The 57,671-nt window shown below is 56.7% G+C and carries 50 protein-coding genes (1 of these 50 running past the window's edge); 25 read left to right on the top strand and 25 right to left on the bottom strand.

What is annotated here, in order from left to right; translation table 11 throughout:
* The 3 genes from ACQY5R_RS12725 to ACQY5R_RS12715 form a co-directional block, all read right to left on the bottom strand.
* A protein-coding gene (locus tag ACQY5R_RS12725) for a glycogen synthase (RefSeq protein ID WP_428609018.1) crosses the window boundary here: on the bottom strand, positions 1-908 show its 5' portion. Its footprint begins 589 nt before the window's first position; 908 of the gene's 1,497 nt are visible here — the first part of the coding sequence; the start codon lies at positions 906-908; its stop codon lies beyond the left edge, outside the window.
* Between the two features lie 116 nt (positions 909-1,024).
* Positions 1,025-1,981 (bottom strand): acetoin utilization protein AcuC, encoded by a 957-nt coding sequence (locus tag ACQY5R_RS12720; RefSeq protein WP_428609016.1) that lies wholly within the window; start codon positions 1,979-1,981, stop codon positions 1,025-1,027.
* Between the two features lie 107 nt (positions 1,982-2,088).
* Positions 2,089-3,885: a hypothetical protein gene (locus ACQY5R_RS12715; protein ID WP_428609014.1), complete on the bottom strand. Its 1,797-nt coding sequence runs from the start codon at positions 3,883-3,885 to the stop codon at positions 2,089-2,091.
* A gap of 460 nt (positions 3,886-4,345) precedes the next feature.
* On the opposite strand from ACQY5R_RS12715, the gene ACQY5R_RS12710 reads away from it, so the two are divergent.
* The 3 genes from ACQY5R_RS12710 (at position 4,346) to asnS (ending at position 7,698) form a co-directional block, all read left to right on the top strand.
* Positions 4,346-5,299 carry a chemotaxis protein gene (locus tag ACQY5R_RS12710; RefSeq protein ID WP_428609011.1) on the top strand — a complete coding sequence of 318 codons (954 nt, stop codon included), beginning with the start codon at positions 4,346-4,348 and terminating at the stop codon, positions 5,297-5,299.
* A 73-nt stretch (positions 5,300-5,372) separates the two neighbouring features.
* Positions 5,373-6,098 (top strand): hypothetical protein, encoded by a 726-nt coding sequence (locus ACQY5R_RS12705; protein ID WP_428609009.1) that lies wholly within the window; start codon positions 5,373-5,375, stop codon positions 6,096-6,098.
* Positions 6,099-6,300: 202 nt separating this feature from the next.
* Complete coding sequence (asnS, locus tag ACQY5R_RS12700) at positions 6,301-7,698, top strand: asparagine--tRNA ligase (RefSeq protein WP_428609006.1); 1,398 nt, start codon at positions 6,301-6,303, stop codon at positions 7,696-7,698.
* Positions 7,699-7,757: 59 nt separating this feature from the next.
* On the opposite strand, the gene ACQY5R_RS12695 is transcribed toward asnS, so the two are convergent.
* The 4 genes from ACQY5R_RS12695 to sigZ all read right to left on the bottom strand — a co-directional run bounded on the left by ACQY5R_RS12695 (position 7,758) and on the right by sigZ (position 10,317).
* Complete coding sequence (locus ACQY5R_RS12695; protein ID WP_428609004.1) at positions 7,758-8,123, bottom strand: hypothetical protein; 366 nt, start codon at positions 8,121-8,123, stop codon at positions 7,758-7,760.
* Positions 8,124-8,333: 210 nt separating this feature from the next.
* A complete protein-coding gene (locus ACQY5R_RS12690; protein ID WP_428609001.1) occupies positions 8,334-8,582 on the bottom strand; it encodes a thioredoxin family protein in 249 nt (82 codons plus the stop codon).
* 51 nt (positions 8,583-8,633) lie between these two features.
* Positions 8,634-9,695, bottom strand: a complete 1,062-nt coding sequence (locus tag ACQY5R_RS12685; protein WP_428608999.1) for a permease — start codon at positions 9,693-9,695, stop codon at positions 8,634-8,636.
* 85 nt (positions 9,696-9,780) lie between these two features.
* On the bottom strand, positions 9,781-10,317 hold the full coding sequence (gene sigZ / locus ACQY5R_RS12680) for an RNA polymerase sigma factor SigZ (RefSeq protein WP_428608997.1): 537 nt from the start codon (positions 10,315-10,317) through the stop codon (positions 9,781-9,783).
* A gap of 141 nt (positions 10,318-10,458) precedes the next feature.
* Between sigZ and ACQY5R_RS12675 the strand changes: the two genes are divergently transcribed.
* Positions 10,459-10,692: a hypothetical protein gene (locus ACQY5R_RS12675; protein ID WP_428608995.1), complete on the top strand. Its 234-nt coding sequence runs from the start codon at positions 10,459-10,461 to the stop codon at positions 10,690-10,692.
* Between the two features lie 131 nt (positions 10,693-10,823).
* Here the strand turns inward: ACQY5R_RS12675 and ACQY5R_RS12670 are convergent, their stop codons facing one another.
* Complete coding sequence (locus ACQY5R_RS12670; RefSeq protein WP_428608993.1) at positions 10,824-12,473, bottom strand: FecR domain-containing protein; 1,650 nt, start codon at positions 12,471-12,473, stop codon at positions 10,824-10,826.
* Between the two features lie 374 nt (positions 12,474-12,847).
* On the opposite strand from ACQY5R_RS12670, the gene ACQY5R_RS12665 reads away from it, so the two are divergent.
* Both ACQY5R_RS12665 and ACQY5R_RS12660 read left to right on the top strand, forming a co-directional pair.
* A complete protein-coding gene (locus tag ACQY5R_RS12665) occupies positions 12,848-13,582 on the top strand; it encodes an MBL fold metallo-hydrolase (RefSeq protein WP_428609101.1) in 735 nt (244 codons plus the stop codon).
* Positions 13,579-15,192, top strand: a complete 1,614-nt coding sequence (locus tag ACQY5R_RS12660; RefSeq protein ID WP_428608991.1) for a putative bifunctional diguanylate cyclase/phosphodiesterase — start codon at positions 13,579-13,581, stop codon at positions 15,190-15,192. The genes ACQY5R_RS12665 and ACQY5R_RS12660 overlap by 4 nt, the downstream gene beginning before the upstream one ends.
* Before the next feature lie 21 nt (positions 15,193-15,213).
* On the opposite strand, the gene ACQY5R_RS12655 is transcribed toward ACQY5R_RS12660, so the two are convergent.
* Positions 15,214-15,975 carry an NRDE family protein gene (locus ACQY5R_RS12655; protein ID WP_428608989.1) on the bottom strand — a complete coding sequence of 254 codons (762 nt, stop codon included), beginning with the start codon at positions 15,973-15,975 and terminating at the stop codon, positions 15,214-15,216.
* A 39-nt stretch (positions 15,976-16,014) separates the two neighbouring features.
* On the opposite strand from ACQY5R_RS12655, the gene ACQY5R_RS12650 reads away from it, so the two are divergent.
* The 4 genes from ACQY5R_RS12650 (at position 16,015) to ACQY5R_RS12635 (ending at position 21,962) form a co-directional block, all read left to right on the top strand.
* Positions 16,015-16,623: a DNA-J related domain-containing protein gene (locus ACQY5R_RS12650; protein WP_428608987.1), complete on the top strand. Its 609-nt coding sequence runs from the start codon at positions 16,015-16,017 to the stop codon at positions 16,621-16,623.
* Between the two features lie 1,384 nt (positions 16,624-18,007).
* The gene (locus ACQY5R_RS12645; RefSeq protein ID WP_428608985.1) at positions 18,008-20,200 is read left to right on the top strand and encodes a Piwi domain-containing protein; all 2,193 of its coding nucleotides are present in this window, start codon (positions 18,008-18,010) and stop codon (positions 20,198-20,200) included.
* On the top strand, positions 20,188-21,360 hold the full coding sequence (locus ACQY5R_RS12640; RefSeq protein WP_428608983.1) for a hypothetical protein: 1,173 nt from the start codon (positions 20,188-20,190) through the stop codon (positions 21,358-21,360). The genes ACQY5R_RS12645 and ACQY5R_RS12640 overlap by 13 nt, the downstream gene beginning before the upstream one ends.
* A gap of 149 nt (positions 21,361-21,509) precedes the next feature.
* Positions 21,510-21,962, top strand: a complete 453-nt coding sequence (locus ACQY5R_RS12635) for a hypothetical protein (protein ID WP_428608981.1) — start codon at positions 21,510-21,512, stop codon at positions 21,960-21,962.
* 275 nt (positions 21,963-22,237) lie between these two features.
* On the opposite strand, the gene ACQY5R_RS12630 is transcribed toward ACQY5R_RS12635, so the two are convergent.
* The 3 genes from ACQY5R_RS12630 to tdh all read right to left on the bottom strand — a co-directional run bounded on the left by ACQY5R_RS12630 (position 22,238) and on the right by tdh (position 25,453).
* Positions 22,238-22,990 carry an enoyl-CoA hydratase/isomerase family protein gene (locus ACQY5R_RS12630; protein WP_428608979.1) on the bottom strand — a complete coding sequence of 251 codons (753 nt, stop codon included), beginning with the start codon at positions 22,988-22,990 and terminating at the stop codon, positions 22,238-22,240.
* Between the two features lie 224 nt (positions 22,991-23,214).
* On the bottom strand, positions 23,215-24,405 hold the full coding sequence (locus ACQY5R_RS12625; RefSeq protein WP_428608976.1) for a glycine C-acetyltransferase: 1,191 nt from the start codon (positions 24,403-24,405) through the stop codon (positions 23,215-23,217).
* Between the two features lie 10 nt (positions 24,406-24,415).
* Entirely contained in the window at positions 24,416-25,453 is a 1,038-nt protein-coding gene (gene tdh, locus ACQY5R_RS12620; protein WP_428608974.1) for an L-threonine 3-dehydrogenase, read from the bottom strand.
* Positions 25,454-25,556: 103 nt separating this feature from the next.
* Here tdh and ACQY5R_RS12615 point away from each other — a divergent pair, with 103 nt between their 5' ends.
* The 7 genes from ACQY5R_RS12615 (at position 25,557) to ACQY5R_RS12585 (ending at position 31,207) form a co-directional block, all read left to right on the top strand.
* Positions 25,557-26,138, top strand: coding sequence for a helix-turn-helix domain-containing protein (locus tag ACQY5R_RS12615; RefSeq protein ID WP_428608972.1), 582 nt, complete (start codon positions 25,557-25,559; stop codon positions 26,136-26,138).
* Positions 26,139-26,288: 150 nt separating this feature from the next.
* Positions 26,289-27,254: a protein-methionine-sulfoxide reductase catalytic subunit MsrP gene (msrP, locus tag ACQY5R_RS12610; protein WP_428608970.1), complete on the top strand. Its 966-nt coding sequence runs from the start codon at positions 26,289-26,291 to the stop codon at positions 27,252-27,254.
* A gap of 16 nt (positions 27,255-27,270) precedes the next feature.
* A complete protein-coding gene (locus ACQY5R_RS12605) occupies positions 27,271-27,933 on the top strand; it encodes a sulfite oxidase heme-binding subunit YedZ (protein WP_428608967.1) in 663 nt (220 codons plus the stop codon).
* A complete protein-coding gene (gene msrB / locus ACQY5R_RS12600) occupies positions 27,930-28,472 on the top strand; it encodes a peptide-methionine (R)-S-oxide reductase MsrB (protein WP_428608965.1) in 543 nt (180 codons plus the stop codon). The genes ACQY5R_RS12605 and msrB overlap by 4 nt, the downstream gene beginning before the upstream one ends.
* Before the next feature lie 11 nt (positions 28,473-28,483).
* Entirely contained in the window at positions 28,484-29,236 is a 753-nt protein-coding gene (locus ACQY5R_RS12595) for a DUF1223 domain-containing protein (protein ID WP_428608962.1), read from the top strand.
* Positions 29,237-29,336: 100 nt separating this feature from the next.
* Positions 29,337-30,671, top strand: a complete 1,335-nt coding sequence (locus tag ACQY5R_RS12590) for an MBL fold metallo-hydrolase (protein WP_428608959.1) — start codon at positions 29,337-29,339, stop codon at positions 30,669-30,671.
* Positions 30,672-30,730: 59 nt separating this feature from the next.
* Positions 30,731-31,207, top strand: coding sequence for a MaoC/PaaZ C-terminal domain-containing protein (locus tag ACQY5R_RS12585; protein WP_428608956.1), 477 nt, complete (start codon positions 30,731-30,733; stop codon positions 31,205-31,207).
* 538 nt (positions 31,208-31,745) lie between these two features.
* Here ACQY5R_RS12585 and ACQY5R_RS12580 read toward each other — a convergent pair.
* The 13 genes from ACQY5R_RS12580 to icmF form a co-directional block, all read right to left on the bottom strand.
* A complete protein-coding gene (locus ACQY5R_RS12580; RefSeq protein ID WP_428608953.1) occupies positions 31,746-32,843 on the bottom strand; it encodes a CaiB/BaiF CoA transferase family protein in 1,098 nt (365 codons plus the stop codon).
* A 107-nt stretch (positions 32,844-32,950) separates the two neighbouring features.
* Complete coding sequence (locus tag ACQY5R_RS12575; protein WP_428608950.1) at positions 32,951-34,186, bottom strand: phenylacetate--CoA ligase family protein; 1,236 nt, start codon at positions 34,184-34,186, stop codon at positions 32,951-32,953.
* A 158-nt stretch (positions 34,187-34,344) separates the two neighbouring features.
* A complete protein-coding gene (locus tag ACQY5R_RS12570) occupies positions 34,345-35,160 on the bottom strand; it encodes an ABC transporter ATP-binding protein (RefSeq protein WP_428608947.1) in 816 nt (271 codons plus the stop codon).
* A gap of 98 nt (positions 35,161-35,258) precedes the next feature.
* A complete protein-coding gene (locus ACQY5R_RS12565) occupies positions 35,259-36,587 on the bottom strand; it encodes an ABC transporter substrate-binding protein (protein WP_428608945.1) in 1,329 nt (442 codons plus the stop codon).
* Positions 36,588-36,662: 75 nt separating this feature from the next.
* Positions 36,663-37,742, bottom strand: a complete 1,080-nt coding sequence (locus ACQY5R_RS12560; protein ID WP_428608943.1) for a branched-chain amino acid ABC transporter permease — start codon at positions 37,740-37,742, stop codon at positions 36,663-36,665.
* Between the two features lie 3 nt (positions 37,743-37,745).
* Positions 37,746-38,738 (bottom strand): branched-chain amino acid ABC transporter permease, encoded by a 993-nt coding sequence (locus tag ACQY5R_RS12555; RefSeq protein ID WP_428608941.1) that lies wholly within the window; start codon positions 38,736-38,738, stop codon positions 37,746-37,748.
* Between the two features lie 16 nt (positions 38,739-38,754).
* The gene (locus ACQY5R_RS12550; protein ID WP_428608938.1) at positions 38,755-39,540 is read right to left on the bottom strand and encodes an ABC transporter ATP-binding protein; all 786 of its coding nucleotides are present in this window, start codon (positions 39,538-39,540) and stop codon (positions 38,755-38,757) included.
* Between the two features lie 14 nt (positions 39,541-39,554).
* Entirely contained in the window at positions 39,555-41,540 is a 1,986-nt protein-coding gene (locus ACQY5R_RS12545) for an AMP-dependent synthetase/ligase (protein ID WP_428608936.1), read from the bottom strand.
* Positions 41,541-41,864: 324 nt separating this feature from the next.
* Complete coding sequence (locus ACQY5R_RS12540) at positions 41,865-42,698, bottom strand: universal stress protein (RefSeq protein ID WP_428608933.1); 834 nt, start codon at positions 42,696-42,698, stop codon at positions 41,865-41,867.
* 341 nt (positions 42,699-43,039) lie between these two features.
* Entirely contained in the window at positions 43,040-44,479 is a 1,440-nt protein-coding gene (locus tag ACQY5R_RS12535; protein WP_428608930.1) for a sensor domain-containing diguanylate cyclase, read from the bottom strand.
* Positions 44,480-44,625: 146 nt separating this feature from the next.
* The gene (locus ACQY5R_RS12530) at positions 44,626-45,411 is read right to left on the bottom strand and encodes an enoyl-CoA hydratase-related protein (RefSeq protein ID WP_428608928.1); all 786 of its coding nucleotides are present in this window, start codon (positions 45,409-45,411) and stop codon (positions 44,626-44,628) included.
* Positions 45,412-45,505: 94 nt separating this feature from the next.
* A complete protein-coding gene (locus tag ACQY5R_RS12525; RefSeq protein ID WP_428608926.1) occupies positions 45,506-46,354 on the bottom strand; it encodes a 3-hydroxybutyryl-CoA dehydrogenase in 849 nt (282 codons plus the stop codon).
* Between the two features lie 229 nt (positions 46,355-46,583).
* A complete protein-coding gene (gene icmF / locus ACQY5R_RS12520; protein WP_428608924.1) occupies positions 46,584-49,844 on the bottom strand; it encodes a fused isobutyryl-CoA mutase/GTPase IcmF in 3,261 nt (1,086 codons plus the stop codon).
* Positions 49,845-50,242: 398 nt separating this feature from the next.
* Between icmF and ACQY5R_RS12515 the strand changes: the two genes are divergently transcribed.
* From ACQY5R_RS12515 to ACQY5R_RS12480, 8 genes are all read left to right on the top strand, one after another.
* Positions 50,243-50,680, top strand: a complete 438-nt coding sequence (locus tag ACQY5R_RS12515) for a MerR family transcriptional regulator (RefSeq protein ID WP_428608921.1) — start codon at positions 50,243-50,245, stop codon at positions 50,678-50,680.
* A 430-nt stretch (positions 50,681-51,110) separates the two neighbouring features.
* Positions 51,111-52,274 (top strand): isovaleryl-CoA dehydrogenase, encoded by a 1,164-nt coding sequence (locus ACQY5R_RS12510; RefSeq protein WP_428608919.1) that lies wholly within the window; start codon positions 51,111-51,113, stop codon positions 52,272-52,274.
* A complete protein-coding gene (locus ACQY5R_RS12505; protein ID WP_428608917.1) occupies positions 52,275-52,511 on the top strand; it encodes a hypothetical protein in 237 nt (78 codons plus the stop codon).
* A 58-nt stretch (positions 52,512-52,569) separates the two neighbouring features.
* Positions 52,570-53,754 carry an acetyl-CoA C-acyltransferase gene (locus ACQY5R_RS12500; RefSeq protein ID WP_428608914.1) on the top strand — a complete coding sequence of 395 codons (1,185 nt, stop codon included), beginning with the start codon at positions 52,570-52,572 and terminating at the stop codon, positions 53,752-53,754.
* A gap of 249 nt (positions 53,755-54,003) precedes the next feature.
* Positions 54,004-55,140, top strand: coding sequence for an acyl-CoA dehydrogenase (locus tag ACQY5R_RS12495; protein WP_428608911.1), 1,137 nt, complete (start codon positions 54,004-54,006; stop codon positions 55,138-55,140).
* A 2-nt stretch (positions 55,141-55,142) separates the two neighbouring features.
* Positions 55,143-55,745 carry a 2-hydroxychromene-2-carboxylate isomerase gene (locus ACQY5R_RS12490; RefSeq protein WP_428608908.1) on the top strand — a complete coding sequence of 201 codons (603 nt, stop codon included), beginning with the start codon at positions 55,143-55,145 and terminating at the stop codon, positions 55,743-55,745.
* Positions 55,745-57,352 (top strand): carboxyl transferase domain-containing protein, encoded by a 1,608-nt coding sequence (locus ACQY5R_RS12485; protein ID WP_428608905.1) that lies wholly within the window; start codon positions 55,745-55,747, stop codon positions 57,350-57,352. The genes ACQY5R_RS12490 and ACQY5R_RS12485 overlap by 1 nt, the downstream gene beginning before the upstream one ends.
* A gap of 16 nt (positions 57,353-57,368) precedes the next feature.
* The coding region (locus ACQY5R_RS12480; protein ID WP_428608903.1) for an enoyl-CoA hydratase-related protein at positions 57,369-57,671 on the top strand (303 nt) is incomplete at its 3' end.

Here is a 57,671-nt window from a genome sequence, read left to right as displayed (position 1 = left end):
ATATCCCGATCATTCAGCGGCAGGCTCAACTCCGAGACCAGGCGTTGTCGGTTGAGCTTTTTCAGTTCAAATGAGGTGCTGTCATAGTGCTGTTCGATATGTCTATCGGTGGTGGGACTCCAGTACTGATAGTCCAAACCTGACGGGATGCCATACAGTTGATCACGCCGTTTTTTTATCAGGTGTGCCAGCGGGTGAGAGGTTTGATCTTCCAGTATCTCTTCCCGGAAACCGGCGCTGGTGAGCGCCAGCACGTCGGCCGTCAGCAGTGTTCCCTTTTCGTAGGATATCCGGCCCTGCCTCTCCAGGATGCCGGATTTCAGCAGCTCGACCGGTAGGGCAAGCGCGCTGATCTGATCGCCACGGAATTGGGGTTGTTCGCTTTCATGCAGCGTATAGACGGTTGCAGGACGGCTCCATTCATTTGCCAGGAGGGGAATAGCCAGCGCCGTTTCCCAGCCATTGCAGTGCAGTAGCTCCGGTTGCCAATTGATACCCGCCTGATTGATGGCCATCAAGGCCACAACACGGCTAAAGAGGCCGAATCGAAGCGCATTTTTCGGTTGCGGACGGCCATTTTCGTCGATGTATTGGCTTTCAGGCTGGTCGAATTGTCCGGGTATATCGACCAGATAGAGCGGTAGCCCTGGACTCAAATGGCCCTGTAATAGACGAGCCCCTCGGTGGGTGCCCGGTAATTTGATGGTGGATATCTGGGTAACGCTGTCGAGAGCGGAAAGCAGGGCGGAATAAGCCGGCAGAATCAACCTTACGTCATGACCCATGGTGCTCAGTGCGGTGGTCATGGCGGAGGTGAATGCGGCGAGATCGCTCAGCCCACCCAAGGATTGGATTGCGTGTGAAGCGAATAGAATTCGATATGGATTCGGTGTGAGGACTCTATTCATACTGTTCAATTTTGTCACCGGTCAGGCGCCTTTCCAGGCATGCCATCATAGCGATCGTTTATTATTGTAAAGAGTGAGCGGGTATAAAACAGAACCGCTCGGAGTATATACAACATTTATTGCGTGGGCGAATTTCCAGCTGACGCATCAAGTAAACCGCGTACCACCTGCAGCCATGCCTGGGCAATGTTAGCGTGGTTGTAGCCACCGCCACCCAGGGCCAGAACCCGCCCATTACCGTTTTTCTGTGCATAGTGACGGAGGTAATTGGCCGTTCGGTAGTGCACATCACCGCTGTATTGCAGATGGGTAATCGGATCGCCGGCAAGGCTGTCGGCACCGCACTGCAGGATGATGAATTCAGGCTGGTGCCGTTCCATGAATTCGGTAATTTGCGGCCAAATGTGAAAGAAAATTTCATCGGTGGCGCCCGGCGGCATCGGGATATTCAGCTTTGTGCCACGTGCCGGTCCGCTACCGGTCTCTGTTTTACTGCCCGTGCCCGGGTAGAGGTAGCGTCCATCTTCATGCAGATCTATAAACAGCAGTTCGGGGTCTTGTTCGAAGGCATAGAAGACCCCGTCGGCATGATGGGCATCGATATCGAAATAGAGCACCCGTTGAACGCCATGGCGTTGACGTAAAGCTTCAACAGCAATACCGCAGTCGTTGAAAACACAGAACCCGGCGGAAGAGGTGCGGCTGGCGTGATGCAGGCCGGCGATGGGAACAAAGGCCTGATCGGTATGCCCGAGCATGATTTCATTTACAGCATCCAAAACGGTGCCCACCACTACCAGTGCGATTTCGAACAGGCCGGGGAACACCGGCGTATCCGGGTCCAGCATGCCGATTCCCTGAGCCGAGAGTTGCTGTACCCGCTTTACATATTCAGGAGTATGAAAAAGCAGGGCATCTTCGGTATGCCCCTGCACGGGCGCTTTGATTGTGCACTGTTTAAACAGCTCCGACTGTTGTAAGGCTTGCCAGAATGCATAGAAACGGTCCGGCCCCAGCGGGTGTCCTTCGCCAAATCCGTAGCGTGCGAGCGCTTCACCCGCATAGACAAACATGGCTGGCGCCCCCGGGGCTGATGAATAGGCCCGAAATAGCCGCGATGTAACCGTATGGCGAGACTTTGACAGCAATTGGCCCGTTGTCTACCGACATGGCCGCAGCGTTAGGAAAAGAGTCGGCCGAGCCAGGAGCGCTTTTTCTGCTCCGGCGCGGTGTCATTTTTGTGATGTCGGGATAGAACCGGCCGTTTGATAACGCCTTTGAGGCACTGGTTGCAGATTTCGTTATACAAGGCGCGGGACTCTTTGAGCAGCGCCTCTTTATCGCGCACAAAATAATCACTGACCCCTGAGTTAAAGGCGTCGACGATATCCTGGAATCCGGCAAAGGTTTCTGCAATGACAAACTGGGCTGACTCGTTCTTGAGAAATACCAGTTCATCGATCATTTCCCGCAGAGACTTTTCCTTCTGCTTGTCCGCATCCATCAACCCATGCAGCTTGATTTTCAGAATATCGCTGAACTGCTTGAATTGGGAAACCTTCTCGTCATCCGGTACAAGGATGGAGCGGTCTACCACCACTTTCAGTTGGGCGATATTCTGTATCAGGTGATAGGTGGTGAGGTCGGAAATCAGGCTGCGCATTTTGTCCAGCTCGATTTCGCGCTCTTTGGTCATGACCGCATTGCTGTGGGACAGCAGCGTGGCGTTGGAAAAGAGAATGGAGTAGATCTTGATCCAACTGGCGAGCTGGGTTGGGCTCAGGGCGGTGGATATACTCAAGGCGGTGCGCTCGAGTTCGGCAAAGGGCTTGCTGGCGGCGTTCTGCATCTGTTTGGTGGAGAGTTCGAACACCTCTTTTAGGCAGACCAATTTCTCCAGAGCGACCTTGACCTTCGCCTCATTCTCCTCTGAGAGCTGATTGGCCGTAGGTGCCACCTGTTTTAGGAATTCATTGGTAAAGGCCAACTCGGCTTCAATCATCCGATGGCGGATACGCATCTGCTCTTCGGCGCAGAGGTACTCATCGACAAAGGTGGCCGCCAGTTTGCGTAGAATGGCCGGTTCGTCGCGATTGATCTGTTGCAGCAGATCGTTAAAAATCTTGCGCGCTTTCGGTGAAAGGCTCTCCGGCGTCTTGTATTGCATGACGTAGGTGACTTGGCCGGAGATTTTATTGTAGGCCTCTTCCTGCAGCAGCTGATGTTTCTTGATGTATTTCATCAGACTCAGGAATGCCAGGTGGAGCGAAATCTGGGTTGCCAGGCTGGGCTCGATGCCGGTCGACTTATACTCTTTGAACAGGTTGAATTCGGTCGTTTCCTCCTTGGACTCCTGATCCTTGTCCAGGTGGTAGTCCTCTGCCTGCATCAGCCGGATGATGTTCAACAGATAAGGTTTAACCGACAGATACTTGTAATTGGATCTCAGCAAGCCATAGAGCTGGTTAAATTGGCTGTTTAGGATGGAGGCGTTCTTTAACGGGAAATTACTGTAGGGTTGCAGCAGGTCAGAGACGGTCCGCCGGCCCTGCTCGATCCGAATCAAGGCGTTTTTGTACTCTTCGACCAGGTCATCGGTCAATTTTTTGCTATCGCCATGCTCCGGATTCTGGCGAATCGCCATCAAAAAATCGTCCGGCATCTTGGTCGTCAGATAAACGTTGGCCACCTCTTCGCCAAATTTCTTCTTGAGCTGTTCACCAATCTCAAAGTAATTGGCCTGAATGACTCTTTCGGGGCTGTCGGCCAGGATATCTTCCAACTCACTGATCAGGGCAGTCGCCAGCTCTTCCTGTTTGACAGAAGAGGAGGTGAGTTTGCCCTTCGCCAGTAGCCGGCGATAGGTCGCCATGTAATCAGGGGCATTTTTAATCTGATCGACGAGGCGAATCAGTCCTAGCACATCCTGGCTGTCATATTTCTCCAGCAGTGCTGTCTGCTGTGCCGATAGTTCCATACACTTCTCAACGGGCAAATAACCGATAGGGTTAGTTCATCTCTACCGGTGGCGAGACAACCGGTTACACGATAGTGACCCTGTATACATAGAATAGCCAGATAATGGCAACTTCAAACCGAATATTTAATGCAATGGGTCTCAGTTTTTTCATCTGACTAGACAGTTTAAGCTAACTGGGACGAACGCATAACATCGGTTAGCCGCCACCCCCACACTCAGCGATGGTAAAATGCGCGCCCTCATAAGAATTAAAAGTCTTTATCAGGGTGCCGCAGCTATCCGGTTCAAGGATTTTATTATCAGTAAAAACAAATGATTAGGCAAAGTATATATTGTGAATTGGATTCGACTAAAGCAATCAGCCCAACGGCCGCTATCCTAACCATCTGGAGCTAAAACCAGGGCCTTTCAGGCACGATAAACTCAGGTACTTCAACCCATTGATCGGCGGTATGTAATGGCAAACTTCATTGATTCAGTAGACAGTCGCACACAATTGGCAGGCACCAATCGATTAGAGGTGTTGCTGTTCAGTTTGGGACGCGACTCGATTACCGGAAGGGAGGAGACTTTCGGCGTCAATGTTTTCAAGGTGCGGGAAGTGATGCATATCCCGGAGATTACCCGTGCGCCTGATATGCCCGCCTCGGTGGAAGGGATGGTGAGTCTGCGCGGCAGTATGATACCGATTATCAACCTGCCCAAATTCTGCGGGGTCAATTCTGAGGAAAAGCCCAGTATCCTGATCGTGACCGAATACAACAAGAATGTGCAGGGTTTTTTGGTGCATTCGGTTGACAATATCGTGCGCCTGGCATGGGAAGATGTAAAAGTGCCGCCGGCAATGATGGCGCAACAACACGGCGGATTGGTGACGGCGGTAACGGAGCTGTCCGATAAGCGCATCGTCATGATCATGGATGTGGAGATGGTGTTGGCGAAAACCTCTGGTTTTGGCGAAGGTGAAGAGTTGTTTGAAGGCATCGAACGGCTCGACCGTGATGACATAACGGTACTTTTTGCCGACGATTCGGCCGTTGCCCGCGACCAAATCATTAGAACTCTCGATCATATCGGGGTTAAACACCTCAGTGCGTCCAATGGCGCAGAGGCCTGGGAAAAGATCAAAGATCTGGCCGACAGGGCTGAGGCAACAGGAAATAAAGCGAGCGACTATGTCCAGGTGATCCTCACCGATGTGGAGATGCCTGAAATGGACGGTTATGTCCTGACCAAGAATATTAAGCAGGACCCAAGGTTGGCGGATATTCCGGTCATCATGCACTCTTCGCTCTCTGCCGATGCCAACCAGGAGTTGGGCAAAGGCGTGGGGGCGGATGCCTATGTGCCGAAATTCCAGCCGGTTGAGCTGGCGGCCAAGTTGCAGGAGATTATGAAAGATCGTCTGTGACGATGCCGGGTGTTATTTCGACTGGTTAAAATATCCGTTCTGACATCATTGATATCTATTGGGCGTTATGGCGATGTTGGATTTCATTCCTGATCATCTGCGCCTGTTCGTGGTGATCGGCGGACTGCTGTTGTTGTTATTGTTGGCAGGCAGCCTGGCACAGAAGTATGAACAGTATACGGCCGCCAAGCGTCTCGCGGTTCAGCGTCTAATGGTCGGCATACAGCAGATCGAAGAGGCGATTGATAAGACCCGCGGGGGTGGTCTGCCGCCCGGTATAGGCAAACTCCTACGGAACGAACTGCTGGCCCGATATATCACAGTACGCCAGGTATTTCCCCGACAACCCCAGATCAGTCAACAGGTCATGCAGGCACAAGAGCGTGCGCGATCTGAATCGGAAGGTGCTGCATCGGTCAATGTGGCGGCCCTCTCATCGCTGGATGCCTTTAATCGCTACATCATCGGTCTAAACGAGATCTACGGATTATTGGCCGGGCCGGCTTTGGGACGCAGGCTCCCAGAGACGGATCGGACGGCCCATCAGTTGAAATTGATTGAATTCCAGATCACTGCCGCCAGCCGTTTTTATACCAAGATGGCGCTTGATCACGCGCAGAAAGGGGAGTGGCCAGCGGCGGCCAGAGCGGCCCGCGCCTTGGATTCGTTTCTGATGACCCGGCCCCGAAGCACGTCACTGGCCAGCCAGTTAAAGAGTGAATCCAGGGAACTGGTGGCGGCGATGAGTGATCAGCGTCTCCCCGGTGAGCAACCGGCCGGTCAGCAGCAGGATGCATGAGAGCCCCCCCCTCCTTTTTTCTAAACACCTACCGGTATTGCGTCTCCCCTGTATCAGTCATGCATGTATAATCCGGCAATCTGGCCCGCAACGGCCTGACCTGAAATCTGACCCGGCGATCTCATGATCAGCTCTTCGCCAGCCAGGCTGCGAATGGCAGATTTCCAGGCAATGTAAACCGCAGATTATTCGGATAATGGCCATGCCCAATTTTGCTATCAAAACCCTGCTCTCCTCTACCGCTGCCATCGGCAGCGAGGTGACCGTCCGCGGCTGGGTGCGTTCCCGACGTGACTCCAAGGCCGGCATCTCCTTTGTCAACGTTTATGACGGCTCCTGTTTCGATGCCATCCAGGCCGTGGTGCCCAGCAGCTTGCCCAACTACAGCCGTGATGTGCTGAAGGTGACCACCGGCTGCGCCGTGGAGATTACCGGGCAACTCAGCGAATCGGCCGGCAAGGGGCAAGCCTTGGAGATCCAGGCGTCGTCCCTGTCTGTGATCGGCTGGGTGGATGATCCGGATACTTATCCCATTGCCAAGAAACGCCACACTTTCGAATATCTGCGGCAGGTGGCTCATCTGCGCCCCCGGACGAATGCCTTTGGCGCCATTTCCCGTGTACGCACCACCCTGGCGAGTGCCATACATCGCTATTTTCATGAGCGGGGTTATCACTGGGTGAATACCCCGATTATCACCGCCAGCGACTGTGAGGGGGCGGGTGAACTGTTTCGGGTCAGTACCTTGGATTTAAACAATTTACCGCGCGCTGGCAGCGGCGGGGTCGATTTTGAAGCCGATTTCTTTGGTCGGGAAGCGTTCCTGACCGTTTCCGGTCAGCTCAATGCGGAGGCCTACGCACTCGCGCTCAGCAAGGTGTACACCTTCGGACCCACATTCCGGGCGGAAAACTCCAATACCAGCCGGCATCTGGCGGAGTTCTGGATGGTTGAGCCGGAAGTGGCTTTTGCCGATCTGCATGACAATGCGGCGCTGGCCGAAGATTTCCTCAAATACATCTTCAAGGCGGTACTGGATGAACGGCAGGATGACATGGCTTTCTTTGCCGAACGTATCGACAAGGAAGCCATTACTCGGCTGGAGACGGTGATCGGTAGTGATTTCGAATACATGGAGTATACCGATGCGATCGACATTCTGCGTAACAGCGGGCACGCCTTTGAGTTCCCGGTGGAGTGGGGGCTGGATCTTCAGTCGGAACATGAACAGTACCTGGCCGAGCGGCATGTGGGTCGCCCGGTTATCCTGATGAACTATCCGGCCTCGATCAAAGCCTTCTATATGCGTTTGAACGATGATGAGAAAACGGTGGCGGCGATGGATGTACTGGCACCGGGTATTGGCGAGATTATTGGCGGCAGCCAGCGTGAAGAGCGTCTCGATGTGTTGGACAGGCGAATCGCCGATCTGGGAATAGCGGGGGATATGGGCTGGTATCGGGATTTGCGCCGTTATGGAACGGTGCCCCACGCCGGCTTCGGTATGGGGTTTGAGCGGGTGGTGAACTATGTTACCGGCATGGAGAATATTCGGGATGCCATCCCGTTCCCCCGCACACCGAAACATGCCCCTTTCTAGGCGGCAGTCATATTTGTGTTGATCAACGCGGGGGATTACAGTACCGGCACCCGGGGCATTTAATGCTCGATTTCATCATTCTTCAAGCCTTCACGGGCTGCCATATTATTTGCCGATTGCTGGATGAAAATCAGCAGCACGGTGTGGAGTACGGCGAGGATGATCCCCAGGCAAGCGGCGATGGCCAGCAACGGGAAGGGTAGCAGGCTGGCGAACAGCAGAGAGGCGATAAAGCAACCCAGTATCAGCTGGCCGGAGCGGAAGATATAGCGCCGCATAAAGGGGCGAAGATGCAACAGGTTGTAGCGGTGGATGCGATCCCTTTCATGTCGGCTGGCGTGCTTTCCGGCAACCCGATGCGGCAACGCAAAGGGGGAGAAATACATGGCGATAAGCCGCATTAATGAATTATCGGGTTGATTCACCGTCGCACCTTCTGGATCCGTTTTGACAGAGGGATTTTCACCCCTCCTGCCTAAACTATAGTTGCGATTGGAGCGGGGTGGGGGTGCTTTATGCGGCGTTTAACCGGTTGTTGTTGCAGATCAACCGAGCGACAGGGTAATCGTGTTTGGTATCCTGGGCTGTTGTCCCGGACTTATCGTGTCGCCACAATCCCCATCCAGGATATCTCCTTAATGGGTCGAACTTCCCATCAGCCAGCCGCGGATAGCCGCTTTGGAAGGGATGCCGCCGGCGTGCACCACCTGATCATCCAGTATCACGCCCGGTGTGCTCATGATGCCGTATTTCATGATTTCGCTCAGTTCCTCCACCTTTTCCAACACAATCTCCACCCCCTCGGATCGGGCCTCTTCCTCAATCAGTTTGAGCGTGATTTTGCAATTGGCGCAGCCGGTGCCGAGTACTTTGAAGGTTTTCATGCTATGTCTCCCAAGTGAATGTCGTCAGGGTATTGAATCGTTGAGGATGAATCAGATCAGTAGATTGAACAGATAGCCAACCAGTAAAATGCCACCGGAAACGACCCCGATGAAGGTGATAATCAGCGGTAGTTTAAGTACTTTACGCAGGATCAGTATCTCCGGCAGCGAGAGGGCGATAACACTCATCATGAAGGCCAGGGTGGTGCCGAGTGCAGCCCCCTTGCCGATCAGCGCCTCGACTACGGGAATGATGCCCGCGGCGTTGGTATACAGGGGTACACCCAGCACCACTGCCGCCGGTACCGACCACCACGCTTCCTTGCCCATAAAGGAAGCCATGAAATCTTCCGGTATAAATCCGTGAATGGCGGCGCCGACCGCGATACCGATCAGGATGTAGGGCCAGACCTTACCGACAATCTCCGTGACATGATGCCAGCCGGCCTGGAAGCGTCCTTGCCAGCGGATGCCGGCGTTGCTGGCCGGTGTGCCGGTGCCGGTCGCGATGTCGCGCACCCAATCCTGCAGGTGTCGTTCCATACCCAGTTTTCCGATCAGCAGGCCGGCAACAATGGCTACCGAGAGGCCGAGTGCCAGATAGAGTACAGCTACCTGCCAGCCGAACAGACCCAGTAACAGTGCCAGGGCCACCTCGTTCACCATCGGCGCTGAAATCAGAAATGAAAAGGTGATACCGAGGGGCACGCCGGCAGAGAGAAAGCCGATGAACAACGGCACCGCCGAACAGGAGCAGAAGGGGGTGACGATACCGAGCAGAGCCGCCAGTGAATTCCCCAGCCCTAAGCGTCTGCCGGCAAGCAGGGTGCGGGTACGCTCCGGGGCGAAATAGGTCTGGATGATGCCCATGAAAAAGACAATCCCAACCAGCAGCAGGAGCACCTTGGGGGTGTCATACAAAAAGAAATGGATCGCCTCGCCCAGGCGAGTGGTGCGATCCTGGCCGATCTGCGCGAGTATGAAGTCGGCAAAGTCGGTGAGGTGTGTATAGGCCAGAAACCAGGCGGGCACGGCAAAGGTGATCCCGGCCAACCAGGGAAGGGTCCTGGAAGAGGGAAGGTCACGAAGGATTCTGGCGGGTGTGTCGTGCATCTATTCGTCTCCAAATCTGTTCCTGACAAAGAAGACGAATCAGCGTGCAAAAGGATGCACTTTTTTTATACGCGACGGCGTGGGATCAAGGCAGCGGTGGGCGCGGGGTAAAACAGCACACCTTGCCGGACTCGTCATAGCGCACCTGGCAGGCAATTTTCAGATGCTGTTTCAGGCGTCGACGTGCCCGCTGGATGCGTGACTTGGCGGCGGCAAGGGTAAGACCTGATCGGCGGGCGTATTCGGCTTGGGTGAGGCCGTCGATGTCACACAAAGTGATCGCTTCACTGTCCGCCGCCGGCAACTCCTTGAGGACGCGCGGCAGGCATTGGCTGAGATCATCCACGGCTGGCTTTTCATCCGGCGAGTAAGCCGGTATATCGGCGGCTATTTCCTGGTTAATCCGGTGTGTCCGGCGCCAGTCAATCAGTCGGTTTTTCGCCACATGGAACAGCCAGGCGCGGCTGTTCTCCAAGCGACAGAAGCGACTCCCTTCGGCCAGCGCTTTGAGGAAGGTGTCCTGTAGCAGGTCTTCGGCAAGTGCAACGTCACTGACCTGACTACGCAGGTAGTGCCGCAACGCTTGCTCATGTTGAACCCAAGCTTCCAGGATACAGTTCATCGGGTCAGTATAAACGCCCTCGTTGCGCCAGTGCCATTTACAACCAGGTTTTTTGCGTTTGATCCCAGCTTAATGTGCCTGTAATAAGTGCAGGGTTTAATAGGGCGCTAATTTTAGTGTTGCAGACGACAGGTTATTGAAATGAAGGGAAAATATCATCCGAATCCGGCACTGAATGAAGGCTTCCATTATCAGCGGGAACTGGAGAGGCACCTGGAGAGGCTGAAGCGGGCACCGGAGTCCGAGGCGTATCTGGGTGCGCTGCTGGATTCGGTGGAGCAGTTTCGTGAAGCGCTGAAAGCAGGTCGTGCCACGGTTCCACCCGAGGGGATCTTTAGTCGACACGCCTCAGCCGATATACGACGCTGTGCCTAGCCGAGCGCTGATAAAGCCATCCCTGTGCTACGGGAACCGCTGAATTTATCAGCGGTTCCCTGGGTTTAAACGAGCGTTGACGTTGTCTTGGTTTGAGTCCTTGGCCCCGGCAGATACCGGGGCCAATTCCGTTAGAGCAGTAGAATGCCCAGTACCCCGGTCATCAAGGTGTAGATCCAGCTGTCATCCGGGGTGGGATCGATCCGTTGTGTAGCGCCCCAAGGGCCCTCATAGCCATCCGGTTCGATATAGCGTACCCGCAGATAGCGTACCTGCCCCGATACCGGCTGCAACTCCCATGTTGGTGTCTGCAGTGACGCTTCCTGCAGTAACTCCCTGAACTGTGAATCGGCCGCTAATTGGACCTGGTAAGTTTGGCCAGCGATGCCGGGCCGCCAGGTTGTAGTGATAGCGGAGTCTGAAACGGCCAGGTGGGTTTCCGGTTTGTCGGGAATCAGCTTGATCTCCCAGTTACGGGTATCGCTGACCGGCCCCTGCTCCGGGGTGGCGTCGAGTGAATAGAGCCGCCAGTAGTAGTGGCCCGGTGCCTTCAGCTCAGAGGCATCGAAACCGGTGGCAGCCAAGTTGTTCTGGTCCACCAGCAGATGCCCGAATGCCGGATCATCGGCGATCTGCAGACGGTAGGCGACGGCGTCAGAGGAGTCGCTCCATTTCAGCTCCGGCGTGCTGCCTCTGAACAGTTGGCCGTTGTTTGGTGAAAGCGGGATAGGGGGTTGCGGCCGGGCATCCAGCAGAATTTCCTGGACCTGGGTGATCCCTTCCAGTCCAATGTCATCAATCCCGCGCACGCGGAAAAAATAGCGGCCATCCGGGAGATCGGGCAGCGGTACCCGGGTTGCGGTGACCTGCTGTTGCCAGAGCGGTGATATGAAGTCCGCTTTTTGTGATATTTCCGCCCGATAAGCGGCGGCCTGCTCCTGGGCTTGCCAGGTAACCGGCCAGTTCAGCTGCTCGATCTTTTCAGGTAACGGATCGATAACCGGAGGCGGCAACAGCTTGCGTGGAGGCAGGGGTGGTTTGCCTGTCTCGACCCGGGTGCCGAAACTGGGCAGCAGCAGTTGGGTCTTCTTTTCCCCGGTCACCGCCACTTTACCTTTCAACACTTCAAAGGTAGAGGCTTGTTGTTGCGGATTGCTGGAAAGCCGGTATTCGGTCCCGCGTACTGCACTGATGGCAGAGGGGGTGTGGATCTCAAAACGGCTACCGGGACCGCTGGCCGGCGTGACGCGGGTGTCGCTGCGCCCGTTCATCAAGTGCAGGCGTGAGTCCACCATGCCGGTTTCACCGTAGGCGCTGAGGTGGTCGAAACGTATCTGGCTTGCCTCATGCAGGGTGATCACCGTTTTATCGGCAAAGCGGACGGCGGCATTGCTATCGGCGGTGGTCTCCAGCCGATCGCCGAGGCTAATGCGGGTTCCGGGTGTGACCGGCTCTTGGCGCGTGCCATCAGGTTTGATCAGCACCGCCTGGCCGCGTATCGCAATCACTTCGGCATGGGCGGCATTGACCCGGATCCACTCCATGGGTACCCGCACCCGGCTGCCGGGCTGCATGCGCCGCGGGTTTTTGATCTGGTTGATCTGTTGAAGCTGTTTCCAGTAGCCGACTTTATACAGGTACTTTTGACAGAGATTCCAGAGATTATCGCCAGGTACCACGGTATAGACCCACTCCTGGGCTGAAACCGTACTCCCGGCAATGAGCAGGCAGATGCCGATGATCCCTATCCACCATCGTTGTTGTCTTGTTGAATGGTGCATGCTCTACCCCCTTGTTACCGCTACACTCATAGGTTGGGTGCTTACCCAAATATATGCGCAATTTTACGTTTGGCGGAAAAAAATTACCCATCAGCTTCGATCCCGATCAATTCCGGTCAATAGACGCCACGTCTCCCCAAGCCCGTAACCGCCTGCAATAGGTATCATCGATCATCATCGCGCTTTATGATTTTAAGTCTATACTTGATTGTGCTCGCAGAGAAGTGGACCGTTGTTGCCCACGGCTGCAGAAAGTGCGCTATCTGTGAAAAAGGAGGGTGAACGGGGCTGTCACCACACACACAAAGCCGGGACTGGCCGTATCAATCCACAGGACCGGCAACAGTCAGGGATACGGGGAGTGGTCGGTGAAGATGGATTACAGCAATGCAGTGCCGGTAACAAGGGAGATCTATTGGGTCGGCTTTTACGACGAAGCGGCCCGTCTGCACTGCAACCCTTACCTGCTGGTTGATGAACAGGATGTGGTATTTATCGACCCCGGCTCCATTCCCCACTTTCCGGTGATCATGCGCAAAGTGATGGAGGTAGTTAATCCTGAACAGATCACCTATGTGATCGCCCAACACCAGGACCCCGATGTCTGCGGTAATCTGGCGGTGGTTGAGGATGTGATTAACCGCCATGATTTGCAGATAGTGGCGCATAGCAACTGTATCCGGCTGCTGCGGCACCTGGGATTGCGTTCTGCGTTCTATGCTACAGACGCACATGACGATAGATTGATCCTGAAAAGCGGGCGGGAATTGCAGTTTCTGTTTACCCCCTTTCTCCACTCACCCGGTGCCATTACCACTTATGATGTAAAGAGCAAAAGCCTGTTTACCAGCGATATTTTTGCCGCCATGTCCGTGGATTGGGCGCTTTTCCCCAGCGGTGATTTCCTCACGCCGATGGATCTGTTCCATCAGACCTACATGCCCAGCAACCGCATCCTGCGTCACTGTATGGAGCGTTTTGAACGTATGGACCTGGAGCGCATCCTGCCCCAGCACGGTTCGGTACTGGAGGGTGATCACATCACCCAGGCGATCGCCCATCTCAAAGCACTGCCTTGCGGAATCGACCTGGTGGAGGAGGGCGTGTGACACTGAGTATCACCGATATCAGTTCGCGTCAGGTTGGGGAAGTCAGGGACATCAACCGGGAACTGCTGGAGAAGAGTCTGCGCATGAGCTGCCTGGCGTATCTACATCAGGTTAAATCCGATCTATTGGTGGAGACCATCCACGATTTCAGTAGCAGTAAACAGCAGTTGGCCCGGCTGATGGAAAGCTTGCGTGAACGGACGCGGGAAGCCGAGCAGCAGCGTCAGCTAATCGCCCGGCAGAAGCAGTTGCTGAGTGAACACAACGCGGCGCTGTTAGCGGATCGCAATCACCTGGAACTGAAAGTGCTGGAACGGACCGAGGCACTGGACAGACTGGCCCACTACGATGCCCTCACCAATCTGCCCAACCGTTTCCTGTTCAATGACCGCTTGAGACACGCCTTGGCCCGGGCCAGCCGGGACAATTACCGGGTATGCGTACTACTGATTGATCTGGATCGATTCAAGAATATTAACGATACCGCCGGGCATCCCGCCGGAGATGAACTGCTGCGACAAGTTGCGGCCCGGCTGCGGGAATATGCGCGGGAAGAGGATACGGTGGCTCGGCTGGGTGGCGATGAGTTCGCTCTGATCATGGAGAATTTTGAACAGGATGAGTTGCCGGCAACGGTAGCGGATAAGATTCAACGCAATCTGCTGTTACCGTTTCTGGTGGATGACGCGGAGATTTTTCTTACCGCCAGTATCGGTATCAGCCTGTTTCCGGATGACGCCAACGATGCGGTCGCCCTGTTAAAAAATGCCGACAGTGCCATGTACCGGGCGAAGGCGGAGGGTAAAAACAAATACCATTACTACACGCGTGAGTTGACCGTGGCGGCCAACTCCCGTTTCTCGCTTGAAAAAGAGCTGCGGCAAGCCCTGGAAAGGGGTGAGTTTGAACTCTATTTTCAGCCCCAGTTCAAGCTGTCCAGCGGTGAGTTGTCCGGTGCTGAAGCATTGATTCGCTGGAATCATCCGGTAAATGGGCTGGTGTCACCGGCAGAGTTTATCTGGTTGGCGGAAGAGACGGGGTTGATTAAACCCATCAGTGTCTGGGTATTGCGACGTGCTTGCCAGCAGGCCAAGGTTTGGTTCGATAACGGTACCCTGTGCGGACGGATTTCAGTCAATTTTTCTGCGCACCTGTTTATCCAAGAGAATGTGCTGCGAATGATCCGCCAGATATTGGATGAGACCGGCCTACCACCGGAATACCTGGAGATCGAGATTACCGAGAGCGCCCTGATGGGGCAGCGGGAATCGATCAGTCAGCTCGTTCAATCTTTCAGGGAGGCCGGTGTCACGCTGGCCATTGACGATTTTGGTACCGGCTACTGTTCACTCGCCTATCTGAAGCGTTTCCACGTGGAGAAGCTGAAGATTGATCGCTCGTTTGTGCGCGATGTGCCGGAAGACGGTAACGATGTGGCGATTGTGTTGGCGATTATCGCCATGGCGCACAGCCTCGGGTTGTCGGTGATCGCCGAAGGGGTGGAAACGGAGGCCCAGGCCGCGCTGTTGGCCGATATGGGGTGCGACGCGGTGCAGGGCTTCCTCTATGGTAAACCGGTCCCGGCGGCGCAGTTTCAACAATTTAGCTGATGGTGACGGCCTCTCGTCGCGCTAGGCTTCCATCTCGACCGGCGTAAATTCTACCCGATCTGGCGCCCCATCGGCATACATCCAGATGGGACGGTCCTGATCCGGCGATTGCGCCAGGGCGATCAGCGAGCAAGAGACCGTGGCAAAGCCCATCGGAAAATCCATATTCATGGCGGCATGGGGATTGGCCAGTGACGCATTCATCCGGCCGGCAAGCAGTTGAATCCATTCTTCCCACATCTGCTGCTCCGGTACCGGCGGTCGGGCGTTTTGAAACAGCGGGAGCCAGAAATCGATTCGCGGATGGCTGCGGTCGTCCAGCTCTCGGGAGGTGAGCATGTGCAATCCCGGTTCAATGCGGAATGCTTCCAGCTCCGGCATCTCTCCCTCGTCCCGGTTACGTAGCCAGAAACAGTTTTGTCGGTCACCGATAAACAGATTGAAGGCGCGGTAGTGGTGGGCCGGGATGGATTTTACGGTTTCCACCGCCGCTTTGGCTGACGATGCCTTGAGCGCTTCGAGCACTAGGTCGCCGCGACTTCGCTTACCGGTCGCCGGTCCCAGCGTCCCTTCCCGATTCATTACCGTGGCGACGACGCCTGCCCGGTTCATACCCATCCAGGTACCGCCGCCCAGATGGTCCAGGCCGGCGATGACGTCCGGTTGTGCCGGCCAGTGGTGGCTGGGCGGGGCGGAAGGGCGGTCGCGCATCTCGTCGCGGTTGCCGGCCAGGATCAGCGGCCAACGCTGTTCGGGTTGAAATAGGATCACCAAGGTGCACATCGGTTCATTATCCGCTTGGGTGGGGTTGGAGCTGAAAGTATGGATAATGGCGTCATGTATAACAACCCGCTGATCGCCCCCATCCTGTCGCTGCTTCACGAGTTCCCGAACGGCTTGAGCGAGCACGCACTGATCAAACGGCTGGAGTGGCCGTCAGAGCTGTGCGCCGGCACCACACAAGACGCTAACCTGGTGCTGTTTCGCCAACATTTTCTGGTGATGAATGCCCTCTATCGGTTGCAGGATCAGCTGGCCGGCGAGGGGCGGCGACTGCGGATCGATCCGCTGGTGATCCGACTGGAACCCGTAGAGGAGTGCGGTGCATGGGATGAAGGGGCGCTCGCCGCCGATCAGCCGTTGCGCCGCTACTATCTGGACTGGGACAACCTGCAGCAGACCCGCGCCGCCGATGTGGCGGCCCTGCTGCGGGGATTCTGGGAGCAGTACCATGCCATCGACCAACAGGTCGAGGCGCTACGCCTGTTCGGCCTGACAGAGGTGGAAGAACTCACCTGGGGGTCCATACAGCGCCGCTATCGACAACTGGCGGCCCGGCACCATCCCGACAAGGGCGGCGAGCCGGCGCGTTTCATCGAAATCCGCACCGCCTATGAATTGCTCAAGTGGCTTCACGGTCCCGCCAGTTAGGGCTCGTTAAATGAGGCTGCCTCGCCCAATAAACACCATCCCCTACAGCAACTAAGAGAAATTATTTCTCCTGTTGGGGGTTGTCTGGTAACCTGCTGAGAATATAAGGGATATCTGCTTGGCGGGAGGCTGAATACCCGTCCGAATCAGTTGTCTTGCCGAAGTGCTACAAATGAGGCAGGAAATATAATGTGCAGAACAATAAGTCCAGTATTGCAATTGATTGTGCGATTTTGATGGGTAATCAACTGTTAGGTTTCAGATCATGAATAATCTTCGTGAGAAAATACGGGAAGAATGGGCAAATAGATTTAGTGATCTAGATGCCGAATGGTCTCATTGATGGATAAATGGTGATGGTTATTGGCTGGCTGTAATAGAAGGAAGTAATTTCGCTTCAGCGGTGGAAATTGTCGAAGGCAATTGGGAGAAATACGGTCACCTCTATAGTCATAAAGCAAAAATAGTTGATGGAGATCTTATCCGGAAACATAGGCACAGCGATGAGATTTCTAATCAAGTCTATACCCGTAACAAGTATGAAAAATACCAACAAGAAACCTAACCAGACCAAGCACCATCGCCCTTCGGGCTGGACGGGTCGCTTCGCTCCCCGCCGGTGTCGGCAGCGTTCAGGCTGCAGCAAAACTCCAGTTATACTAACGTCACGGTAATTGGGTAAAAAGCGGACTAAAAAATGCGTCTCTACGTGAAATTAATAGCTGTCCCGACGATTATTTTCATTTTGTGCACGTAGGAACGCATCACAATATTATTAAATGGGATGCTGGAGTTTTGCTACAGCCTCGTTAGGGCTCTGAATAAATGGAAAAGGGAGATCCAAGACTAAAGGAAATATGGCGGCAAAAGAAAGTGCCCGTTGTATTTCGCAGAGAAAAATCAAAACCAATATTGGTTAAGCTACCCTATTCCAGCGACAACTTTACTTGGCTTAGGGGAGAAAGGCGCCACAAGCCAAAATGGAACGACAAATATAAGAGTTGGGAAATCCCAGTAGCGTGGTTTGACGATATCATTAAGCAAGTGCTTAAACGATACAGACAAGTTTATGTATTACAGCTATTCCGGGAGCAACAAAAATGTGCCCCCGCATGCTGGAATGCCCAAGGCTTCCACTGCGAATGCTCTTGCATGGGGGCCAATCATGGAACAGGACATCCAGGTGGAGGGTGGTATGAAGTTTCAGAAACATTTGCCTTTGAGTGGGGGGATAAGAAATATGCCTGCAGGTTTCTTACTTCTAGCAAAAAGCCCTAACAAAACGCAGCAACCGAACCGTCACCGCTACACGGCTCCCCTCGGTTGTGCTTGGCGCTAGACGCACAAGAATGGCATATCTATTGACCAAAGAAAGGATCGAATTTTGTCAGTCTTGCTGAACGCATTTCCACTCAGAATCCCCGATGCGGAGCTTGAGGCTCTCCAAATCTCGTATGACAAGGAGACGCTGGATGATCTTCGCGCGAAACACGGATCGACGCATTTCTTCCGTCGGCAGGATGACAACATTCTGATTTTTTCAGCGGACGGCGCGTTCCCCGTATCCGGTACGCCGCTCACAATCCCTATCAACCACAACTTCGGCATCTTCTGCTCGCTGGTCAAGGACGGGTTGACACGCCACCTTGCGGGGCTGGGGCGCCATCCTACCGGCTTCAACCCCATCGAGCTTGTGAGTGCCAAACCGGAAGATAATCTTCTCGTCCCGATTCTCGGCGAAACCTATCCGTTTAAGATCTGTGCCAAATATTCGATCGAAACCCGTTATGTGCAGGACCATCCGTGCCTTGTTATTGATTGCACGACACGCCGGGTTCTCAACGAGAACGGTCTGTTTTTCCTGAATGGCGGGTTCGATCTCATGGGCCGCTACGTTGTCAACGAACAGGAGGATGGGTATAGAAGACTCTTGGGATTTGTGAACGCGATCAATGGCGAAATGTTACACGTCACGCGACCTGATGATCAGGTAGTGCAGGTGGATGCAAAGGACGTTTACCTTGAAGCAAGCCGGACGAACTTCGACGATTACATTCTGCATACACACGGTGCGCAGAAAGACGCTATCGTCGAGCGTATACGGCAGTCAGTCTCCATATTCAATGGTGGTGAGAACAAGAAAGCTCGCATCGACACGCTAAAGAAGTATATCCAGTCGAAGACTATTCCGCTGATCGACGGAACGCGCATAGAGATAGTAGATGCTCCCGATATCCAGAAGGATTGTGGGCAGATGCAGAAACCCCTATTCGTCTTCAATGACAACGGCGAAGCAGATTGGGCCGAGAAGGGACTGACGCAGAGCGGGCCCTATACGAAGCGCACATTCGATAGAAACGATCCGTCCATCTGTGTGATATGCGCCCAGCACGACAAGGGCCGAGTCGAACAGTTCGTCCGCAAGCTCCTGAAAGGGATTTCAAACAGCAAGTATTTCAGCAACGGCCTTGAAGGCAAGTTCGCGCTGGGAACCAGCCACGTGGAGGTGTTCGCCGCGGCCACCGATAGCGTGGAGGCATACAAGAGTGCCATCGAGGCTGCGATCCGGAAGAAAGCGGATGACGGCGGACGATGGGACCTGGCTCTCGTACAAGTCCGGCAGTCCTTTAAGAAGCTCAAGGTCACAGAGAATCCGTACTATCTGGGTAAGAGCCTGTTCTTCCTGCATCAGGTTCCCGTGCAGGATTTTACTATAGAGCTGCTGGCGCAGTCGGATTATTCGCTCGGCTACTCGCTTAACAATATGGCGCTGGCCTGCTACGCGAAGATGGGTGGCGTTCCGTGGCTGCTCAAATCCTCTCCGACGCTCTCGCATGAACTCGTGATCGGCATTGGCAGTGCCAACATCGGACAAGGGCGCGGAGCAGATAATCAGCGGATCATGGGCATCACGACCGTCTTCTCCGGAGACGGAAGCTATATCGTCTCGAATACCTCAAAGGCAGTCGTACCGCAAGCCTACTGCGAGGCTCTTACTTCGGTTCTCGGTGAAACCATCGAGAAAATCCAAAAGCGAATGAACTGGCAGAAAGGCGACACGATCCGCCTGATCTTTCACGCGCAGGTCAAGAAGTTTAACAAGGAAGAGATTGAAGCTGTCCGTGTTGTGATTCAAAAATACCGGGAATATCAGATCGAGTATGCGTTCCTGAAAATCTCAGAAAATCACGGGCTGCATATGTTCGACTCCGCGACAGCAGGCGTGCAGAAAGGAAAACTGGCCCCGCTGCGCGGAAAGACATTCAAGCTCTCCAAGCATGAAATGCTCATCTATCTGATCGGCCAGCGCGAATTGCGGCAGGATACAGACGGGCATCCGCGCGGCGTGATCCTCAATGTTCACAAGGTTTCGACCTTCAAGGACATCAAGTATCTGAGTGCGCAGCTCTACAGTTTCGCCTCGCATTCTTGGCGCAGCTACTTTCCCAATCCCATGCCAGTGACGATCAGCTATTCCGACCTGATTGCACGGAACCTCGGCTGGCTGAATCAGCTTCCGGGCTGGAACGACTCGGTGATGATCGGAAAGATCGGGCAATCCCAATGGTTTCTGTAGAGAGGGAGAACGCGTACCAGTTGCGTGAGTATCTGCACCACAAGGTGATCATGAGCGCGCACGCTGATCCCTTCAAATGCACTTTCATGTATTTTCTGGGATTGTCGAAGGACGGTGTTCCGGCCTTCGACTTTGCGACGCTTTCCTTATATCAGCGGTGTGCGATTGCGGGCCTCGGCGTTCTGGAGGAAACTGTCCCAAGCAAGGATATTTCGCGCCTGCTCGGACAGGCTGCCAAAATCGACTCGACGCCGCGCCCGTGGGTTTCCGATATGTTTGGCGTGATGGCCGTGAAATGGTTGGCCGGGCAGATGAACGATAGCCGTATCACCCGCGAGTTCGAGAACTGGATTTCTGGATTTCTTTCACAACAGATCGGTGGCGATCACCTCAATCTTTTCGAGAAGGATATCGCCGCCTATATCCGCAGCGGGGAGTCCGCCGACTATGACAGCGCGTGCGTGCCGCTCTTCCTTCACTACAAGACGATCCGGCGGATCGACGATCACCGGAGCCGCATGGCCCTGATCGGCAGCTTCATGGGCGAGTTTCGGGCGCAGGCACAGAGGGACGCTTCGGCGGCGCTCTTGTGTCTGATGATCTATGTCTTCGATCAAGTAAATCAGGATGTGGCCGTTGTGCCGCCTAAAGGCTGGAGCCTCGATGACCTTCTGGAGTTTCTGGAGCATATCCCGGTCGGCCTCAAGCGGTGGACATGGGAGGATTCGGGCCGCACGCGAGGCGCGGAACCCGTCAAGTGGCCGGTGGAGAACGAATACCACGTTCAGAATCTTCTCTATGTCCTGCTTGGGCCTATCTTCAAAGACATCGCGGATGAAGTGAACCTACAGCCCGTCGGGCAGAAGAACCCGCGCATTGACCTCTACCTGCCGTCATTGCATACAGTCATCGAGGTCAAGTACCGAAAGGATACGAAGAAATCCTTTCCGGCGCTTATTGGCGAGATTGCAGAAGACGCATCGCTTTATCGCGCCGACACGAAATACAAGGATGCGCGGATCGTCAGTTTTCTGTGGGATTACACGCGTGCGACGCAGGAGCATGCCAAGTTCAAAGAGGGCGTAATGAAGATTGATGGCATCGACGGGTGCATCGTGGTTAGTGCGCCCTCAACAATGGATGACCGGCCTCAGGGTTAGATTAAGGAATACAAGCGACTGTGGTGTCAATGATCCCGAATAGCGATCAATAAACCCATTCGGTTTGGTCTCTCACCATAGTTAATGATGGGTGTCCCAGATTACGATGATCAGATGTTCGGTAGAAAAGGAACACGCGGAGGATTGGGGTGGGTAAGAAGCGTAAACAATTCGAGTGCCGGAAGAATGGCTGCTTTGAGCCACCACACCAAGGCGGGCTCTGCAAAGACCATCACGAAGAGCGTGCCTTTCAGGATAACCGCAGAGAAGCAGCTATAGAAGCACTCCATCACTGCACTATCAACGGTATCTATCTCACGAGCCCGGACCTTCGAAACGAATTGGAAAAGGTTAGGAAGTGGTGGCACAGGGCATGTGATGCTGTGAACTATCGAAGAGAAGACGAAATACTCCGGGATGAAGCGGAGTTCGCGCTGGAGTGGTGCATTTCCCTAGCTCAGGAGGTCGTGGATGCCGAAGAGTCACGTAGGGAAGGGGATGAAAATCCTCAGCCATTCTCTTTTCAGCAAACGGGGCTGTGGGAACGATTCGAGAACCTCGAAAAAGGGCTGATGAGCAATGGTGTCGAACGCAGAGATTAGCCGAATCGGGTAGCCGGGGGTCTTTAACTGTATGGACGCCCGGCCTGTGTCAAGGCAAATCCTGCCCGTGCTGGTATCCAGCAATTACCAACCTTTGTATGTCACCGAAGTCGTTATCGAATGATGAAAACGGTCGTGCTGATATATATCCGGTCTACTCGATAGTACGACTAAAATTTTTTGCATAGTGCAAGAAAAAGCCCCGCTCTTGGCAGGGCTCATATTGGTAAAGAAGACTTAGGTTCCGCCGCTTTATCCGCCTGCCGATACGCGGATTATTTTTTCAAGGTCTTGGCTACAAAGTCGCGGATCGCCGCATGCGTGGATTCAGCCTGCCACACTCGGTTAACCTCGTCACCAAACTGTTCATAGGCAACAGCCATGGCCTGTCTGGCCGGTTGGCGAGCGTGGGTCTTGGTGACGGCAAAGGCTTCCCGGCCGATTGAACCGAGATCTTCCGCTACCGCCATCGCTTTCTCCAGGAGCTGGTCGGCATCGACTATCTTATTGATCAATCCCTGCTCAAGGGCCATCTCGGGCGTGTAAGTCGCGCCACCGGTCATGATCGTTTCGAAAGTGTTGGCCGGTAGCTTGCTGCGCATTATCTCCATGGCGGAGATCGGGAAGGGTACGCCGACTCTCAGTTCGGGTACGCCAATCCGGCCTTTGCCCGCGGCCATCAGCGTGCGATCGGCGGTACAGGCGAGCAGGCATCCGCCGGCGATGGCGTGGCCGTTGAGCGCCGCAATGACCGGTTTGCGGCAGAAGAAGGCCGACTCGATCATGTCGTCCAGTGCCGGAAGGAATTGACGTACATACTCGACGCCGCCCTCCAGCAGACGGGGCAAATCAACACCGGCTGAGAAGATCTTGCCTTGCCCGGTCATGACCACGGCGCTGCAGTCGTCAGCATCCAACTCTTTGAAGGCGTCGCCGACGGCCCGTACAAACTCCAAGTCCATGGCATTGGCCGGTCCATGCTTCAAGTTCAGGATGGCGATAGCGTCGTGTCGATTGATCTCAAGCATGTCTGTCTCTCTATTCTGTTCGGCCGATACAAAGGTATTTTGGCGACAATAAAATCCTAACAACAGACCCCAGTGAGGTCTGTCATTTGGGTGACATTTAGGTGGATTTAGTTGATGACCTATGCGTGATCGGCCTCTGGGTCGAGGGCCTTTCCGCCGCATGGATGCGGAAGGTGCAGTCCATGAGATCTGTTGGTGAATTTTTATGAAGAAGCGGTAATCGGCTATAGGCCCATCTCCGCCTTAACCCGGCTGAATGCTTCGATCGCAAACGCCAGGTCATCTCGCGTGTGCGCCGCCGAGATCTGGGTGCGGATACGCGCCCTGCCTTGCGGGACGACCGGGAACGAGAAGGCCACCACATAGATCCCCTGGTCCAACATGCGTCGGGCAAACTCGACCGCTTTGGGCGCATCATAGAGCATGATCGGCACAATCGGGTGACTGCCCGGTAGCAGGTCAAATCCGGCACGCGTCAGACCGTCACGGAACAGGCGGGTGTTCTGTTCCAGTTGCGCGCGCAGCTCGCTGGATTGCTCCAGCAGATCCAGCGCGGCAATGGCCCCGGCCACTACCGGTGGTGCCACGGTGTTGGAAAACAGGTAGGGGCGGGAGCGCTGGCGCAACAGTTCCACGATCTCTTTGCGGCCGCTGGTGTAACCGCCGCTGGCACCGCCCAGCGCCTTGCCCAGGGTGCCGGTGGTGATATCCACCCGCTCCATGCATCCGCAATGTTCGTGGGTGCCGCGTCCATTTTCGCCGACAAAGCCGACCGCGTGGCTGTCGTCAAAGTGGACCAGGGCCTGGTAGCGTTCCGCCAGATCACAGATTTTATCCAGTTGGGCGTAGTAACCGTCCATGGAAAAGACGCCGTCGGTGGTGATCAACTTGAAGCGGGCACCGGCGGTGTCCGCCTGTTTGAGCTGCTGTTCCAGGTCGGCCATATCATTGTTTTTATAACGGTAACGTTTGGCGCGGCAGAGCCGGACGCCGTCTATGATCGAGGCGTGGTTCAATTCATCCGAGATCACCGCGTCTTCTTCGCCCAGCAGGGTTTCGAACAGGCCGCCGTTGGCGTCGAAGCAGGAGGGGTAGAGGATAGTGTCTTGCATGCCGAGAAAACGGCTCAGTCGCTGCTCCAGGGTTTTGTGGATGGTTTGGGTGCCGCAGATAAAGCGCACCGAAGCGAGACCGTAACCCCACTGTTCCAAACCCCGCTCGGCCGCTTCGCGGATCGCGGGATGTTGCGCCAGTCCCAGGTAATTGTTGGCGCAGAGATTGAGGATCTCGGCACCCTGGTTAACCGACACGTGCGCCCCCTGGGGCGAGGAGATAACCCGTTCGTCCTTATACAGGCCGGCTTCGCGGATGCTGTCGAGTTGCTGTTGCAGATGTTGTTGAAATTGCCCGTACATGGTCTGTTTCCTAATCTTCCCAGTTCAATATCACTTTACCCGACTGGCCCGACAACATGGCGTCGAAGCCGGCCTGAAACTCGCTGTAGTGGAAGTGGTGGGTGATGATCGGGGCGATATTCAGTCCCGCCTCGATAAATACCGACATCTTGTACCAGGTTTCGTACATCTCCCGGCCATAGACACCCTTGATGGTGAGCATGTTGAAGATCACCGTGTTCCAGTCGATTTGGGTCTCTTCGCCGACAATGCCGAGCAGGGCTATTTTGCCGCCGTGGCACATGTGGCTGATCATCTGGTTGAACGCTTCGGCGTTGCCGGACATCTCCAGTCCCACGTCGAAACCTTCACTCATGTTCAGTTCCTGTTTCACCGTTTCCAGGCTCTCGTGACGGACATCCACGGTGCGGTCTGCCCCCAGTCGTTTCGCCAGCTCGAGCCGCCAGGGATTGACGTCGGTAATCACCACGTGCCGGGCGCCGGCGTGTTTGCACACCGCGGCGGCCATGGCGCCGATAGGGCCGGCACCGGTGATCAGCACGTCTTCACCCAGCAGGTCGAACTGCAGGGCGGTATGTACGGCATTGCCGAAGGGGTCAAAAATGGCCGCTACATCCAGGTCGATACCGGGACGATGCTCCCAGACATTGGACATGGGCAGCGACAGGTATTCGGCAAATGCGCCGGTACGGTTGACGCCGACACCGCTGGTGTGGGCACAGAGATGACGCCGTCCGGCCATGCAGTTACGGCAGCGTCCGCAGACCACGTGTCCTTCGCCGGAGACGATCTCCCCCGGACTGAAGTCGATAACATTACTGCCCACCTCGACGATCTCACCGACAAATTCGTGTCCCACCACCATGGGTACCGGGATGGTCTTCTGTGCCCAACTGTCCCAGTTGTAGATGTGGATATCGGTGCCGCAGATGGCGGTGCGTTTTATCTTGATCAAGACATCGTTGATGCCGACGCTGGGCAGGGGAACCTCCTGCAGCCAGATACCGGGTTTCGCTTCCGCTTTGACCAGTGCCTTCATGGTGTTCATGTGATTCCTGGATATATTCCGCTATAATGGAAAAGTGTTTGGTATAGTAGAACTTGTATTTCCTATATACAAGAAAAAAATCCACTAATTGAGAGATTGAGCTATGACTCCCACTTCCAGAGAGACTGACAACACGGCCCTGACACTGGCCGAACGGGTCAAGCAACTGCGCAAGAAACAGGGGTTGACCCTGGAAGCGTTGGCCGTCGCCTCGGGAGTTAGTCGCTCCATGTTGAGCCAGATCGAACGGGGACAAGCCAATCCCACCCTGACCGTGGCCTGCCGGATTGCCCAGGCCTTCTCCATCTCGGTGGGCGAACTGGTGCATGAACCCTGGACCCAATCCGGAATTGAGGTGATCCGCGCCGATGACGCTTCGCACCTGTACCGGGCCGACGATCAGTGCCGCATCCGCACCCTGTCGCCGTTAAACATGGAGAAGAGCATCGAATTCTATGAAATCAGTATAGCCCCGGGGGCCGCGCTGCACAGCGCACCCCATTTTGAGGGCACCAAAGAGCTGTTTACCCTGCATAAAGGGGCGGTTGAGATCCGATCGGACGCGGATCACTGCAGCCTGAAAAAGGGCGATTCGGCCCATTACCGGGCCGATGTGGCGCATAGCATCTGCAATATCGGTAGCGGTCGGGCGGAGGGTTACCTGGTGGTGACCTACAGCAGCTGATAGCCCGCCAACGCACGATGACAGCGTCCGCCAAGCAGCGATGTTATGAAATTGTGATCATTGGGTGATGTCCGCGCCATACGTTTTCGGCATAGTTTCTCCCATACTGAATAAAGCGGTTCGCCGAACTCCTTGAATGGGAAAGTCGTTATGCTGATTAAAAAGCCCGAGGCTATCAAACCTTCCGAAATCACCGATCAATCCATCTATCTGGATCGACGCCGCTTTATCCGCGACAGTGGGCTGTTGGGGATCGGGGTAGCCTCGGCGTTGGCGGGGCTGCCCTGGGCAAAGAACTCCTGGGCCGAGACGCGGTCACCCAAACCGCTGACCAATCTACGCCCGGGTCCCTTCAGCAGCGATGAGAAGCCGACCGACTACGAGGATGCCACCAGCTACAACAACTTTTACGAATTCGGCACCCGTAAGAGCGATCCGAAAGTGCAGGCCCAGGCCTTCGTGCCCCGCCCCTGGTCGGTGGTGGTGGACGGGGCCTGTGAAAAACCCGGTACCTACGATCTGGAAGATTTCCTGCGACCCCATGCACTGGAAGAACGCATCTACCGGTTGCGCTGTGTTGAGGCCTGGTCGATGGTGATTCCCTGGGTGGGCTTCTCCCTGGGTGATGCCCTGAAACGTTTCCAGCCCACCTCTAAGGCCAAGTATGTGGCCTTTTACACCTTGCACGATCCCGCCCGGATGCCGGGCCAGAAGCGCCGGGTACTGGAGTGGCCCTACCGCGAGGGGTTGCGTATGGATGAGGCGATGCACCCGCTGGCCATGTTGGCGGTGGGTATGTACGGCGCCGAGCTACCGAACCAGAACGGGGCGCCGTTGCGTCTGGTGGTGCCATGGAAGTATGGCTTCAAGAGTATCAAGTCGATCGTGCGCATTAGTTTCACCGAGGAGCAACCGGTCTCCACCTGGAACCAGGTGCAGCCCTCCGAATACGGTTTTTACTCCAATGTGAATCCCCAGGTGGACCACTTGCGCTGGAGCCAGAAGAAGGAGCGGCGCATCGGCAACTGGTTGAAGCAGGAGACCCAGATGTTCAACGGTTATGCCGACCAAGTGGCGTCGCTCTATAGCGGCATGGATCTGAAGAAGTACTTTTAACCGGAGGCGGTAGTTGATGACCCGCGCACAGATCATTAGCCGATTGCTGAAGCCGGCGCTGTTTATCCTGTTGCTGGTGCCGTTGGCGCTGCTGGTGCAACGGGGCTTTAGCGATACGCTGGGGGCCAACCCGGTCGAGACGATTACCCACCAGACCGGCCTCTGGGCGCTGCGTCTGCTGCTGTTGACCCTGGCTATCACGCCGCTTTGCCGCATAACGGGCATCAATGAGTTCGTGCGCTTGCGGCGTATGATCGGACTCTACAGCTTTATGTATGCGCTGCTGCACTTCTCCACCTACGCGGTGTTGGACCATAGTCTCGATCTGACCGCCATTCTGGCCGACGTCGTGAAGCGGCCCTATGTGACGGTCGGCTTCAGCGCCTTCCTCATGCTGATTCCCCTGGCGGCTACTTCACATAACCGGATCATTCGCCTGCTGGGCGGCAAACGCTGGAAGCGGTTGCACCGGTTGGTCTATTTCTGTGCGCTGGGCGGTGTGCTGCACTACCTCTGGCTGGTGAAGGCGGACACCCTGTCGCCGTTGCTCTATCTGGCCGGATTCCTGGTGCTGATGTCTTTCCGTCTGCCGCCCCAGGTTCGCGCTCGGTTGCGTGGCGGGTGGCGCCGCTTGTCGCTGGCTCAATTCGGTGGGCGGCTGTTGAAGGAGGAATCATGATCAAGCTCTCTGCACGACTGGCTGCCCTGTGTCTGGCCCTGGGCATGGGCGATCTGTCCGTGGCCGGCTCGCCGGCCTCTGCTGAAGGACGATGGACGCGCCCACCCGAACAGGAGATCAAAGCGCGCTTGACGCCGGAGCAGTACCGGATCACCCAGGAGGAGGGGACGGAGCGGGCCTTCAACAACGCCTATTGGGACAACCATGCGGCGGGTATCTACGTGGATATCGTCTCCGGTGAACCGCTATTCAGCTCCCGTGACAAGTTTAAGTCCGGAACCGGTTGGCCCAGTTTCACCCGGGCGCTGGAGCCGAAGCATGTGCTGCAAAAGAATGACTGGAGTTGGGGGATGCGACGGACCGAGGTGCGCTCTTACTATGCCGATTCGCATTTGGGCCACCTGTTCCATGACGGGCCACCGCCTACCGGCTTGCGTTTCTGCATCAATTCAGGGGCGTTGCGTTTTATCCCGGTCGAGAAACTGGAGCAGGCCGGCTACGGCGAGTATCTCAGTCAATTCCAAGCCCCCGCGCATTGAGGAGAGAGCATATGGCTACTGGTAAGAGATTGATTAAAAGCGGCTTAGGGGTGCTGTTGGCGACGCTGGTCAGTGGGAATTTGCTGGCGGACACCGTACGCATCGAGAGTGGCGACCGGCGGGTTAACCTGGTTGAACTCTATACCTCGGAAGGGTGCAGCAGTTGTCCGCCTGCCGAGGCGTGGCTGAATGGGTTCATCAAGGATGAGGGGCTCTGGCAGCAGGTGATTCCACTCGCTTTTCATGTGGATTACTGGGATTACATCGGCTGGCAGGATCGCTACGCCCAGCCCCGTTTCTCCGATCGCCAGTACCGTTACCAGCGTGAAGGTGGCATCCGCACGGTCTATACCCCCGGCGTACTGGTCAATGGCGAAGAGTGGCGGCGCTGGTTTCGTCAACGTCCCGCCCTGGCAAATGAAACGGTTGGGGCATTGAGCCTGGAGGTTGCCGATAACCGAGTGAAGGCGCGGTTTGAACCGGTGAAAAAGCCGGCTGGCGGACTGCGTTTGCATCTGGCGGTGGTCGCTTTTGGTCTGGAGAGTGACGTGGCGGCAGGTGAAAATCGGGGCCGTGATTTGCGCCATGACTTTGTGGTGGTGGGGTTGAATGCCAGCGACTCAACGGATCTGCAGTGGCAATCGCCCTTGCCGGAGATCAAACAGACCGACGCAAAACGTCTGGCCCTGGTCGCCTGGGTCAGTGAACCGGAGCGCCAAGCGCCGCTGCAGGCGGCGGGTGGTTGGCTGCCGACAAGCGAATAGAGCGGTGCAGGTCCTATAAACCACTGAGATACTGTGTTATTGCGTCCACTTCCCTGACCCTATGGTATCATTTGCAACAAACCTGATAGGGGAAGTTGTTATGCGTGATGCCGTTACCGCTGTACTGGTACATGGGGAAGAGGTGTTTGTGATCAAACGCCAGGATTATCTGCGTGCATTTCCTGGCTATTACGCTTTTCCCGGCGGCAAAGTGGACGAAGAGGATGCCGGTTACCGCTATAGCCATCCACATATTGCCGGATTTAAGCCGGAAAGGATTCGCGCACTGATCAGGGAGCTGGATGAAGAGCTGGGTTTCGATCTGGAGCAAGCCATCGTGCAGGATCAAGTGGAGCAGGTAGCACTGATGGGGATCGCCGTCACGCCCCCTTTCGAACGCGTCCGTTTTCATGCCCACTACTACAAGATTGTGCTGAAATCCAAGCCGGTATTTCGTCCCCACAGCGACGAGATCGCCTGGTCCGACTGGCTGCATCGGGATGCCTTTCTGGAACGCTACGAATCGGGCCAGGGGATGATGGTGGTACCGATCATGCGCACTGCCCGCGCCTTTGCCGAGGACATGGCTACCCGCACCATCGAACCGTTCAATCTCGATTATGACGAGCAGCGCGAACTCGCCTACCTGGAGATGATCCGCGGCCTCGGTTATATACCCACACCGTCCAATACGCTGCCGCCGGCCGAATACACCTATGCGCTGATCGTCGGTGATGGTGGCGCACCGCGTTATCTGGTGGATCCGGCCCCGGAATCCGATGCCGTGTTGCAGTTGATGTTCAATACCCTGGAACGCTATCCGGTGGACGGTATCCTGATTACCCACCACCATCGGGATCATCACGAACGCGCGCCGGAGATCGCGCAACAGCTCGGTTTACCGCTCCTCTGTTCCCGTAAGACCGAACAGCATCTGTTACGCTGCAACGGCGCTGACTATCTGCAGGGTGTCGAGGTGATTCACGTGCAAGAGGGTACACACCTCACCCAGTGGCTGGGCCGGGATGTGCACTGTTATGAATTGCCCGGGCACGATGACGGCATGATCGGTCTGGCACCGGTGGATATGTCCTGGTTCTTTGTGGCCGATCTGGTGCAGCCCATGGCCACGGTGGTGATTCCCGAGCCGGAAGGCAATATGCAGGATTACTTCAATACCCTGCAGCGCATTATCGATCTGCAACCCAGAGCGATTGTCTCTTCCCACGGCATCCCGATAGGCGGTACCCACCTGCTGGAAAAAACCCTGCAGCATCGGCAGGAGCGGGAGGCACAGATCCGCACGCTGATCGACGAGGGTGATGATCTGGATCAGATCGTGCAAAAACTCTACCGGGGCATTCCCAGTAAGCTGATACCATTGGCTGAGCAGAATGTCAGACAACATCTGCGAAAGCTGGGATACGCGATATAAATATCGATTAATGGCTGAGCATCCCGGCGTTTTTTCAATTCAGAACTGGGGAATTCTGCATGGCCACCATGGAAAATATACCGTACAGCGAACTGCAGTTGGGCACCTCTGCCCGTTTCAGCAAACGACTTACCGAAGAGGATCTGGTGCTGTTCGCCAAGATATCTGGCGACGTTAATCCGGTGCATCTGGATGAAGCCTTCGCCAGGGAGACGCCATTCAAGGGACGCATCGCCCACGGTATGTGGACCGGGTCGGTGATCTCCGCTGCAGTGGCCACCGTATTGCCGGGACCCGGCACCATCTATCTGCAACAGAACCTGCAGTTTCGCCGCCCGGTCCGTCCGGGTGATGAAATCACCGTGACGCTTAGCGTGACCGGTAAGCTGGACGATGCCAAGCGTCACGTTACCCTGGATTGTCAGGTGCACAATCAAGAGGGGGAGTTGGTGGCCAAGGGGGATGCTCGGGTGATCGCGCCGGAACAGAAAGTGCGTTTGGAGAAGCCGGAATTGCCGGCAATCCGGATCGGATAAATACCTGGGAGTCGATTGGCGGCAGTATCGTTGGAAAAGGGCAGGCACAGAGGCCTGCCCCTACCAACGGTTCCATTTCAGCTTGTTTCCGTAAACGGCTACGATATGTGCCGAATCTAAACCGTTTGGTACGACTTTTCCCGTTATGGACTATCAGATTGGCAAGAAGAGAGGTAGGGCACTTTCCCGTTCGGCCTGTCGAGCATCGCAGGGCTGAGCGGGAATAAGCGTGAAATTGTCTGAGCCGCACAGCGGCGAGTTTTTTCACGCGCCGCTCAGACCGAGAAGCGCAGAGGACCCGAAGGGCAGGCTGACCGGGGAAAGGCTTTTGGGTACTTTTGGCCGCAAAAGTACCTCGCCTAAAGGACTTTAGGCCGGGCGAAACGTGTAACCATGTATTGCGATTGGCTACGGTAATGTTCTGAAATAAATACAGCCAGGTAGGGTGGGCACGCTGTTTGTGCCCACGCGGACGGTGTAGTACGGCCAATAAAGGTAGGCAGGTTGTCTGTGCCCATAGCGATCCGTCAGCTTACGATCACTCCGGGAGCCAATCCACGCTCTCCCCATCCCCAATCTCAATCATACGATGGGGTAACCGGCAGGGCGCGCCGTTGATCCAGGCCGGGTAGGCCGGTTCCCATTTGTTGAGCAGGCCGCGGGCTTCCACCTGTGGATGGTGTTTCGCCTGGTCCAGGGTGGGTATGGTTTCAAAGCAGCAGTCCACGTCACCCAGTAGATGCTGCCAGTGTTCCAGCGGCTGGGAGAGAAACAGTTCCCGCAACTCCTGGATCAGCGCGGTCTGGGGCATATTCTCCAGATGCCGGGGTATCCAGGCTTGGCGGTCGACCGCTTCGCAGAAGGCGCGCCAGAACTTGGCCTCCAGCGGTGCCAGGGCGAGGAACTGGTTATCGGCCGTTTCATAGATGTTGTAGCAGGCGGCGCCGCCATTCAGCAGTAGCTGCTCGCGCTGCAGTCCGGCGTTCTCTTTCGCCTCGCTCAGTCCCAGATACTGCCAAGCCATGGCGGAATCGAACAGGCTGATATCGATGAATGCACCGTTGCCGCTCTTTACTCGACCCAGCAGGGCCGATTGGATGGCCGTCACCGCCTGCATCGCGCCGGCATGGTCCGCCAGCGGCGGGAAGATGATCATCGGTTGGGAGAGGGTGCCGGTGGCGCTCAGCGCACCGCTGGCCGCGCAGTAGGTCAAGTCGTGTCCGGCGTGATCGCGATAGGGGCCGTTCTGGCCGAATCCGGACAGGGCGCAATGGATTAGTTGAGGGTTGAGCAGTTCCAGCCGCGTGCGGTCGAAGCCGAGCCGGTCCATCACGCCGGGCCGAAAGGATTCCAGCAGTACATCGGCATTTTTCAACAGGCGGGACAGCTCCGCCTTGCCCTGATTTGACTTCAGATCCAACCTGACCACCCGCTTACCACGATTCAGGTGGCGATACAGAGCGGATGGCATAGCATTGTCCGAGAGCATGAAGTTGCGCATCGGATCACCGCGTGGCGGTTCAACCTTGATGACATCGGCACCCAGGTCAGAAAGCATGCGGGTGGCAAAGGGGCCGGGGATATATTGCGATAGATCCAGCACCCGATAGCCGGCAAGAAAGCTTTGGTTTTTCATCGCGCTATTTTGCCAGAAAAATGCGGTTTAGCCTGTACTTTTATTGAACAGGTGTGAATGGATGGGGTGTTATGCCATCCATTCCTATCCCGGTCATTAAGAGACAGTCAGTCGTATTTGCGAATGTCATCGATCACCTTGCCGTCATTCGGCAGTGCATCGGGCGGCAGACGCAGAGTTTCGCCGCGCACCTTGCAGATATCCCGGATGCTGTCGGCAATCGCCTTGTCGAGTTCGGGTGATGTATTTTCCGCTTCGTATTGCAAGGTGATCTGGTCGCTTTCGTTGATCCAGTCGACCACCAGCCGTGCCTTGCGGATCTCCTGGTGCCGTTTGATGACCCGGTCCACCTGCTCCGGATGGATGAACATGCCCCGCACTTTGGCGGTCTGGTCGGCCCGTCCCATCCAGCCTTTGATGCGGCGGTTGGTGCGTCCGCACGGGCTGATCCCGGACAGGATGGCGGAGAGATCACCGGTGGCAAAGCGGATCAACGGATAGTCGGGATTGAGGCTGGTGACCACCACTTCACCCACTTCGCCATCGGCCACCGGCTCACCGGTACCGGGGCGAACGATTTCCACATAGACCCCTTCATCGATCACCAATCCCTCCATGGCATCGGTCTCATAGGCAATAACACCCAGGTCGGCGGTGGCATAACACTGCAGCACCTGGATGCCTCGCTTTTTAAAGCCTTCCCGGAGTGGAGGGGGCAGCGCCTCCCCGGACACCAGCGCCTTTTTCAGGCTGCTGACATCGGCCTCCATCTGGTCGGCTTTTTCCAGGATGATCTTCAGAAACGAGGGCGTGCCGACGTAACCGTTCGGCTTCAGATCGGCGATGGTCTGCACCTGCAGTTCCGTCTGGCCGACCCCGGCGGGGATCACCGCACAACCCAACGCATGGGCACCGCTGTCCAGCATGGCCCCGGCCGGAACAAAATGGTAAGAGAAGCAGTTGTGCACCAGTTCGCCCAGTCTGAAACCGGCGGCGTACAGGGCGCGTGCGAAGCGCCAGTTGTCATGCCGTTTAGTGCCCGGTTCATAGATTGGACCGGGAGAGGCAAAGACCTGAGTCAACTCGGGGGGCTGCACGGCAGCCAGACCGCCAAAGGGCCGGGACTTTTGCTGCAGCTCAATCAGTGCGGATTTACGTGTGAGCGGCAGTTGTGCGATCGCTTCGGCAGACGTAATCGCTTTCGGGTTCACGTCAGCGAGGATCTTGCCATACGCCGGGGCCTTGGCCTTGGCGTGAGCAACCTGGGCGGCAACGGCCTTAATCAGTGCCTGTTGGCGTGTCCGGGGGTCCTGGGTTTCCAGTTCATCGTAATAATTTGTCATGGTACTGCGAGCCCGCATCTGGTGTGATTGGCCAATCCAGGGCAATCGGTCTTTGCATTCGCCGCTGGGTGATTTTGGCTGGGTGGCCGCTGCTTGCCGCCACTGTGATCAGCCGTTATGAAATCGGTGGCGACCAAAGATCGCCACGCAACTGCCCGCTATGACAGCCAGCGCTTGCGGCGGCGGTAGTTCTTCACGTCACGGAAGCTCTTGCGCCCCTCGGTGGAGATACCCAGGTAGAACTCCTTGACGTCTTCGTTCTCACCCAGCTCCTTGGCGTTGCCTTCCATCACCACGCGTCCGTTCTCCATGATGTAGCCATAGTCGGAGTAGCGCAGGGCGACGTTGGTATTCTGTTCGGCCAGCAGGAAACTGACCCCTTCATTTTGATTCAGTTTTTTGACGATCTCGAAGATCTCTTCCACCAGTTGGGGAGCCAGACCCATGGAGGGTTCGTCCAGCAGAATCATCTCCGGCTGTGCCAGCATGGCACGACCGATGGCGCACATCTGTTGCTCGCCACCAGAGGTGTATCCAGCCTGACTGTTGCGGCGTTCGCGCAGTCGCGGGAAATAGTCGTAAATCAATTCGAGACTCTGGGCGATCGCCTTGCGGCCGTCGCGTCGGGTATAGGCGCCGGTCAGCAGATTCTCTTCGATGGTGAGATGTTCAAAGCAGTGACGTCCTTCCATCACTTGCACGACACCGCGTTTCACCAGGTCTGATGGATTCAGGCTCTCTACCGCTTCACCCTTGTAGAGGATGTTACCCTTGGTCACGTCTCCGCGTTCTGCGCCAAGCAGGTTGGAGATCGCTTTGAGGGTAGTCGATTTACCTGCACCGTTGGCACCGAGCAAGGCGACAATGCCACCTTTCGGTACTTCCAGGGAGACACCCTTCAGCACCAGAATGACGTGATCGTAGATCACCTCGATATTGTTGACCTCTAAAAAGGCTTGCGCGTTGTCAGTCATGCTGTGCCTGTTCTTTCTCTGTGTGTTGGGAGATGTCCCCGCAGCCGGTATGACTGCGGGGACCTCGTTCGGCGGATCAAATCCGCCGATTACCGCGATCAGTTACAAGCGCGGGGGGTGATGCTTTTCTCTTTGGCATAGGCGGCCGCTGAGCCCTCGTACATGGTACGCAGCATCTCGCTGTTCGGCTCGATCCAGTCGGTGATTGCCTTCCACTGTTTGCCATCCCACTGGGTGACTTTGGCACGGCCCTTACCCAGGTGATCGGCACAGCTCAGCTTGATCGGGTCGAACAGGCCCTCGGCGCCGATCGCCTTCAGGCGAGCCGCGTCGATATCCAGACGATCCAACGCCCACTGCACCTGTTCACCGGTCATCGGTTTGTTACCGAAGTGGTTCATGGCGCCACGCAGGGCCTCGGTCAGGATGACCGCACTCTGCACGCCTCGGTTGTAGGCCACCTCACCGATACCGGCTTCCGACTTGGCGGAACCCTTACCGTTGGCATAGAGCACTTTCTTGATCATCTTGTGCACGTCAAAATTATCGCCTACGCCGTTGAACTGCAGCGATTTATAGCCCACAGCCGCGTTGCCGGCCGGTACCATGTCGGCATCGTTGCCGGACCACCAGACACCGATAAATTTGTCACGCGGGAAGTTGACGGCGGCCGCTTCCTTGATAGCGGTAGCGTTCATGACGCCCCAGCCCCACATCAGCACATAGTCGGGACGCAGTTGACGGCCAATCTTCAGCCAGGTGGCTTTTTGTTCCAGACCGGGGTGCGGTACCGGGAACAGGGAGAGCTTGAAACCATGCTGATCGGCCAGCGCTTCCAAGGTTTTGATCGGCTCTTTACCGTAAGCGGAGTCATGGTAGACCAGTGCGATCTTTTTACCCTTCAGGTTGCCGTAACCGCCCTCTTCACTGGCGATGTAGTGGATGGCGATATCCGCGCCACCCCAGTAGGTTGCAGGGGGTACGAAAACGTAGGGGAAGATGGTGCCGTCGGCTGCATCAGCGCGACCGTAACCGGAGGTGATCAACGGAATCTTGTCGGCCACCACGCGGTCGAGCAGAGCATAGGTGATACCGGTGGAGAGCGGCATAACCGCCGGCATACCGGTGCTGCCTTTACCCTTCATGCGCTCGTAACACTCCACACCTTTGTCGGTGTTGTAGGCGGTGTCACACTCTTCCAGGTCGAGTTTGACACCGTTGATGCCGCCGTCGCGCTCGTTGAGCAGATTGATGTAATCGGCGAAGCCGTCTGCCCAGGGGATACCGCCCGGCGCATACGGCCCGGTACGGTAAACCGTGGAGCCGACGAATTGGCTGTCTGCAGCCATAACGGCGGGAGCAGAGACCAGGCTTGCCATGCCGACGGCAGCGGCGATGATACCGGTTTTAACTTTATTGATATTCACTCGTTGTTTCCTCCATCTGAACAATCACAAGTTATCCTGAACGGATTGTTGAACTTGTACGTCTAAAGTCCCTCATCAGTAAGGGAACGGCCAAAGCCGTAGTTTTTCCTTCGTAATCTGCCAAAGCCGGGCGAGACCGTGCGGCTCGACAATCAGGAAGAAGATGATCAAGGCACCAAATACCATCGCCTCGATGTGAGAGATAATGTCCACCGGAATATTCAGGCCGAACCAGTGGGGAGCATTGGATAGGAAGATCGGCAACAGCACGATAAAGGCCGAGCCCATGAAGGCTCCCATGATGGAGCCGAGGCCACCGATAATGATCATAAACAGGATCTGGAAGGAGCGGTTGACATCGAATGCCAACGGTTCCACCGATCCGGTATGCACGAAGGCCCACAACGCCCCGGCGATACCGCATAAAAATGAGCTGTAGGCGAACGCCTTCAGTTTTGTCGGCAGCATTTTGATGCCAATGATTTCGGCGGCGATATCCATATCGCGCACCGCCATCCACTCACGCCCGATATTGGAACGTACCAGGTTCTTGGTGACCAGGGCGAGCAGGACGACGATCGTCAGGGCGAACAGGTATTTGGCGACCACCGTGGCGTGGGCACCGGTGACCATTACGTCACCGAAAACCGTCATGGGCGGCGCGTTGATGACACCGGATGAGCTGTAGTTGGTAAACCAGCCGAATTTATTGAACATCCAGATCAGGAAGAACTGGGAGGCCAGGGTGGCCACGGCCAGATAGAACCCCTTGATGCGCAGTGACGGGACACCGAACAGAATGCCGACGCCGGCGGTGATGGCACCGGAAAACAGCAGCACAAACAGGATGTGCATCCCCGGAAACAGGGTGGCCAGCTTGTAGGCGGCGAAGGCGCCGGTAGCCATGAAGCCGCCGGTACCCAGACTCAACTGACCGGCATAGCCGGTGAGCACGTTCAGGCCGATCGCGGCCAGTGCCAGGATCAGGAACGGCAACATGATGGTGCCGAGCCAGTAGTCGCTGGAAAAGGTCGGTATCACCAGGAAGGCGAGGACCAGGATGGCCCACATGAACCAGCGGTCCTGACGGATCGGCAAGATCGCTTGATCGGCATTGTAGGAGGCTTTGAATTCTCCAGCTTCACGGTAAAACATGCGTTACACCCTCTCGATGATCTTTTCGCCAAACAGCCCTTGTGGACGGAATACCAGGAAGGCCAGCGCCAACATGTAGGCAAACCAGTCTTCGATACCACCGCCCATCAGCGGTGCAATAAATACTTCAGCCAGCTTTTCACCGGCGCCGATCAGCAGACCGCCGATGATCGCGCCCGGTACCGAGGTGAATCCGCCGAGGATCAGTACCGGCAGGGCCTTTAGAGCGATTAACGCCAGGGAGAACTGAACCCCCAGCTTGCTACCCCACATGATGCCGGCCACCAACGCCACGATGCCGGCTACGGCCCAGACGATGACCCAGATATGCTTCAGCGGGATACCCACGCTCAGCGCCGCCTGGTGGTCGTCGGCCACGGCACGCAGGGCTCGCCCGATGCGGGTGTACTGGAAGAACAGGGCCAGGACAATTACCAGGACGCCGGCGATCACGGCGGCAATCAAGTCAAAGTCATTGATCAGGATCTGGCCGCCAAAGTAGAAGTCGGGGTTTTGGGAAAAGCCGATATCCAGGAGTTTGACTTCCGAACCCCACAAGGTTTGGCCAAAACCATCCAGAAAATAGGCGATGCCGATGGTGGCCATGAACAGGATGATGTGCTCCTGGTTGACCAGTGAGCGCAGTACCACCCGCTCGATGGCGATGGCCAACATCAGCATGACCACTAGGGTGGTAATGACAGCGAGCCACATGGGCAGGCCCATTTCGTTCAGGCCGACCAGGGTCAGGGCGGAGAACAATACCATGGCGCCCTGGGCAAAATTGAATACGCCGGAGGCCTTGAAGATCAGCACGAAGCCCAGGGCAACCAGCGAATACATGACACCGGCCAGCAAGCCGCCGATCGCCACTTCGAAGAAGAAGGGCCACTCAAAGAAGATATCTTCAGACAGCTTTCCCGCTGTCCAGGGAATGACCACCATCAGCAGGAGTGAAGCAAGGATGATATAGATGACATCGCGTTCGAGGCGCATTGATTTCTCTCCCGAATTAGTGTGAAACGCCAAGATAGGCGTCGATCACGTCCTGGTTACTGCGCACCACATCGGGTGTGCCATCGGCAAGCTGACGACCGTAGTCGAGTACCACCACGCGATCGGAAAGATCCATGACCACACCCATATCGTGTTCGATCAATACAATGGTGGTGCCGAACTCGTCGTTGATGTCGAGGACAAAGCGCGACATATCTTCCTTCTCTTCCACATTCATACCGGCCATCGGTTCATCCAGCAGCAGAATCTCCGGCTCGGCGGCGAGTGCCCGGCCCAGTTCCACCCGCTTCTGCATGCCGTAGGGGAGGCGGCCTACCGGCGTCTTGCGGATCGCCTGGATCTCCAGGAAGTCGATGATCTCTTCCACCTTGCGGCGGTGTTTGATCTCCTCCTTCTGCGCCTTGCCCCAGTAGATGGCCTGGGACAGCATGCCGGACTTCATCTTCAGGTTGCGTCCGGTCATGATGTTGTCCAGGGTACTCATGCCCTTGAACAGGGCGATGTTCTGGAAGGTGCGGGCGATGCCGAAACCGGCCGCTTCATGTACCTTCATGTTTTTGCGCACCTCACCGCGAAAGGTGATCTCCCCCTCTTGCGGATGATAGACACCGTTGATGACATTGAGCATGGAGCTCTTACCGGCACCGTTGGGTCCGATAATGGAGCGGATTTCGCTTTTGCGGATATCGAAGCTGATGTTGTTCAGCACCCGCATCGCCCCGAAGGAGAGCGAGATATTCTTCAGGTCGAGGATCACTTCCCCGATAGCGCGTTCTTTCATTTCCGGGTGTCTCCTCAGCTCGCCTTCTTCAGGGGCTCGGTTAAATGGGTCTCCGCGTTGCAGATCCGGATGTCTGCTTCTATCAAGCCCCGGCGCCCATCCTCGTATTTCACCTCGGTGGAGGTGTGGACCTCTTTGGCGTCGCTGTAGAGCGCATCGACCAGGTCGTGATACTTCTCCGAGATGAAGCGTCGACGCACCTTGCGGGTACGGGTCAACTCGTCGTCATCCGGGTCCAGCTCCTTGTGTAGAATCAGGAAACGGTGCACCTGCGATTCACTCAGCATGGGATCGTCGAGCAGTTCCCTGTTGACCTGGTTGACGCATTCCAGGATCAGATCGTAGACCTCCGACCGGCCCGCCAGATCGGTGTAGCCGGAATAGGGCAGGCCGCGACGCTCGGCCCAGTTGCCGACTGATTCCAGGTCGATATTGATGAAGGCGCAGACCTGGTCGCGATCGTGACCAAAGGCTACCGCCTCCTTGATATGGGGGAAGAACTTGAGTTTGTTCTCGACGTAGTTGGGGGCAAAAATGGCGCCGCTGGAAAGCTTGCCGACATCTTTGGCGCGGTCGATGATCTTCAGGTGACCATCCTCGTCCAAGAATCCGGCGTCGCCGGTGAGGAAGTAACCCTCCGCGTTCATGGTCTCCGCCGTGTCTTCCGCCCGGTTGTAGTACTCGGCAAACAACATGGGACCCTTGACCAGTACCTCACCATTGTCGGCGATCTTGATCTCCACATTGGGTGCCGGCATGCCGACGGTATCGAGTTTGACGTCACCGTTCGGCTGCAGGCAGACGTACGCGCAGGTTTCGGTGGATCCGTAAAGTTGTTTGAGATTGATGCCCAGTGAGCGGTAGAAGCGGAACAGGTCGGGGCCGATGGCGGCGCCCGCCGTGTAGGCTACCCGCAGTTTGCTCATGCCGAGCACGTTGCGCAGCGGACCGTAAACCAGGAAATCGCCCAATCGGTAAAGCAGTCGATCACGGGTGGAAACAGCCTGGCTGCCGGACAGTATCTCGGCGCCACAGCGGCGGGCCACATCCATAAAGTAGTCGAACAGGTGGCGCTTGATGGCGCTGGCATCCTGCATGCGGACCATCACCTGGGTCAGCAGGTTTTCAAATACGCGGGGCGGTGCGAAATAGTAGGTCGGGCCGATCTCCCGCATGTCGGTCATGACCGTCTCCGCCGACTCCGGGCAGTTGACGGTAAAGCCGGTGACCAATGCCTGGGCGTAGGAGAACAGGTGGTCGCCCACCCAGGCCATCGGCAGGTAGGCGAGCATGCTGTCGTCGGCGTTGAGGCCGTCGAAATTGGCTCCACCCGCGGCGGCTTCGATGAAGGCGTGGTGGGTCTGGCAGACACCTTTGGGCTTGCCGGTGGTGCCCGAGGTGTAAAGGATTACTGAGACATCGTCGGTACGCCCTTTGGCGATCTGCTGGTCCAGGTAGTCTGGATTCTGGGCTTCGAATTCGCGTCCGCGCGCCTGCAGCTCTTCAATATAGGTGCAGAAATTTTTGTCGTAGTCGCGCATGCCCTTGGGGTCTTCGTAGATCACCCCCTCCAACGCCGCATACTGCTCCTTCACCTCAAGCATCTTGTCGGTCTGCTCCTGATCTTCCACCAGGGCGAAGCGCACTTCGGCATCCTGCAGCACGTAGACCATCTCATCGGCAACCGAGTCCTGATACAGTGGGACCGGAACGCCGCCCAGACACTGGGCGGCGGCAAATCCCCAATACAGGCGGGGGCGGTTGTCGCCAATGATGGCCAGTTTGTCGCCGGGCTTGAAGCCCATGGCGGCCAGACCACAGGCTAGCGCGCGGACTTCGTCGGCCACTTCGGACCAGGTCCACGACTGCCAAATACCGAGATCCTTTTCACGCATTGCCACTTTGTTGCCGCGTACCTGGGCGTGGTTCAGCAGCAACTTAGGGAAGGTATCCAGCGTCTTGCGCTCCTGCCCGTTCGCTTGGTTTGGGGGTAATGACATGCCCTCAACTCCTCTCACTGTCAATAATCCAGCGACTGTTGCGCCGGTAAATGTGTAAACGGTTACGCCGAAAACCGGGCGTTAAATGCGTATTGGATCTTGCTTACTAGTGGTTATTATAGGTTCAACAGTTTACGTAAACGTAAATAAGTAATAATTTCCGTTTACGTAAACGTAAATTACGTGCAACACTAATTAAAAATGCCTGAATGGTCAATACGGTTTTTATCTTTTTATTATTGCTAGGCGCCGTTTGTGCTGTTTACCGGGGTGGGGTAGACCACCCCGGGGGCTGCTTGGCAGGGATTCCCCTGATTCAACAGTTTAGTGCGACATCAGCACCGGCGTGGTCATATGTTCGAATATCTTTTGCGTCACGCCGCCCAGGATCAACTCCCGGAAGCGGTGATGGCCATAGGCGCCCATCACCAGCAAGTCAGCCCGTTCGTCGGAGAGGCAGTTGAGTATCAAATTGCCTTCATCTACCCCCCGGGTTGAGAACTGGTCGCTCTCCACGTTGATGCCGTGGCGGGCCAGATGGGCGGCGGCCTGATCGACGGTGACGCTCGAGAGCCGCTTATCCTTTTTCTTTGGGTTGATGGCGACGACCTTGACTTTTTTTGCCTCTGATATCAATGGGATAGAGTCATTTAGCGCGCGTACGGATTCGCGCCCAGGCGTCCAGGCAACCACCACTTTTTTTCCAACGGTTTTGAACTCGCCGGCGTAGGGGATGATCAGTACCGGGCGGCCGGTCTCCAGTACCAGGTGCTCCGGCATATCTTCCGGCACGCTGCCATTGGTACGTTTGGCATCATGTTGGCCAACGATGATCATATCGGCCTGTTGGGTCTGCTGGATCACTTGATTCATCAACTGATCCATGTTGCTGGGCAGTTTGGCGGTAATCCAGTTCAGCGTGACGCCAGCTTTCTCGGCCAGTTTGGCGTATTTGCCCTGGAACTGTTCGCTCAGGGCCTGGTGATCCTGGTGGCGCTTGGCCATGTTCGGCTCAAATCCTTTCAGCGCGGGGTCGGCGCGGGCGAAGAGGGCGGTCAGCCCCGCCTCATTCTGCTTGGCGATTTGGATGGCGATCTTGACCCGCTTGTCGCAGTGTGGCGTATCGTCGATGTGAACAAGTATGTCTTTCAGTGACATGGAGTAGTCTCCCCCTCATGCGTATGGCTTGGCTAAGCGCCGGTTATCGCGATTGCTTGTAAATATGTTCGCGACAACAAAATGATTCTGAAAATAGAATTACGTTTACGTAAACGTAACTCAGAAGCAACACTAATTAAAAAATCACGGGTGGTCAACATGTGAATTTCCCCGGCTCGGCCTGGCGACCGTTTTTTCTCCGCGTGTACGGTCGTTCAGGTATCGAAAGTGTAGACCGGGAAAGGTGAGGCGGTTCAGGAAGTGGGTGAACGGGCCGTTTAAGCTATTCCGAGAAAACTGACCGGGCGACTGTTCACCCGGTCGGGGTTAGTGGGCCGTGGTTAACCTTCAACCCGGTTACGGCCTTTGCGCTTGGCTTCATACAACTGGGCGTCGGCCCGGCTGAGCAGGGTTTCGCAGGTATCCTCGGTGACAAACTCCGCTACGCCCACACTGATGGATTTGCACAGGGTATCCCCCTCCTGGTTGATCGTGGCGAGGATGCGTTGGCGTATCTTGTCCATCAGCTGCACCGCGGTTTTGGCGTCGCAGTTTTGGAACAGAATGGCAAATTCGTCACCGCCCCAGCGGGCGATGACATCGTTCTTACGGATATGTTCTCGTGCCAACAGGGCAATGGACTGGATCAATTGGTCGCCACTGAGGTGGCCCTCCCGGTCATTCACCTGTTTTAGATAGTCGATGTCAAACAGGGCCAGGGAGAGCTGTTGGGTGTGGCGGCCCACATTGCTCAGGACATGGGCGAATAGCACATCGAAATATTGACGGTTAAATAGTCCGGTAAGTTTGTCTGTCCGTGCCATATTTTCCAGGTGGTTCTGGAAGCGGTGCACGGTAAAGCCACTGATCAGCATCACCAGCAGGGTGATGGCCGCGCTGATCAGCAAATTGAAAAAGAGTGCTCGGCGCAACGGCTCCAGGGCGACATCTTCCGGTTGTTCCACCAGCAGGAACCAGTTCAGTTCGGGTATGAAGCGGTAGGAGAGGAGGATTGTGTCCCGGTCCCTGTGGTAGATAAGAAAGCCGTTATCGCCGGCCAGCAACTCCTTGGCGACGGAATCGACTCCGGGCATTTTGAGTATGTTGACCGTGTCGATCATCGATTCATCATGATGGCTCTTGATGAAGCCCTGGCGATCCACGAAATAGATATTGCGTTGGTAGTTTTCCGTATACCGATCGATCATTGCTGCCACGTTTACCACGTCGAGGCCAAGGCCGGTGACGCCGATAAAGTTACCATCGAAGTCATGTAACTTGTGATTGACGAAGATGGTGAGTTGATTGCGGTTGGCTTCATTGGCATCCACATCCACCCGATAGTTGCCTTCATGGCTCTTCATGGTGAAGAACCAGCTGTCTTTCGGCACGTTGGGCGAAACAGTCTTGAGGATGCCCTTGGTGTGGTAGTAGCGCAGGGTTTTTGCCGACACCAGGAAGGTGGAGGCGACTTGATATTTTTTCTGTATTTCGGTCAGGTAGCGGGTGATCTTATCCAGATCGTTTTCTCCCTCTATCACCCAATCTTTCAGGAAGGTGTCGTTGGCCATCAGCGACGAGATATAGATCGGCCTCAGCAGGCTGGCCTGGATTTCCGAATAGATGTTATTGCTGGTCAGCGGCAGCTCATTATTGATCAGCGCCGAACGGACAGATTGGCTGGAGACCAGGTAATTGGCCAAGTTTACCCCGACAAAACCGGCGATCAGGATGGCGCCGAGGATGAGGACCAGTTTCCAGCGTGATGCGAATCGAGGCATGGTTAGAAGGCAGTGGGTTCTTGTTGTCGAGACTAAATCCGTGCGATTAGACAGGAGATAACGGAAGGAGGCAAGGGCTGGCGTTTCTTGGGGACGTCTGTTTTCCTCATTCCCACGCTCCGCGTGGGAATGCCTACCCCTTCCGGTCAGCGTCCCTTGAATGCCGCCGGTCGTTTCTCCAGGAAGGCGCCCATGCCCTCCTTTTGATCGTCGGTGGAGAAACAGAGGCCGAACACTTCGCTCTCCAGCAGACAGGCGTTGTCCAGGTCGATATCCTGGCCACGCTGAACCGCCTGCTTGGCCAGGCGTACCGCCACCGGACCCTTCTGGCTGATCAGGCGGGCCATCTCCAGTGCCTTGTCCATCAGTTCGTCCGCCGCGTAAACATGGTTGGCCAAGCCCCAGGAGAGGGCTTCATCAGCCTTGATCTGGCGACCGGTGACCAGCAGCTCCATCGCTTTCGCGCGACCGATCAGCCGCGGCAGGCGCTGGCTGCCGCCGAACCCCGGGGTGACTCCCAGGTTGACCTCCGGCTGGCCGAACTGGGCTCGTTCCGAGGCGAGGATCCAGTCGCAGCTCATGGCCAGCTCGCAACCTCCGCCGAGGCAGTAGCCGTTGACCACGGCAATGACCGGGATATCCAGCGTCTCCAGACGGCGGAAGGCACGTATCCCCTTCTGGGAGAAGACTTGTCCCTCAATGGCGGTTTTATCCTTCATCTCTGAAATATCGGCGCCGGCCACAAAGGCTTTTTCTCCCGCACCGGTTATTAGCAACACCCGGGCATCCGGCGTATTGGCCAACTGTTCGCCCGCCGCGTATATCTCGTCCAAGGTGGCGCTGTTGAGTGCATTGAAGCTGCGCGGTCGGTTGACGGTTAGCTTATAGATGCCCGCTTCAACCTGTTCCAGAAGTATATTTTCAAATTCCATAGTGGCCTCGTTAGTTGGCTGTCTGTCGGGTGAGTGGTTTCCGTCACCGCCTTTGGATTGACCCGCCGCACCGGGTGAACAATCGGCCCGGTTATCAGTAATCGTAGAAACCCTTACCACTCTTGCGGCCCAGGTAGCCGGCATCGACCATGCGACGCAGCAGCGGGCAGGGGCGGTATTTAGTATCGCCCAATCCCTCGTGCAATACCTCCATGATGGAGAGGCAGGTATCCAGGCCGATCAGGTCGGCCAACGCCAGCGGGCCCATCGGGTGGTTCATGCCCAACTTCATCACCTCGTCGATCGCCTCGACGGTGGCTACGCCCTCGTAGTAGGTGTAGATCGCTTCGTTGATCATCGGTAGCAGGATGCGGTTGGAGACGAATCCCGGACTGTCGTTGACCTCCACCGGCACCTTGCCGATCTGTTTCGACAGCTCGTCGATCAGCGCATACACCTCGTCGCTGGTCTGCAGGGCGCGGATCACTTCTACCAGTTTCATCACCGGGACCGGATTCATGAAGTGCATGCCGATCACCTTTTCTGGCCGCCGGGTTTCGCGCGCGATGCGGGTTAGGGAGATGGAGGAGGTGTTGGTGGCCAGTACCGCCTCGGGTTTGCAAATGCGGTCCAGCTCCTGGAAGATCTTGCTCTTGATCTCCAGATTCTCACTGGCGGCTTCCACCACCAGGTCCACTTCGGCAAGCTCTTCCAGGCGGGTGACGCCACGAATATTGGCCAGGGTGGCTTGCTTGTCCGCTTCACTGATCTTCTCTTTTTTCAGCATCCGGTCGAGGCTGTTTTCGATGGTATCCAGACCGCGCTGCAGCGGCGCGTCGGCGATGTCATGCAGGATGACCTTGAATCCGGATGCGGCAAAGACCTGGGCAATGCCGTTCCCCATGGTACCGGCCCCAATAACACCAACTGAATTAACTTGCATATTAACCTCTGGATATAGTGAACTATATTGCATATTACAAAGTATTTTCGGAAAGAGTGCAAAACCCCAACTCTAACTGGTATATGACTCGCCAGACCCTTTTGTCCGGCTACGCCTCAATCATTACCTTAGATATCTTTAATAAAATTAATATAAACAATATGTTAAGAAATATTTATTAAAGTAAATAATTATGAAAAAAAGGGGGGGCGATGCCCCCCTTTCTGGCCTACATATTGCGGCGATACTGCCCACCCACCTCGTACAGGGCGTTGGATATCTGCCCCAATGAGCAGTAACGGACCGCAGCCATCAGTTGTACAAAGATATTGTCGTTGTTGATGGCGGCGCTACGTATGCGCTCCAGGGCTGTTTCCGCTTGTGAGGCGTGACGTTCATTGAATTCCCGCAGTCGCTGGATCTGGCTCAGTTTCTCTTCCTCGGTGGAGCGGGCCAGCTCGATGGTCACCTCCGGGTTGCCTTTCGGGTTGAGGAAGGTGTTGACGCCGATGATCGGCAACGAGCCGTCGTGCTTCATGTGCTCGTAGTGTAACGATTCGTCCTGGATCTTGCCGCGCTGGTAGCCGGTCTCCATAGCGCCCAGTACACCACCGCGTTCCGAGATGCGTTCGAACTCCTTGAGGACCGCTTCTTCCACCAGGTCGGTCAGCTCTTCGATGATGAAGGCGCCCTGATTGGGGTTTTCATTTTTGGTCAATCCCCACTCGTTGTTGATGATCAACTGGATCGCCAGGGCGCGCCGCACCGACTCTTCGGTTGGGGTGGTGATCGCTTCGTCGTAGGCGTTGGTGTGTAGGCTGTTGCAGTTGTCATAGATGGCAATCAACGCCTGCAGGGTGGTGCGGATGTCGTTGAAATCCATCTCCTGGGCATGCAGCGATCGGCCCGAGGTCTGGATGTGGTACTTGAGCTTTTGACTGCGCTCGTTGGCGCCGTATTTGAAGCGCATGGCAGTGGCCCAGATGCGTCGCGCCACCCGGCCCATGACGGTGTACTCCGGGTCCATGCCGTTGCTGAAGAAGAACGACAGATTGGGCGCGAACTCGTCGATGTCCATGCCCCGGGCCAGATAGGTTTCCACGTAGGTGAAGCCGTTGGCCAGGGTGAAGGCGAGCTGGGAGATCGGGTTAGCCCCGGCTTCGGCGATATGGTAGCCGGAGATGGAGACCGAGTAGAAGTTGCGCACCTGATTGTGCACGAAGTACTCCTGGATATCGCCCATCAACTTGAGGGCGAATTCGGTGGAGAAGATACAGGTGTTCTGACCCTGGTCCTCTTTCAGGATATCCGCCTGTACCGTGCCACGGACATTGGAGAGGGTCCAGGCACGGATCTTCTCGATCTCTTCATCGGTCGGCTGACGACCGTTATCCGCCTCGAATTTTTCCACCTGCTGATCGATCGCGGCGTTCAGGAACATGGCCAGAATCATCGGTGCCGGACCGTTGACCGTCATGGAAACCGAGGTGCTGGGGTTGCAGAGATCGAAGCCGCCGTACAGCACTTTCATGTCATCCAGCGTGGCGATAGAGACCCCGGAGTTGCCGATCTTGCCGTAGATATCGGGCCGTTCATCCGGGTCGCAGCCGTACAGGGTTACCGAATCGAATGCGGTTGAAAGTCGTTTTGCATCAGAGTGTTCCGACAACTTCTTAAAGCGACGGTTGGTGCGGAAAGCATCCCCTTCACCGGCAAACATGCGGGTCGGATCTTCCCCTTCGCGCTTGAAGGCGAAGACGCCGGCGGTGTAAGGGAAGGTGCCGGGTACATTCTCCAGCAGGAGCCACTTGAGCAGTTCGCCGTGATCCTCATATTTCGGCAGCACCACCTTGGGGATCTTGGTGCCGGAGAGGGTGGTGCGGGTGATCTGGGTGCGGATCTCCTTGTCGCGGATCTTGACCACGTATTCATCACCGGCATAACTCGCTTTGACCTGGGGCCAGATCTCCAGCAGCTTTTTCGCCCGCAGGTCCAGGGCGTCGTCGCGTTCGGCAATCAGCCGGTCCAGATCCTCCAGCTCGCTGCCAGCGTCGCCCAGCATGCGTTTCGCTTCGCTCAACTGCTGGCGCTCCCGTGCGATACGGGCCTGCTGATCGACGGTCTGTTTATAACCGCGCACATTCTCGGCGATCTCCGCCAGATAGCGCGCCCGCTGTGGCGGCACGATCACTTGCTTGCCGGTGGAACACTTTTCGCTACTGCGGGGCAGGGCGTCCTCGCCGACCTCCAGGCCCAGTTCAGCCAGTCTGTCACGCAAGCCGTGGTAGAGCGCGGTGACCCCCTCATCATTAAAGCGGGCGGCGATGGTGCCGTAGACCGGCATCGCTTCCACCGGCGTGCTAAAGGCTTCCTGGTTCCGCTGTACCTGTTTGCGCACGTCGCGGAAGGCGTCTTCCGCTCCCTTACGGTCGAACTTGTTGATCGCCACGAAATCGGCGTAATCCAGCATGTCGATCTTTTCCAACTGGCTCTGGGCGCCGAACTCCGGGGTCATGACATAGAGTGAAGCATCCACCAGCGGCACGATGCCGGCGTCGCCCTGACCGATGCCCGGTGTCTCCACAATGATGAAATCGAAATCGGCCAATTTGCACGCCTTGACGATATCGGACACATAGTCGGGTACTTCGCCGCTGGCATCACGGGTGGCGACGGAGCGGAAAAAGATATTCGGGTGCTCGATGGCATTCATGCGGATCCGATCGCCCAGCAGGGCGCCACCGGTTTTGCGGCGGGTCGGGTCGACGGCAATGATGGCGATTTTCAACTGGTCTTGCTGGCCCAGCCGGAAGCGGCGGATCAGTTCGTCAGTAAGGGAGGACTTGCCGGAGCCGCCGGTGCCGGTGATACCCAGTACCGGGATCCGCTTCTCCAACCCCTGTACCGAGTCGCTGATCTGTCCCGCCAGGCCGGGGGCGTTGCCGTTTTCCAGGCAAGTGATGATCTGGGCGAGGGCGCGCCAATCGCCCTGTTTGACCGGCTCAAGCGTATCCGGAGCGAACAGTCCGGGGTTGAAATCACTTTGCTCCATGGCGAACTGGATCATCCCCTGCAGGCCCATCTTCTGGCCGTCTTCCGGGGAGAAGATCCGTGTCACACCGTAGTCGTGTAGTTCCTGGATCTCTTCGGGCACGATCACGCCGCCACCGCCCGCAAATACCCGGATCTCCTGGCCGCCACGCTCTTTCAGCATATCCACCATGTACTTCAGGTACTCCACATGTCCGCCCTGATAGGAGCTGATGGCGATGCCCTGTACATCTTCCTGCAGGGCGGCGTTGACGATCTCGGCCACCGAGCGATTGTGGCCCAGATGGATCACTTCGGCGCCCTGGGCCTGAAGAATACGACGCATGATATTGATGGAGGCGTCATGGCCGTCAAACAGGCTGGCAGCCGTTACGAAGCGGATTTTGTTTTCCTGGGGAGCCATACCGACAACCTGGTTTGTTTGCGCGACGTTCGACATGATGTCTCCAGTGTAATTCTGTAACTTGCTGTAAATTATGGAAATATGACGGTGATGCTGATAATATCCGCGCCCACGCGCCGGCCTGATCAGCCTCCTGTCAGGACAAACGTACCTTACGTTAACGTAAACGTCAATGATATGCTGTCAGTTGAGCGGTTTGGCAAAAACGGGGTCTCGATCGTAACAGGAATAGAAAGTATAGTGACGTTTACGTAAACGTAGGTTATAACAATAGGCAGCAGGATTTGCCGTTCAGCGACGTCACCGTTGAGTATGGCACCGGAAACGCAAAATGCTGTCGATTTTGCCCACAACGACAACCACTATAAACAGTACCCGGCACCAGATAGCAGACTGCGCCGGTGTATAAAAAGCACTGTTAATCGGGATAGAATATGCTAATGGACAAACTACACGACGATCCGGCTGACGATGTCGAACAGATGAAGGGCACCACCTACACCATTTCCGAACTGGCCAAAGAGTTCGATATAACACCGCGGGCGATCCGCTTTTATGAAGACCAGGGCCTGATCTCCCCCAGCAGAAAGGGGCGCCGTCGTGTCTATCGCGAGCGTGACCGGGTGCGCCTGAAACTGGTGCTGCGCGGCAAGCGGCTCGGTTTTGCGCTGTCCGAGGTGAAAGAGATGTTCGATCTCTATGACACCTCGCCAGGGGAGACCGGTCAGTTGCGTTTCCTGCTCGACAAGATTAAAGCGCGGCGCGAAATGCTGGAACAGCAGCGTCAGGATATCGAGGCGGTACTGCACGAGATGGAAAGCGTGGAGAAACGCGCCTTGAACGTGCTGGCCGAGCTGGATAGCGACGGTTGATACCGCCGAGCCATTCGCAACACCTCCATTAATTGTTAAGCCACCGCGTGGGCGCGGCACGACGTGCCCACGCTATGCGTTGCGTCCACCCAACCCCTATTTCTGCCCCAGGCGCTTGAGTCGCCCTGGAACCACTGCGCGCCGTGCTGTTGTCTGAATTTCTGAACGGAAAACAGTCGGCTCACCTATCCTTGTGAAGCAACAGGTACTATAGTTACATTACAGTTGACGTTAACGTAAACGTAATATATGTTTTGCATCGGCCGATCTGTTCCGGCGGATTTCGTTTTGGGCCAACGATTACCGGTTTGGATGATTGCCGAAACCGCCTGTCTGCCTGAGATCGTGCGCAGACGACGCGGCAGCGTCCAACCTGTCTATTTACGAGGGGCTGCCTGGATGGGGCGGCCACTGTTGAGGAGAAATCTGAATGATCCACCTGCCTTCGCTGAATTTTGATCTGGGTGAGACTGTGGAGATGCTGCGTGATGCGGTGCAGGAGTTTACCGCTGCCGAAATCGCACCGATCGCCGCCGAAACGGATGAAAAGAACGAATTCCCCAATCATCTGTGGACCAAGCTGGGGGAGATGGGGCTGTTGGGCATCACCGTCTCCGATGAGTTTGGCGGCAGCGAAATGGGCTACCTGGCCCACATCGTGGCGATGGAAGAGATCAGCCGCGCCTCCGCCTCCATCGGTCTCAGCTATGGCGCCCACTCCAATCTCTGCGTCAACCAGATCAAACGCAACGGCACCCAGGCGCAGAAAGAGAAGTACCTGCCGAAACTGATCAGCGGCGAGCATATCGGTGCCTTGGCCATGTCCGAGCCCAATGCCGGTTCCGACGTGGTGGGCATGCGCCTGAAGGCGGAGAAGAAGGGTGAGCGCTTCATCCTCAACGGCAACAAGATGTGGATCACCAACGGTCCCGATGCGCACACCATGGTGGTTTACGCCAAGACCGATCCCAGCGCCGGACCGAAAGGGATCACCGCCTTCATCATCGAACGTGAATTCGGCGTCAAGAGCGCCCAGAAGCTGGACAAGCTCGGCATGCGCGGCTCCAACACCGGCGAACTGGTGTTTGAGGATGTGGAAGTGCCGGAAGAGAATATCCTCGGCGGCCTCAACCAGGGGGTCAAGGTGTTGATGAGCGGCCTCGACTATGAGCGCGCCGTGCTCTCCGGCGGTCCGCTGGGCATCATGCAGGCGTGCATGGACGTGGTGGTGCCGTACGTCCACGAACGCGAGCAGTTCGGTCGTCCGATCGGCGAGTTCGAGTTGATGCAAGGCAAGCTGGCGGACATGTATACCACTCTGAACGCCTGCAAGGCTTACGTGTATGCGGTGGGCAAGGCGTGCGACCGGGGCGAGACCACCCGCAAGGATGCCGCCGGTGCCATCCTCTACTCGGCGGAGAAAGCGACCTGGATGGCCCTGGAGGCGATCCAGACCCTGGGCGGTAACGGCTATATCAATGAGTATCCCACCGGCCGTTTCCTACGCGACGCCAAGCTTTACGAGATCGGCGCCGGCACCTCGGAGATCCGCCGCATGCTGATTGGCCGTGAGTTGTTTAACGAGACCCGGTAAATGGATAGAAGGGGTCGGAGTCAAACCGGTCGGATCGCTGGGGAAGATCCCGGCAACTTGCCCGGTTTGACTCCGACCCCTGAGGTAGCATGGGTCGAGCGCTTCTGGATGACCGATGGCGAGAGTAATGATGCTTTACCGATCTGGGAGCGGGAAGGCGCCATGGGTATGGAAAGTTGTTCGGCCACCTTGGGCGGCTCAAGCTGTTGTGACGCCTTTGAGGCGCCCACCCAATAAACCCCCGGCTTTGCCGGTGGTAGTTAAATTGCGTAATTGAACGAACCGGAGTAATCCAATGAATGATCCAATTGTCATCGTCGATATCGCCCGTACCCCGATGGGTGGTTTTCAGGGCGTCTTCTCTTCCGTGTCCGCGCCGCAGTTGGGTGCAGCGGCGATCGCCGCGGCGGTATCGCGTGCCGGCATCAGTCCGGAAGATGTGCAAGAGGTCTTGATGGGCAATGTGTTGACTGCCGGTATCGGCCAGGCCCCCACCCGCCAGGCGGCACTCCAGGCGGGGCTGCCCCAGAGTGTTCCCTGTGCCGGTATCAGCAAGGTGTGCGGTTCCGGCATGAAGGCGGTGATGCTGGCGCATGACCTGATCAAGGCCGGCACCAATGACGTGATGGTGGCCGGCGGTATGGAGTCGATGACCAATGCCCCCTACCTGTTGGAGAAGGCGCGTGGCGGTTACCGCCTGGGACACGGCAAGATCATGGATCACATGTTTCTGGATGGCCTGGAAGACGCCTACTTCGAGCGCGGTGCACTGATGGGCACCTTTGCCGAGCAGTGCGCCGACCATTTCAAGTTCAGCCGCGAACAGCAGGATGAGTTTGCCATCGCTTCCCTGAGTCGTGCCAATGCCGCCATCGAGGCGGGCCGTTTCGAGCGGGAGATCGTGCCGGTAACCGTTTCCGGTCGCGGTGGCGATACGCAAATCTCCATCGACGAGCAGCCGGGCAACGCCCGTCCGGAAAAGATCCCCAGCCTGCGTCCCGCCTTCCGCAAGGACGGCAGCGTGACGCCGGCCAATTCCAGCTCCATCTCCGACGGTGCCGCCGCCCTGGTGCTGATGAGTGCCTCGGTAGCGGAGCGTCGCGGCCTGTCGCCCAAGGCGGTGATTCACGGTCATGCCGGTTATGCCGGCGAGCCCTGCTGGTTTACCACCGCACCGGTTTACGCTATGCAGAATCTGCTGCAGCGACTGGAGTGGAACAAGGATGACGTGGATCTGTGGGAGATCAACGAAGCGTTTGCCGTCGTCACCATGGCGGCGATGCGTGAATTGAAACTGGACCACGAAAAGGTCAACGTCAACGGTGGCGCCTGCGCCCTGGGTCATCCGATCGGCGCCTCCGGTGCGCGCATTATCGTCACCCTGCTGGCGGCGCTGGAAGAGAAGGGGCTGAAGCGCGGTGTCGCGTCGCTCTGCATCGGCGGCGGCGAGGCCACGGCGGTGGCTATCGAGCGGGTTTAACGGATAGGGTGGGCCACAAGGATGTGGGCCATGAACGACAGGATGAGGAGATACGAATGAACAGCCGCTTGTTTTTAAATTCCCTCACCCCGGCCCTCTCCCTTGGGGAGAGGGAGAGAAATGTAGGGTGAGTAGGTAGTTTGTGTCCATGCGGAAGCGGCCTGTAGGAGCGGCGCCCTCGCCGCGAATCACCGGCCCCGCACGGGCCGGAATTCAATAACAAAGATGATGATCCACAGGAGTCATTGAATGATCCTTACTGAAGAGCAGCGCATGATCCGCGACATGGCGCGGGATTTCGCCCAGGAGCGTTTGGCGCCCCATGCCGCCGAGTGGGACAAGGAGAGCATCTTTCCTTCCGATGAACTGAAGGAGCTGGGCGAGCTGGGGCTGTTCGGCATGACCATTCCCGAAGAGTGGGGCGGCGCCGGCACCGATTACCTGTCGTTCGCCCTGGCGATCGAAGAGATCGCCGCGGGTGATGGCGCTTGCTCCACCATCCTCAGCGTCAACAACTCGGTGGTGTGCGGGCTGTTGCTGAAGTTCGGCAGTGACTATCTCAAAGAGACTTACCTGAAACCGCTCGCTTCGGGTGAGATGCTCGGCTGCTTTTGCCTCACCGAACCCCAGGCCGGCTCCGATGCCTCGGCACTGAAGATGCGTGCGGTGCGCGACGGTGACCACTATGTGCTCAACGGCACCAAGCAGTTCATCACCTCCGGCAAGTATGCCCAGGTGGCGATCGTATTCGCCGTTACCGATCCGGCCGCCGGCAAGAAGGGCATCAGCGCCTTTGTGGTACCGACCGACAACCCCGGTTACCAGGTGGCCAATATCGAACAGAAGATGGGGCAGCACGCCTCGGATACGGCGCAGATCTTTTTCGATGATTGCCGTATCCCGGCCGACCACCTGATCGGCAAAGAGGGCGAGGGTTACAAGATCGCCCTCAGCAACCTGGAGAGCGGCCGCATCGGTATCGCCGCCCAGTGTGTCGGTATGGCGCGGGCGGCTTACCAGGCGGCGCTGAACTATGCCAAAGAGCGGGAGAGTTTCGGCAAGCCGATCATCGAACACCAGGCCATCGCCTTCCGCCTGGCCGACATGGCCACTCAGTTGGAGGCGGCTCACCTGATGGTGATGAATGCTGCACAACTGCGGGATGCCGGTGAACCCTGTCTGAAAGAGGCGTGCATGGCCAAGCTGTTCGCTTCCGAGGCGGCCGAGCAGATCTGCTCGGCGGCCATCCAGGTGCACGGCGGCTACGGCTATCTGCGTGACTTCCCGGTGGAGCGCATCTATCGTGATGTACGCATTTCACAGATCTACGAAGGCACCAGTGACATACAGCGTATCGTCATCTCCCGTGCCATCGCCGAGGAGTAAACATGGCCGCACCGCTGGAGTTCTATTTCGATTTCTATTCGCCCTACGGTTACCTGGCTAGCACCCGCATCGACGCGCTGGCGCAAAAACATGGACGCGAGGTGATCTGGCGCCCCTTCCTGGTGGGTGCCACCTTTACCGTGACCGGCGCCCAACCGTTGGTGGATATCCCGTTGCTGGGCGACTACTCGCTGCACGACATGCAACGCTGCGCCCGCGAACTGGGTGTGCCGTTCCAGTTACCGGAAAATTTCCCCAAGGGAGCACTGGCCCCGGCCCGCGCCTTCTACTGGCTGGTGGATGATGAACCGGCGCTGGCCAAGGCGTTGGCCCGGGTGGTGTATCACGCCACCTTCGGTGAGGGACGCGACGGTACCGACCCACAACTGGTGGCGGATCTGGCGGCGCCGTTGGGTATCGACCGTGAGCAGTTGCTGGCGGCGATGCAGACCCCGGAAGTGAAAGCCCGACTGAAACAGGAGACGGAGACCGCCCTGCAACGGGGGGTCTTCGGCTCACCCTACATCTTTGTGGACGACGAGCCGTTCTGGGGCAATGACCGGTTGGAACAGATCGACCGCTGGTTAGCGACAGGAGGCTGGTAATGTCGGTCATCAATAGCAGTATCAATCGCAAAAGCGAACAGTATCGGGAAAACCAGGCGGCCATGCAGGCGCTGCTGGCCGATCTGCGTGAAAAGGTGGAGGGCATCGCCCTGGGCGGCGGTGAGCGGGCCCGGGATCGGCATCTGCAACGGGGCAAGCTGCTGCCGCGGGAACGTATCCGGGTGCTGCTGGATACCGGCTCGCCTTTCCTGGAGCTCTCCCAGTTCGCCGCCTACGGCATGTACAACAACGAGGTGCCGGCGGCCGGCGTGATCACCGGTATCGGCCGGGTCTGCGGGCAGGAGTGCATGATCATCGCCAATGACGCCACGGTGAAGGGCGGCAGCTACTTCCCCATGACGGTGAAGAAACATATCCGCGCCCAGGAGATCGCCCGCGAGAACCGGCTCCCCTGTATCTATCTGGTGGATTCCGGCGGCGCCAACCTGCCGACCCAGGACGAAGTGTTTCCGGACCGCGAGCACTTCGGCCGCATCTTCTACAACCAGGCCAACATGTCATCGCAGGGCATTCCCCAGATCGCCGTGGTGATGGGTTCCTGTACCGCCGGCGGCGCCTATGTGCCGGCTATGTCGGATGAGAGCATCATCGTCAAGGAGCAGGGCACCATCTTCCTGGGCGGTCCGCCGCTGGTAAAGGCGGCCACCGGTGCGGTGGTGACGGCGGAAGAGCTGGGCGGCGCGGACGTGCACTCGCGCACCTCCGGCGTCACCGACCACTACGCCCTGAACGACTCCCACGCCCTGGGGCTGGCGCGCCGGGTGGTCAACACCCTGAACCGCGACAAGCGGCCCGAAGTGACCCTGCGTGAACCGGTCGAGCCGCTCTATCCGAAAGCCGATATCTACGGCATCGTGCCGACCGATTTGCGCAAGCCGTTCGACATCCGCGAGGTGATCGCCCGGGTGGTGGACGGCAGTGAGCTGGATGAATTCAAGAAACTCTACGGCACCACCCTGATCTGCGGTTTCGCTCACATCCACGGTTATCCGGTGGGTATCGTGGCCAACAACGGTATCCTGTTTTCCGAGTCGGCGCAGAAGGGCGCCCACTTTGTCGAGCTGTGCGCCCAGCGCGGTATCCCGCTGGTGTTCCTGCAAAACGTCACCGGCTTCATGGTGGGCAAGAAGTATGAGGCGGGCGGCATCGCCAAAGACGGGGCCAAGATGGTAACGGCGGTGGCTTGCGCGAAGGTGCCCAAGTTCACCATTATCGTCGGCGGCAGTTTCGGCGCCGGCAACTACGCCATGTGCGGTCGCGCTTACGGTTCACGGTTCCTCTGGATGTGGCCCAATGCGCGGGTCTCGGTAATGGGCGGCGAACAGGCCGCTAATGTGCTGGGGCAGATCAAACGCGACGCCCTGGAGGCGCGCGGCGAGAGCTGGGCGGCCGAGGACGAGGAGGCGTTCAAGCGGCCGATCCGCGAACAGTATGATCACCAGGGTCACCCCTACTACGCCAGCGCCCGGCTGTGGGATGACGGCATTATCGATCCGGCCGAGACCCGCACGGTACTCGGACTGGGCCTCTCGGCGGCACTCAATGCGCCGGTGGAGAAGACCACCTTCGGCATCTTCAGGATGTAACAGGGAAGCTATAGAGATGATGGCAGAAAATACCGTAATACTGGAGGTGGATGAGCGCGGTGTCGCGACGCTCACCATCAACCGCCCGGAGATCCACAACGCCTTTGACGATCTCTTGATCAACCGTCTGTTGCAGGCGCTGGAATCGGTCGAGGTCGATCCCAAGGTGCGCGTGGCGGTGTTGCGCTCCGAAGGGAAAAGCTTTTCGGCCGGCGCCGATCTGAACTGGATGCGCCGCATGGCCGACTACAGCGAAGCGGAGAACCTGGCCGATGCGCGCAGGTTGGCGAAATTGATGGAGCGGCTTAACAGTCTCTCC

The organism is Sedimenticola sp., from assembly GCF_050289425.1.
GTDB lineage: Bacteria > Pseudomonadota > Gammaproteobacteria > Chromatiales > Chromatiaceae > Sedimenticola.
This window is presented reverse-complemented; position numbering and strand designations above follow the sequence as displayed.

Coding starts and splice junctions, on each gene's coding strand:
- ACQY5R_RS12720 (WP_428609016.1), bottom strand. CDS start 1,981: ATGTTTGTCTATGCGGGTGAAGCGCTCGCACGCTACGGATTTGGCGAA.
- ACQY5R_RS12715 (WP_428609014.1), bottom strand. CDS start 3,885: ATGGAACTATCGGCACAGCAGACAGCACTGCTGGAGAAATATGACAGC.
- ACQY5R_RS12710 (WP_428609011.1), top strand. CDS start 4,346: ATGGCAAACTTCATTGATTCAGTAGACAGTCGCACACAATTGGCAGGC.
- ACQY5R_RS12705 (WP_428609009.1), top strand. CDS start 5,373: ATGTTGGATTTCATTCCTGATCATCTGCGCCTGTTCGTGGTGATCGGC.
- asnS (WP_428609006.1), top strand. CDS start 6,301: ATGCCCAATTTTGCTATCAAAACCCTGCTCTCCTCTACCGCTGCCATC.
- ACQY5R_RS12690 (WP_428609001.1), bottom strand. CDS start 8,582: ATGAAAACCTTCAAAGTACTCGGCACCGGCTGCGCCAATTGCAAAATC.
- ACQY5R_RS12685 (WP_428608999.1), bottom strand. CDS start 9,695: ATGCACGACACACCCGCCAGAATCCTTCGTGACCTTCCCTCTTCCAGG.
- sigZ (WP_428608997.1), bottom strand. CDS start 10,317: ATGAACTGTATCCTGGAAGCTTGGGTTCAACATGAGCAAGCGTTGCGG.
- ACQY5R_RS12675 (WP_428608995.1), top strand. CDS start 10,459: ATGAAGGGAAAATATCATCCGAATCCGGCACTGAATGAAGGCTTCCAT.
- ACQY5R_RS12670 (WP_428608993.1), bottom strand. CDS start 12,473: ATGCACCATTCAACAAGACAACAACGATGGTGGATAGGGATCATCGGC.
- ACQY5R_RS12665 (WP_428609101.1), top strand. CDS start 12,848: ATGGATTACAGCAATGCAGTGCCGGTAACAAGGGAGATCTATTGGGTC.
- ACQY5R_RS12655 (WP_428608989.1), bottom strand. CDS start 15,975: ATGTGCACCTTGGTGATCCTATTTCAACCCGAACAGCGTTGGCCGCTG.
- ACQY5R_RS12650 (WP_428608987.1), top strand. CDS start 16,015: ATGGATAATGGCGTCATGTATAACAACCCGCTGATCGCCCCCATCCTG.
- ACQY5R_RS12640 (WP_428608983.1), top strand. CDS start 20,188: ATGGTTTCTGTAGAGAGGGAGAACGCGTACCAGTTGCGTGAGTATCTG.
- ACQY5R_RS12630 (WP_428608979.1), bottom strand. CDS start 22,990: ATGCTTGAGATCAATCGACACGACGCTATCGCCATCCTGAACTTGAAG.
- ACQY5R_RS12625 (WP_428608976.1), bottom strand. CDS start 24,405: ATGTACGGGCAATTTCAACAACATCTGCAACAGCAACTCGACAGCATC.
- tdh (WP_428608974.1), bottom strand. CDS start 25,453: ATGAACACCATGAAGGCACTGGTCAAAGCGGAAGCGAAACCCGGTATC.
- ACQY5R_RS12615 (WP_428608972.1), top strand. CDS start 25,557: ATGACTCCCACTTCCAGAGAGACTGACAACACGGCCCTGACACTGGCC.
- msrP (WP_428608970.1), top strand. CDS start 26,289: ATGCTGATTAAAAAGCCCGAGGCTATCAAACCTTCCGAAATCACCGAT.
- ACQY5R_RS12605 (WP_428608967.1), top strand. CDS start 27,271: ATGACCCGCGCACAGATCATTAGCCGATTGCTGAAGCCGGCGCTGTTT.
- msrB (WP_428608965.1), top strand. CDS start 27,930: ATGATCAAGCTCTCTGCACGACTGGCTGCCCTGTGTCTGGCCCTGGGC.
- ACQY5R_RS12595 (WP_428608962.1), top strand. CDS start 28,484: ATGGCTACTGGTAAGAGATTGATTAAAAGCGGCTTAGGGGTGCTGTTG.
- ACQY5R_RS12590 (WP_428608959.1), top strand. CDS start 29,337: ATGCGTGATGCCGTTACCGCTGTACTGGTACATGGGGAAGAGGTGTTT.
- ACQY5R_RS12585 (WP_428608956.1), top strand. CDS start 30,731: ATGGCCACCATGGAAAATATACCGTACAGCGAACTGCAGTTGGGCACC.
- ACQY5R_RS12580 (WP_428608953.1), bottom strand. CDS start 32,843: ATGAAAAACCAAAGCTTTCTTGCCGGCTATCGGGTGCTGGATCTATCG.
- ACQY5R_RS12575 (WP_428608950.1), bottom strand. CDS start 34,186: ATGACAAATTATTACGATGAACTGGAAACCCAGGACCCCCGGACACGC.
- ACQY5R_RS12570 (WP_428608947.1), bottom strand. CDS start 35,160: ATGACTGACAACGCGCAAGCCTTTTTAGAGGTCAACAATATCGAGGTG.
- ACQY5R_RS12560 (WP_428608943.1), bottom strand. CDS start 37,742: ATGTTTTACCGTGAAGCTGGAGAATTCAAAGCCTCCTACAATGCCGAT.
- ACQY5R_RS12555 (WP_428608941.1), bottom strand. CDS start 38,738: ATGCGCCTCGAACGCGATGTCATCTATATCATCCTTGCTTCACTCCTG.
- ACQY5R_RS12550 (WP_428608938.1), bottom strand. CDS start 39,540: ATGAAAGAACGCGCTATCGGGGAAGTGATCCTCGACCTGAAGAATATC.
- ACQY5R_RS12545 (WP_428608936.1), bottom strand. CDS start 41,540: ATGTCATTACCCCCAAACCAAGCGAACGGGCAGGAGCGCAAGACGCTG.
- ACQY5R_RS12540 (WP_428608933.1), bottom strand. CDS start 42,698: ATGTCACTGAAAGACATACTTGTTCACATCGACGATACGCCACACTGC.
- ACQY5R_RS12535 (WP_428608930.1), bottom strand. CDS start 44,479: ATGCCTCGATTCGCATCACGCTGGAAACTGGTCCTCATCCTCGGCGCC.
- ACQY5R_RS12530 (WP_428608928.1), bottom strand. CDS start 45,411: ATGGAATTTGAAAATATACTTCTGGAACAGGTTGAAGCGGGCATCTAT.
- ACQY5R_RS12525 (WP_428608926.1), bottom strand. CDS start 46,354: ATGCAAGTTAATTCAGTTGGTGTTATTGGGGCCGGTACCATGGGGAAC.
- icmF (WP_428608924.1), bottom strand. CDS start 49,844: ATGTCGAACGTCGCGCAAACAAACCAGGTTGTCGGTATGGCTCCCCAG.
- ACQY5R_RS12515 (WP_428608921.1), top strand. CDS start 50,243: ATGCTAATGGACAAACTACACGACGATCCGGCTGACGATGTCGAACAG.
- ACQY5R_RS12510 (WP_428608919.1), top strand. CDS start 51,111: ATGATCCACCTGCCTTCGCTGAATTTTGATCTGGGTGAGACTGTGGAG.
- ACQY5R_RS12505 (WP_428608917.1), top strand. CDS start 52,275: ATGGATAGAAGGGGTCGGAGTCAAACCGGTCGGATCGCTGGGGAAGAT.
- ACQY5R_RS12500 (WP_428608914.1), top strand. CDS start 52,570: ATGAATGATCCAATTGTCATCGTCGATATCGCCCGTACCCCGATGGGT.
- ACQY5R_RS12495 (WP_428608911.1), top strand. CDS start 54,004: ATGATCCTTACTGAAGAGCAGCGCATGATCCGCGACATGGCGCGGGAT.
- ACQY5R_RS12490 (WP_428608908.1), top strand. CDS start 55,143: ATGGCCGCACCGCTGGAGTTCTATTTCGATTTCTATTCGCCCTACGGT.
- ACQY5R_RS12485 (WP_428608905.1), top strand. CDS start 55,745: ATGTCGGTCATCAATAGCAGTATCAATCGCAAAAGCGAACAGTATCGG.